This window comes from Psychroflexus sediminis, from assembly GCF_900099815.1.
GTDB classification, from domain to species: domain Bacteria; phylum Bacteroidota; class Bacteroidia; order Flavobacteriales; family Flavobacteriaceae; genus Psychroflexus; species Psychroflexus sediminis.
In genome coordinates this window covers 228753-280906 of the sequence record NZ_FNCW01000004.1, presented here as the reverse complement: position 1 = coordinate 280906, position 52154 = coordinate 228753, and the positions used below count along the sequence as shown (strand labels likewise).

42 protein-coding genes and 1 riboswitch (1 of these 43 only partly in view) are annotated in these 52154 nt (G+C 40.0%); of the genes, 16 read left to right on the top strand and 26 right to left on the bottom strand.

The window, feature by feature from the left end; translation table 11 throughout:
• A partial coding sequence (locus BLP81_RS05735; RefSeq protein ID WP_245686419.1) for a transposase occupies window positions 1-517 on the top strand: 517 nt, incomplete at its 5' end.
• 110 nt (window positions 518-627) lie between these two features.
• Here the strand turns inward: BLP81_RS05735 and BLP81_RS05730 are convergent.
• The 4 genes from BLP81_RS05730 to BLP81_RS05715 form a co-directional block, all read right to left on the bottom strand.
• Entirely contained in the window at window positions 628-1257 is a 630-nt protein-coding gene (locus BLP81_RS05730) for a hypothetical protein (RefSeq protein ID WP_093366864.1), read from the bottom strand.
• Between the two features lie 150 nt (window positions 1258-1407).
• Window positions 1408-2709, bottom strand: a complete 1302-nt coding sequence (locus BLP81_RS05725) for an erythromycin esterase family protein (protein ID WP_093366862.1) — start codon at window positions 2707-2709, stop codon at window positions 1408-1410.
• A gap of 166 nt (window positions 2710-2875) precedes the next feature.
• Window positions 2876-3361: a hypothetical protein gene (locus BLP81_RS05720; RefSeq protein ID WP_093366859.1), complete on the bottom strand. Its 486-nt coding sequence runs from the start codon at window positions 3359-3361 to the stop codon at window positions 2876-2878.
• A gap of 161 nt (window positions 3362-3522) precedes the next feature.
• Window positions 3523-4134, bottom strand: coding sequence for a hypothetical protein (locus BLP81_RS05715; RefSeq protein ID WP_093366856.1), 612 nt, complete (start codon window positions 4132-4134; stop codon window positions 3523-3525).
• A 1189-nt stretch (window positions 4135-5323) separates the two neighbouring features.
• Here BLP81_RS05715 and BLP81_RS05705 point away from each other — a divergent pair.
• The gene (locus BLP81_RS05705) at window positions 5324-5989 is read left to right on the top strand and encodes a class I SAM-dependent methyltransferase (protein ID WP_093366851.1); all 666 of its coding nucleotides are present in this window, start codon (window positions 5324-5326) and stop codon (window positions 5987-5989) included.
• A 27-nt stretch (window positions 5990-6016) separates the two neighbouring features.
• Here BLP81_RS05705 and BLP81_RS05700 read toward each other — a convergent pair whose 3' ends face one another.
• On the bottom strand, window positions 6017-6916 hold the full coding sequence (locus BLP81_RS05700) for a patatin-like phospholipase family protein (protein ID WP_093366848.1): 900 nt from the start codon (window positions 6914-6916) through the stop codon (window positions 6017-6019).
• A 265-nt stretch (window positions 6917-7181) separates the two neighbouring features.
• Here BLP81_RS05700 and BLP81_RS05695 point away from each other — a divergent pair, with 265 nt between their 5' ends.
• The gene (locus BLP81_RS05695) at window positions 7182-8078 is read left to right on the top strand and encodes a helix-turn-helix transcriptional regulator (RefSeq protein ID WP_093366845.1); all 897 of its coding nucleotides are present in this window, start codon (window positions 7182-7184) and stop codon (window positions 8076-8078) included.
• Window positions 8079-8551: 473 nt separating this feature from the next.
• Here the strand turns inward: BLP81_RS05695 and BLP81_RS05690 are convergent, their stop codons facing one another.
• The 5 genes from BLP81_RS05690 to BLP81_RS05665 all read right to left on the bottom strand — a co-directional run bounded on the left by BLP81_RS05690 (window position 8552) and on the right by BLP81_RS05665 (window position 15511).
• The gene (locus tag BLP81_RS05690) at window positions 8552-10435 is read right to left on the bottom strand and encodes a DUF885 domain-containing protein (RefSeq protein ID WP_093366843.1); all 1884 of its coding nucleotides are present in this window, start codon (window positions 10433-10435) and stop codon (window positions 8552-8554) included.
• A 160-nt stretch (window positions 10436-10595) separates the two neighbouring features.
• On the bottom strand, window positions 10596-11537 hold the full coding sequence (locus BLP81_RS05685; protein ID WP_093366840.1) for a hypothetical protein: 942 nt from the start codon (window positions 11535-11537) through the stop codon (window positions 10596-10598).
• Between the two features lie 373 nt (window positions 11538-11910).
• Window positions 11911-12186: a hypothetical protein gene (locus BLP81_RS05680; protein WP_093366837.1), complete on the bottom strand. Its 276-nt coding sequence runs from the start codon at window positions 12184-12186 to the stop codon at window positions 11911-11913.
• A gap of 173 nt (window positions 12187-12359) precedes the next feature.
• Window positions 12360-12746 carry a hypothetical protein gene (locus tag BLP81_RS05675; protein ID WP_093366834.1) on the bottom strand — a complete coding sequence of 129 codons (387 nt, stop codon included), beginning with the start codon at window positions 12744-12746 and terminating at the stop codon, window positions 12360-12362.
• Window positions 12747-13255: 509 nt separating this feature from the next.
• Entirely contained in the window at window positions 13256-15511 is a 2256-nt protein-coding gene (locus BLP81_RS05665; RefSeq protein WP_093366830.1) for an FUSC family protein, read from the bottom strand.
• Window positions 15512-16564: 1053 nt separating this feature from the next.
• Here BLP81_RS05665 and BLP81_RS05660 point away from each other — a divergent pair.
• From BLP81_RS05660 to BLP81_RS13755, 3 genes are all read left to right on the top strand, one after another.
• Complete coding sequence (locus tag BLP81_RS05660; RefSeq protein WP_093366827.1) at window positions 16565-21052, top strand: T9SS type A sorting domain-containing protein; 4488 nt, start codon at window positions 16565-16567, stop codon at window positions 21050-21052.
• A 325-nt stretch (window positions 21053-21377) separates the two neighbouring features.
• The gene (locus BLP81_RS05655) at window positions 21378-22073 is read left to right on the top strand and encodes a TVP38/TMEM64 family protein (RefSeq protein WP_093366824.1); all 696 of its coding nucleotides are present in this window, start codon (window positions 21378-21380) and stop codon (window positions 22071-22073) included.
• 322 nt (window positions 22074-22395) lie between these two features.
• On the top strand, window positions 22396-22731 hold the full coding sequence (locus tag BLP81_RS13755; RefSeq protein ID WP_394330528.1) for an SOS response-associated peptidase family protein: 336 nt from the start codon (window positions 22396-22398) through the stop codon (window positions 22729-22731).
• A gap of 94 nt (window positions 22732-22825) precedes the next feature.
• Here BLP81_RS13755 and BLP81_RS05645 read toward each other — a convergent pair whose 3' ends face one another.
• Together BLP81_RS05645 and BLP81_RS05640 are read right to left on the bottom strand one after the other, a co-directional pair.
• Entirely contained in the window at window positions 22826-24682 is a 1857-nt protein-coding gene (locus BLP81_RS05645) for a M56 family metallopeptidase (protein ID WP_093366822.1), read from the bottom strand.
• A gap of 2 nt (window positions 24683-24684) precedes the next feature.
• Complete coding sequence (locus BLP81_RS05640; protein WP_093366819.1) at window positions 24685-25050, bottom strand: BlaI/MecI/CopY family transcriptional regulator; 366 nt, start codon at window positions 25048-25050, stop codon at window positions 24685-24687.
• Window positions 25051-25268: 218 nt separating this feature from the next.
• Here BLP81_RS05640 and BLP81_RS05635 point away from each other — a divergent pair, with 218 nt between their 5' ends.
• The 4 genes from BLP81_RS05635 to BLP81_RS05620 all read left to right on the top strand — a co-directional run bounded on the left by BLP81_RS05635 (window position 25269) and on the right by BLP81_RS05620 (window position 28966).
• Window positions 25269-25832, top strand: coding sequence for a DUF6642 family protein (locus tag BLP81_RS05635; RefSeq protein ID WP_093366816.1), 564 nt, complete (start codon window positions 25269-25271; stop codon window positions 25830-25832).
• A 239-nt stretch (window positions 25833-26071) separates the two neighbouring features.
• A complete protein-coding gene (locus BLP81_RS05630) occupies window positions 26072-26533 on the top strand; it encodes a hypothetical protein (RefSeq protein ID WP_143002815.1) in 462 nt (153 codons plus the stop codon).
• Window positions 26534-26558: 25 nt separating this feature from the next.
• Window positions 26559-28427 (top strand): adenylate/guanylate cyclase domain-containing protein, encoded by a 1869-nt coding sequence (locus tag BLP81_RS05625; protein WP_093366810.1) that lies wholly within the window; start codon window positions 26559-26561, stop codon window positions 28425-28427.
• A gap of 17 nt (window positions 28428-28444) precedes the next feature.
• Window positions 28445-28966, top strand: coding sequence for a Pycsar system effector family protein (locus BLP81_RS05620; protein ID WP_093366807.1), 522 nt, complete (start codon window positions 28445-28447; stop codon window positions 28964-28966).
• 135 nt (window positions 28967-29101) lie between these two features.
• On the opposite strand, the gene BLP81_RS05615 is transcribed toward BLP81_RS05620, so the two are convergent.
• The 7 genes from BLP81_RS05615 to BLP81_RS05585 all read right to left on the bottom strand — a co-directional run bounded on the left by BLP81_RS05615 (window position 29102) and on the right by BLP81_RS05585 (window position 34936).
• A complete protein-coding gene (locus tag BLP81_RS05615) occupies window positions 29102-29389 on the bottom strand; it encodes a Trm112 family protein (RefSeq protein ID WP_093366804.1) in 288 nt (95 codons plus the stop codon).
• Window positions 29386-30027, bottom strand: coding sequence for a thiamine phosphate synthase (locus tag BLP81_RS05610; protein ID WP_093366801.1), 642 nt, complete (start codon window positions 30025-30027; stop codon window positions 29386-29388). The genes BLP81_RS05615 and BLP81_RS05610 overlap by 4 nt, the downstream gene beginning before the upstream one ends.
• Complete coding sequence (locus BLP81_RS05605) at window positions 30024-31076, bottom strand: AIR synthase family protein (RefSeq protein ID WP_093366798.1); 1053 nt, start codon at window positions 31074-31076, stop codon at window positions 30024-30026. The genes BLP81_RS05610 and BLP81_RS05605 overlap by 4 nt, the downstream gene beginning before the upstream one ends.
• Complete coding sequence (locus BLP81_RS05600; RefSeq protein WP_093366795.1) at window positions 31073-31795, bottom strand: class I SAM-dependent methyltransferase; 723 nt, start codon at window positions 31793-31795, stop codon at window positions 31073-31075. The genes BLP81_RS05605 and BLP81_RS05600 overlap by 4 nt, the downstream gene beginning before the upstream one ends.
• A gap of 60 nt (window positions 31796-31855) precedes the next feature.
• Window positions 31856-31951: riboswitch (TPP riboswitch) on the bottom strand.
• Window positions 31952-32162: 211 nt separating this feature from the next.
• Window positions 32163-32939, bottom strand: coding sequence for a prohibitin family protein (locus BLP81_RS05595; RefSeq protein ID WP_093366792.1), 777 nt, complete (start codon window positions 32937-32939; stop codon window positions 32163-32165).
• 463 nt (window positions 32940-33402) lie between these two features.
• The gene (locus tag BLP81_RS05590) at window positions 33403-34116 is read right to left on the bottom strand and encodes a hypothetical protein (protein WP_093366790.1); all 714 of its coding nucleotides are present in this window, start codon (window positions 34114-34116) and stop codon (window positions 33403-33405) included.
• Between the two features lie 259 nt (window positions 34117-34375).
• The gene (locus BLP81_RS05585) at window positions 34376-34936 is read right to left on the bottom strand and encodes a PepSY domain-containing protein (protein WP_093366787.1); all 561 of its coding nucleotides are present in this window, start codon (window positions 34934-34936) and stop codon (window positions 34376-34378) included.
• 384 nt (window positions 34937-35320) lie between these two features.
• On the opposite strand from BLP81_RS05585, the gene BLP81_RS05580 reads away from it, so the two are divergent.
• Window positions 35321-38473 (top strand): WD40/YVTN/BNR-like repeat-containing protein, encoded by a 3153-nt coding sequence (locus BLP81_RS05580; RefSeq protein ID WP_093366783.1) that lies wholly within the window; start codon window positions 35321-35323, stop codon window positions 38471-38473.
• Window positions 38474-38655: 182 nt separating this feature from the next.
• Here the strand turns inward: BLP81_RS05580 and BLP81_RS05575 are convergent, their stop codons facing one another.
• The 4 genes from BLP81_RS05575 to BLP81_RS05560 all read right to left on the bottom strand — a co-directional run bounded on the left by BLP81_RS05575 (window position 38656) and on the right by BLP81_RS05560 (window position 41225).
• Window positions 38656-39366, bottom strand: coding sequence for a PepSY domain-containing protein (locus BLP81_RS05575; RefSeq protein ID WP_093366780.1), 711 nt, complete (start codon window positions 39364-39366; stop codon window positions 38656-38658).
• 7 nt (window positions 39367-39373) lie between these two features.
• Window positions 39374-39955: a DUF2911 domain-containing protein gene (locus tag BLP81_RS05570; RefSeq protein WP_093366777.1), complete on the bottom strand. Its 582-nt coding sequence runs from the start codon at window positions 39953-39955 to the stop codon at window positions 39374-39376.
• Between the two features lie 63 nt (window positions 39956-40018).
• Window positions 40019-40477: an MgtC/SapB family protein gene (locus BLP81_RS05565; RefSeq protein ID WP_093366773.1), complete on the bottom strand. Its 459-nt coding sequence runs from the start codon at window positions 40475-40477 to the stop codon at window positions 40019-40021.
• Between the two features lie 211 nt (window positions 40478-40688).
• Window positions 40689-41225, bottom strand: coding sequence for a 1-acyl-sn-glycerol-3-phosphate acyltransferase (locus tag BLP81_RS05560; protein WP_093366770.1), 537 nt, complete (start codon window positions 41223-41225; stop codon window positions 40689-40691).
• Between the two features lie 382 nt (window positions 41226-41607).
• On the opposite strand from BLP81_RS05560, the gene BLP81_RS05555 reads away from it, so the two are divergent.
• Window positions 41608-43125, top strand: a complete 1518-nt coding sequence (locus tag BLP81_RS05555) for a BCCT family transporter (protein WP_093366768.1) — start codon at window positions 41608-41610, stop codon at window positions 43123-43125.
• A gap of 23 nt (window positions 43126-43148) precedes the next feature.
• Here the strand turns inward: BLP81_RS05555 and BLP81_RS05550 are convergent, their stop codons facing one another.
• Window positions 43149-43664, bottom strand: coding sequence for a DUF2141 domain-containing protein (locus BLP81_RS05550; RefSeq protein WP_093366765.1), 516 nt, complete (start codon window positions 43662-43664; stop codon window positions 43149-43151).
• Window positions 43665-43873: 209 nt separating this feature from the next.
• Here BLP81_RS05550 and BLP81_RS05545 point away from each other — a divergent pair, with 209 nt between their 5' ends.
• Both BLP81_RS05545 and BLP81_RS05540 read left to right on the top strand, forming a co-directional pair.
• Window positions 43874-44302, top strand: coding sequence for a nucleoside deaminase (locus BLP81_RS05545; protein ID WP_093366762.1), 429 nt, complete (start codon window positions 43874-43876; stop codon window positions 44300-44302).
• Between the two features lie 221 nt (window positions 44303-44523).
• Window positions 44524-44823 (top strand): hypothetical protein, encoded by a 300-nt coding sequence (locus BLP81_RS05540; protein ID WP_143002814.1) that lies wholly within the window; start codon window positions 44524-44526, stop codon window positions 44821-44823.
• A 530-nt stretch (window positions 44824-45353) separates the two neighbouring features.
• Here BLP81_RS05540 and BLP81_RS05535 read toward each other — a convergent pair.
• Window positions 45354-46622 (bottom strand): S8 family peptidase, encoded by a 1269-nt coding sequence (locus BLP81_RS05535; protein WP_093366755.1) that lies wholly within the window; start codon window positions 46620-46622, stop codon window positions 45354-45356.
• 392 nt (window positions 46623-47014) lie between these two features.
• Window positions 47015-49423, bottom strand: a complete 2409-nt coding sequence (locus BLP81_RS05530; protein ID WP_093366752.1) for a zinc-dependent metalloprotease — start codon at window positions 49421-49423, stop codon at window positions 47015-47017.
• A gap of 1008 nt (window positions 49424-50431) precedes the next feature.
• On the opposite strand from BLP81_RS05530, the gene BLP81_RS05520 reads away from it, so the two are divergent.
• Window positions 50432-51946 (top strand): DUF4842 domain-containing protein, encoded by a 1515-nt coding sequence (locus tag BLP81_RS05520; protein WP_093366745.1) that lies wholly within the window; start codon window positions 50432-50434, stop codon window positions 51944-51946.
• Between the two features lie 206 nt (window positions 51947-52152).
• Window positions 52153-52154, top strand: a 2-nt sliver of a protein-coding gene (locus BLP81_RS05515) for an Fpg/Nei family DNA glycosylase (protein WP_093366741.1). It continues 781 nt past the right edge of the window; only 2 of the gene's 783 nt are visible here; only part of the start codon is in view: it crosses the right edge, with 2 bases visible at window positions 52153-52154; its stop codon lies off the right edge, out of view.

The window sequence follows — 52154 nt, the reverse complement described above, 5'->3', positions numbered from 1 at the left end:
ATATAATCAGGAGCAAGATCATTACATCTGTCCCCAAGGAGAGATCATTCCCTTCAAGAAAGTGTTTAAAGATTACCGTACAGCAACCCTAAAGAAAGAATACCGAAGTTCAAGCAAACAATGCAAAGGATGTCCTTTGCAAGCTGAATGTTTAGGACGTACAGCCAAAGAAAAAAAGTTCTCAGTAACCTACTACAAAGAAGAGTATGATAGAAATATCCAACGGGTAGAGAGTAAACAAGGCAGATACATGAAAGCCAAACGCCAGAGTACAGTAGAACCTGTTTTTGGGACTCTTACTCAATTCATGGGCTTAAGAAAAATCAATACCATCGGACTACAACAAGCCAACAAGGTAATGCACCTCTCGGCCATAGCTTATAACCTGAAGAAGTACCTGAAGTTCACTCAAAAACGGGCAAAAAGTGGAGCAAAAGCTCTACGATCATTAGTATCAGAAATAAAAGTACTGCAATACTTAATCAACTCTTATTTAAGCCCTCTAAATTTAGCGTAAATCCAACATAAATAAAAAGACAAAAGCCCTGAAAAGGGCTTAAAACGACTCATTTTTTAGAGTTTTAGTGGCTTGTGCAACGGTTACCAGTGTTAGCAAACGTTTAAATTCTAATTAGACAAATCAGAGTAATCATAATATTCATTTAACTGAGTTAAAAATTGAATTGTATTTATTAGCCTCCAATAATCAGATTCAAAATCAATGTTATTTATCTCTCTGTAATCGAGAATTATATTTCTGTAAATAAATGAAGTCGGCAAATCCCCCGTTTCAGTAATTCTTTCAACATATTTTTGAACTCGTTTGTCAGAAATAGTTTTCAGAAGATTTATAAATCTTCCATTAATTCTAATACCATAAGATTGATACTTTATAGGTTCTTTAAATTCTACTCTATCATGACTCATATATGCAGTTCCCTCGTATAACTGCCATAAATCAGATTTTAAACTATTTGGTATATCATTAAAACGCTTTCTAAATTTTGTTTTCTCAAAAATTTGAGTTGCTAATGAGTCAGGATATAATGATGTTACATAAATGAAATTAACGTAAGAGTTTTTTAAGTCGGATTCTTTTATGCCACCCTCAGATTCAAAGTAATTAATTAATTTTTGTAACTCTTTTGCCTCAGATTTAGAGAAATCGTTTTTAGTCAATAAGGATATTATATCATTATTTTGAGAAAAACAATTAACACTTAAAAATAGCATTAAAAAAAAGAGAAATCTATTCATTTGGTATCAATGTTTGCTAACGTCTCGTATTAAAACTGTGCGAGCTGGCGAGCGTGATTGTCCGCAGGACAATCCGCTAAGCAAGCGAGCAAAAAGTTTGGATTTGAGACAGGTTTAAGCATTGTTTTTATACAGTGTTGTACAACGTTTTTATAGTTCGCTTAAGTTATAATCCGGAGGCGATATTTTATTTACGAAGATTAAACCATCATAGGATTCTGAATATATTTTTGAAATCTTTATCTTATGTAACGGTTTAGGTTGATATCCACCTCCACCTATAAGTAAGTATTTGTTTTTCTTGCTAAAGAATTCTGTTGGTTCTTTTTCAATTGCATTATCTAAATCGATAAAGTAAATTTCCTTATTAGCCTCATTTAATGTTTCGGCGTAAGTTCTTCTAAAAGGTTTCTCTATATGATAAGTTTTCCAGTGATTTCCTTTTTTATCTACTACATAACCATTAATCTTTCCTGTCGCAAAGTCAAAACCTACACTATAGTAATCTTCTGAGTAGTGGTCTTTTAAGTGACGACCTAAATTAATTATATCACTCCCAGCGTAGTACATTTCTTTTTTGTTAATATGCTCATTATGAGCCCAAATAAAAGCTTTTCTGTTTGGCGAAAGATTTTCCACAATCCATCTTACGTTTTCAAACATTTTTAAGTCTCTAAATTCCGTGCTTTTCGGATATTGATCTTTAACGTACGAGGCATATTCAGTATAACCTATTAAATAATCTAAACTTCTTATTAAAGATTTATACTCTTCACTTTCGTTTTTTGAAGTCAGTATTTGCTGTTTTAATTTAGTTAATTTTGGGATCTGAAGTTGCCACCAATCGTCAGGTTTGTTATAGTTTATTGTTTTGTTTGAGCAACTATCTACAGTTGTCAAGAGTGATTCGTCAATATTAATTTTATTCTCATTAATTAATGTTCGTATCTCTTTATTAATGTTTTTCCCATTTTGAATATCCATTCCATAAAAGCGAATTTGATCTCCTTTTGATTTATCTAAGTTGAAATTTCTCATCCATTGTAATAATTCTACTACTTCTTTAGAATGCCAAAATCCTATGTTGAAATTCTCAGCTATTGTTTTAATGTCTCCTTTTCCACCACCTATCCATTCATTAATTCCAGATTCAGCTTGATACGATTCTTCCATTATAAAGACTCTGACACCTTGAGTATTGACCAAGTGTTTAAAAAATTTTGACTTAAGGTCAAAAAATTCCTTTGTATTGTGAGAAGCTTCTCCAAAACCATAAATCTTAGCATTGGCAAATTTAACGGGAGTATTTTGCTTAAAATCAATTAGGTCAGAATTTGGATTAGCGTCTTCAATAAGAATAGAATTATTATTTATCCATTCTATAGTTTGCTTTTTTTGAGAGTAGCTAAGGACGGTTAAAAAAAATATGAATATTGATATTGTATTCTTCATTAGATAAGTCTTTTTTTAAATGTTGTACAACGTCCCGGGCTATATGTAGTGCTGTGCATAAATGCCACTACTTTTTAGCTATTAAACTAATTTAGCAAAAAATCGCAAAACTTCGATTAAGCATATCATACAGCATTACTTATAGCCTCGTGTTGTGCACATTTTTTTATCTTTTTATTCTCTTGTTTTCAGGCACATTAATTATTCCTACTCCGTCAACAAGCCATTTACTATCTACTAATTTCATTTTCAAAGTCAGTCGAAACTCAGGCCAATTTTCACCTTTAACTATAAGATATTCAGATTCTGTCTTTTCGAGTTCAAATCTGTTTGGATTGTCCTGAGCGTCAAGAATGGGGTCGAATCCTAACCCGAGTTCAGGGTCATTCTTTATAGCTTGTTCGAGTATTCTATTAAGTTCATTTTTGAAGTCAACTGTCACATCGTGTCGTTGATTAATCCACTCAATCAGTCCAACTTCAGATTGCCGGTCATTTGAAAAGCCGATGTAGTCATTTATAAACTGAATTGCTACTTTGTAATTTGGCTCAGAAGACTGTTTCGATTCATTACTGGAATGTTCAGATTTTGAGTCTGTCGAATTGCAACTTAAAAATGTCAGTCCGAGGAGTAAGATTGTCAGAGTTCTCAATGTCGTTTTTTTAAATTGTGCACAACGTTTCTGGCTATGATTTCGTTGCGGAAAAATCCGCAGGATTCTTTCCGCCGTAGCCGAAAGATAGTAAATTAGCGCTGAATTCCGTCAAGGAATTCAACCGCAATGAATTATAGCCTGTGTTCTACACCGTTTGTTCATTCTATAGTTAACCAATCAGATTTAGTGGTCAGCTTTTTTGGTTCCGATGGATTGTCGATATCAGGATAAACGCCTATTTGATTTTTCTCATCGGCCATAAAAACAAATGTCCAGTTCATCGCATTATCATTAGAAAACTCCCAGTCATTCATTAAACTTTTATTAATCAACATATCAGGATATTTTTCAAGCAATTGATTTACTGTTGATTTTGGATTTAGTCCATTCATTGTTTTTAATTCAGGATGAACCGCAATAATGGACAAAATTTCGTCAGTACCAAGTTTTGGAATAAGTCCAAAAATAATTTCATCATTTGAGTAATACAAGTAAGCAGGACTTCCACCACCAAATCCAAAATTAATAGCTTCATCTTTCTTTTTAGATAGTCCGTTAAACTGATTTTCAGCATCCATAATATTCATTCCTATTTCTATAGGTCCTAATTTGCCTTTTTTAATTTGATAGTCAGAGAACTTAAACTCCGTTTGCTTTTCGTTTTGATTTTCTTTTTCTAATTGTATACTCGAATTATTCTTATTCTTTTCAGTTTTCGTATTACAACCAAAAATTAAAAGTGCTATTAAAATTGTTGAAATTATTTTCATGTAAGTTTCAGTCAAATGGTGTAGAACTCGTTATATGTTGATAAAAATACACGTTTATCTGAAATAATTACGGGATAAACGCATGTTTTTATCAATTTTGATTTGAAAGAATTCGTTCCTTTTGCTGTTGGCAACATTATAACCGGAGTTGATAATGCCGTTGATCGTTTTGCAACGTTAAATGAGAAACCCTTGCTATAGCCGTTGCTAATTTTGCAACGGTGATTTGAAAAACTAATGCTAGAACTTTTGGCTATCCGTTTAACTTTGCCTAAAAGCTGATGCTTTGATTGCTAAAACTTTGTTTTTCAGTTCTAAGACATGTCATCTAAGTAAAGGAACCGTTGAGGTGCTATCCAACGGTTTATTTCGTGAACCGTTGTTTTTTGATTTTTTTTTAATAATTATAATTTTATGTTTTGAGGATTCATCAAGAAGAAATAATTGCTTTATATTCGTAAAAAATTATATAAATCAGAGTACACATACCGGTACATGATTTAATTCATATACAGTAAAAAAAGCGCAAAAAACCGGTGTTTTGACCAAACTCATAACCCGAAGGTCACTGGTTCGAGTCCAGTCCCCGCTACTACGAGGAGTTAACTTAAAAGTTAGCTCCTTTTTTTATGTGTAAACTTTTGAAAAAATACGTGCTGGACGAGAAGCCTGTCCTGAGCGAAGAGTAACGGAGTCGAAGGGAGTCGAGCCTGCCTGCCCGACTGGGACAGGAAGGCAGGTCCCCGCTACTACGAGGAGTTAACTTAAAAGTTAGCTCCTTTTTTTATGTGTAAACTTTTGAAAAAATACGTGCTGGACGAGAAGCCTGTCCTGAGCGAAGAGTAACGGAGTCGAAGGGAATCCAGCCTGCCTGCCCGACTGGGACAGGAAGGCTAAGAGAAAGCTTCTCAGCACTGTAAGGCTTATTTGGATGACAGCATTCATGGAAAATTCAGATCTGCTGGCTTCAGCCTTAGGGATCTGAATGGTTTTGGCCAATTTCTTCCGAAGCGAAATGCTATTGACAGCAGGCTTATATATTTTTCTCGAGATTATTTAAAAAATCAATTTCCAGTCTACTGCAGTTCAAGTTTGGAAATGGTTTTAAAAACATATTTTCTTAGGTTTGTGCCAATGCAAAATCAATTCAATAGCTTCCTTAAGCTATCAGGTTGTGTATTAAAATAAAATGAATGTGAAGCAGAAAATCAAGGAAGCCTGGCCCACCAGGGAGGCTATGAAACAAATTTATAGCATGAAGCTCTGGGGAGACAACCACTCTGATTTTTATTCAGGCATAGGGTCTCACCATCCTGAACTCGTAAAACCCTACATAGAGGCTTTGTCTTCTTATTTGCAGACGTTTAAATCTGCCCCTGTCATTTGTGACCTGGGCTGTGGCGATTTTAATATTGGAAAACATCTGGTACAGTATGCCGAAACGTATATCGGTGTGGATATCGTTGAGGAGCTTATAGACTATAATTCCAGAACCTTTACGGATGAAAACTTAGAGTTTCGGTGTCTGGATATAGCGGTCGATGATTTGCCGGCCGCTGAGGTGGTTATTTTGAGACAGGTGCTGCAGCATCTCTCAAATGATGAGATACACAATATTCTAACCAAACTAAGTCATTATAAATACCTCATTCTCACCGAGCATCTGCCTCAGGGTGAATTTGTGCCGAATAAAGAGATCATTTCCGGACAGGGAACACGGCTTAAAAAGCAAAGCGGCGTCAATTTATTAGCGCCGCCATTTCATTTTAAAGTCAAGGAAGAAAAAAACCTACTGACCATTCCGTCGGAAGATCACAAAGGTGTTATTAAAACTACCTTGTATACCCTGTATTAAGTCGGTTATCGCGGACTTTTCAGTTAGTCACTGATCGTCTTTATAATCGTTCAAAGCCTTGAGTGCTGCCTTGCGTCCCATTTCTATTAATTCATCGGCTTTATAAAAATCATAGATCTCACAGCTATACCGCGGCGTTTCTATTAAAATATCGGGGGGGTGTTTTTCAAGCGTGTATTTCACCATTTCGTTTCTCATTATTTCAAAGGAGACATTCATGATATCAAAATAGCTTAACTCATTGCTATCATCCTCCGGGAATAATTCATTCAGATTCTTATTAAACTTATCAATTGTATTTTGATAAAAAGATCGCTCTTCTTCTCCTTTTTTCTTTTCCTCTTTCTCTTCCTTTTTCTCTTCCTTTTTCTCGGGCAGGGGAAGGTCTGCATTTACATTTACCGCGATCAAAACATCCCTGTCGTTTCGCGGAGCATGGGGGATAGGAATATTATTGATGACGCCACCATCAACAAGGAGAGACTCTTCATGTTTCAGCGGGGTGATGACATTCGGAATAGCTATGGAAGCCCGCATGGCCTTATACAGACTTCCTTCCTTGAAAATCACCTGTTTTTTGCTGATTAAATCGGTGGCGGTGGCGCAAAATCGAATGGGTAAGTCTTGAATTTGGGTGTCCGGAATAAAACCAGATAATTCTTTAAAAACTTTGTCTCCTTCAATGAACCCCCCTTTAAAAAGAGTGAAATCCACTAAATTAAAGACGTCAATTTTATCGAGTTTTAAAATCCATTCTTTAAACGCTTTCATTTTTCCGGCGGCATAAATCCCGCCAACCACTGCTCCCATAGACGTTCCTGTGATGGAGTGAATTTCAAAACCCTGTTCTTCCAGTTCTTCAAGAACTCCTATATGGGCGAGGCCTCTTGCACCGCCTCCGGATAAAACTAAGGATACTTTCTTCATTTACGTTTTTATTTTGAAGCCTTTTTATAGCAAAATTAGATTTTCAAATCTACTTTTAAAAAGTTAACCTACAGGTATGGATTGGATTTAGGAGGTACTTTAACTGGTTTTATTTTGAAATCCAATTTATTGAATGAACTTTAAGCTTCATCTCTAAATCCAGATGTTTATAAAAAAAATTACAGTTTTAATGTGAATGTGACTGTCTTGTAAAATTTACGTATATTGTCTATCATTATGTGATAGACCTTTAAATACCTTTCCTATGCCAGTGAAGCTCAACAATAAACTCAAGCGTTTATATATTCTTGTGAACCACCTGAACCGGAAACCGGCAACCGCTAAGGCGCTATTAGGTTTGCTCGAAAAACACGACTTATCCGTTGGCATCGCCACTTTCGAGCGCGATAAAAAAACCCTGAAGGAGGATTTCGGCATCGAATTAGGCTATGAGGCCTCAGATCATACCTATAGCCTAGCTGTCAAAGACCAGGATGAGGTTGCTCAGCTCATTCAGTTTTTACAGTTCAACCAGCTTTCAGAGGCGCTTAGTGCCGGTATCCTGGAAGGGAAGCTTTCCTTAAACTGTATCGACTTCGAAAATGAACAGCAGCTTCAGGGGATAGAATACCTGGACCGCTTGTTAATGGCGACTAAAAACCGTCAGGTTATTGAAATCGCACATCGAAAGTGTAGTGCCTCAAAGGTCATTACGTATACCCTGAAACCTTATTTATTAAAGCAATACCAGGGTCGCTGGTATGTCGTCGGGGAAGTGGGGAAAAATAAAATACGAACACTGGGGATAGATCGCATAGAAGCCCTGGTGCTCAGGCAGAAAACCTTTGAACCTAAAAACTATCCCCTGAAAGAGAAATTTAGGGGATGCGTCGGGGTTTCTCAAATCAATAAGGAAAAGGAGCTGATCCTGATTGCTTTTGAAAATTCTCAAAGTGCGTTTTTAGAACATGCACCGCTCCACCGCAGCCAGAAATTAATTCGGTCCACACGCACGCATGTGGTATACGGATATTATGTGGTGATCAACGACGAGTTACGACAACTCATCCTAAAATACGGCGCTATGGCTAAAGTTCTGGAGCCACTAAGTCTCGCTCAGGAGATCAGAAATGAACTTAAAAAAGCCTACGAAGCTTATTGATTTATTGGTCTATCATATAGTGATAGACTTGGATATTTGCTTTAAGCGCTTAATTTAAAGCCTTGTCATCGAACTTAAGCGCTTAAAGCAAATCAAAATGACCTGAGGAAATGCTTCAGCCTTAGCATAAAGTTGAAAATATAAGAATCCTTGGCGATGGCAGAGAGCCTCATTTTTGATAGGCAATTGAAGAGGATTGCGTATCGGTGATAAAGAGGTATTTATGAAAGTTATTATAATATCCTTTTACATTGATCCTGAATTAAATGATTGATTTTTGTTCAACCTATTTCAGGAAAAGACAGATTTTAAATACTGGTGCAACGGCTGGTTATAAAAACCCTGTTTGCAACGTTGCATGTTTTGTAAGGGTGAATGTAAATTTGATGACGGAGCCTTTGTGATTTTCAGCACCGCTAAGTTTTTTTAAAGTTTTCCCGGGAAATATTTTAATAGCATTCTCCATTTAGCGTTTAGACAGTCTGGTTTTCCAAGGTCATTTGGATATAGTCATTGATTACCTTCTCTAAAACATCTAAAGGTATAGCGCCATTTTGTAAAACGGCGTTGTGAAACTCCCTCAAGTCAAACTGGCTCCCGAGTTCTTGTTTTGCTTTTTCCCGTAGTTCCAGGATTTCCAGCATCCCAACTTTGTAGGCGCAGGCTTGTCCGGGGGCAACAACATAGCGTTCAATCTCTGTAATAACATCCGATGTAGGCATGCCTGTATTTTGGATCATATAATCAATGGCCTCTTCTCGTGTCCATTTTTTATAATGCATACCAGTGTCGACAACCAAACGTACCGCTCTAAACATCTCTGACTGTAGCCTGCCCAGATTACCAAAAGGGTCGTTCTCGTAAAAACCCAATTCCCAGGCCAGGCGTTCGGCATAGAGTGCCCAGCCTTCGCTGTATGCTGTAAAAGGAATAACGGTTCTAAATGTGGGAATACCCTGAAGTTCATTTTGTATGGCGAGTTGAAAATGATGTCCGGGAACACCTTCGTGATAGGCCAGTGTTTTCATAAAATAGGTGACATGTTCTTTCGTATCCCTTAGGTTGGCATAAAAGACACCACCACGCGATCCATCCATTGCAGGGCCTTCATAATAACCTAAAGGCATACCAGCTTCCTTAAATTCAGGAACACGTTTTACCTCTAAACCTGCTTTTGGCCTAATGTTGAAAGCCTCACTCATGTTTTGGCTTATATGATCGATCATACGTTTATAATCAGCTAAAATCTTTTCTCGTCCCGCATCGGAATCCGGATACAGAAACCGTTCTTCTGTATTGAGCTGTTGAATAATTTGGCCTATGGTTTTGGTAGAATCCCTATAGTTTTCTGCCTCCAGTATAGCGTACATTTCCGACTTGATTCTGTCTACTTCGGAAAGCCCCAGGCTATGTACCTGTTCTGGCGTATAATCTGTAGTGGTATTTAGCTTTAACATGTGGCGATAATAGGCGTCACCGTTGGGTAATTTCCATACACCTGCAGTATTGGTAGCTTTTAAATTTAGATGTTCAAAATAGGAAATAAGATTTTTATAAGCAGGAAAAACCGACGTTTCCATAGCTTCAGCGACTTCTTTTTTATAGATCGTTTTCTCTTCTTCTGAAATTTCTTTCAGGGCATCCACTTTGGTTTCAAAATTGGTATAAAGAATATTGGAAGTCACAGCATTTGGTTTGGTATGTGACTGTCCTAAACTATCCGTTTTAGTGCCAACAAATCCCTTCATTTCGGAAATTAGAATGGTATTGATAAATTTTGGTGTGATAATTCCCTTTGCTTCTCTTATTTTGAGGCCTTCTATAAGCTGAGAAAATTTAGTGTCGAATTTTGATAAACGTGAGATATAGGCTTCAATGTCAATAACATCATTGAGTTTATGATAACTTTCCATCATACTGGGCAAACCGTTTTGTATACCATACATTTGATTAACAGGATAATTATGGTAGAAAAAAGGTTCAGCTTCTACCGTATTCATCTTCATATAATACCCTAAAATATCCGTGTTGAGTTGATTTTCTGGCGATTGATTTTCATAATTATAACTTAATAGCGTTTCGTAATCTTCTTTGGCCTTATTGAAGTTTTCCCACTGTTTGGCATCAGAAATATCATTGAGTTCATCTTTAGACCAGTCATAAATGATTGGAACACCCAGTGTTGTAGTTAATTCCGGGCTATCTAATACAAGTTCTACGAATACCTTTTCATAAAAATGAGTGATGCTAAAAGGTTTGAACCATATGAGATTGGTCAGCCATAATCCTCCAAGGATGAATAATACCAGTAAGGTGCTTCCTGTCCAAAATTTCCAGGTGCGTTTTTTTTTAGTCATGTGTTAAGTGTGTTAATGCATGTTGTTTTTATGAAGGCTGACTTTTATATACTCCAATATAAGTGCGTTTTAACGCCTTATTCCTCCTGGAAAATTTATATATCTATTAAATTACCTCTTCCTATTTGTAAAAGATTCCTCGGGATACAGCCGCCTACTTTTATTCAGAGACCTCAAAAATCTTCATGAGGTTTTTGCCTGAAGCATTAGGGACTTCGGATATGAGTACATAGTTACCGGGTTCCAAATTTGCTTTGAAAAACCCCATTCGCCCTTCGGGCATATCGTTTACACCTCCTATAAAGGCGACCGCTTTGGGGGCGGGTTCCATCAGGCCTTTTGGGTCCGCCCAGTTCATCCAGTTTTCAAGTGCATTCAGGTTGGCGTTTTCACCCAGCTTAACCAGGTTAACATCGTGCCCGACAAAATTTTCGTGAACGGTCTGGTCTTTGTAAAAGACGGAGAAGGTGTGTTCCCCGGGACTTATGGAGTCGTTGAATACAATTCCATCTGTGCTGGAGATCGTAATTTCGGTATCCGCTGTCGGCTTTTCATTACCGGAATCCTCAGCGCTTACAAAAAGGTCTTTCGTCATGCCCATAGATGTGTGAAACACACCATTACTCATTTTAACGTAGCATTCAATAACGTATTCCCCCGGTTTGAGACGAAAGGTGGTTTCTCCAGTCTGACCAGGTGACAGCAAGCCTGAACCACCCACAAATACAACCTCTCCAAACCAATCTGGAAGTTTTGCAAATTCGGCATAACCTTCTTCACTTTTCCCTTCCATTATCAATTTCATGGCATCATCAAATACGGGGGCAACCAGGTTTTCTGCGTCTTCTGAAGTCTTTCCTTCCGGGTACTTGTCTACAAGAAAAAAATGGGTCTGTGGGGAGAGGTTTTTATAGCGAAAGGTATTCCAGCCTGAAGGAATCGTATCGGGCATCTGGAAATCCATGTCCTCGGTGACGATGTTAATGACATCCTGTTTCTCCTCTTCAACACTGCTGATTTCCTCTTTCTTCTGATTTGATTGTTCCTTACAGCCTATGAAGGCGATAATTACTAAGATACTAAGACTCCACTTAATGTTCATAATGTGCGTTTTTGGTGCTTAGAAGGACCGAAATTTATTCGATCTCATAAACAAGTGTAAACAAAACTATAAAATAAAGTTTTAATTAACTGACAACAAACGATTTAATATTTTAAAAAAAAAATTAAAATCACCATAGGAAGGGATTTAGCTCAATACCAAAATAATAAATGCATTGCAATATTTGTAGAGGTATTTCTGCTAAATTTTTAACCATAGCGATATTTTTCAACACCATCAATTTTTTAATTATATGCAATTGGATATAAAAGGGTTAAAAATGGATGTTTTATACGTAAAAGCATATAGAAACATGATATTGGGTATGCTCAAAACTTGGTTTCAAGGCCATAATTATTCTTCCCCGGCTTTTCTAAGAATAAAGTCGACAAAGCTTTCCCCCGCTGGGGTCTTCATAATATCCATGATAACTCACATGCTTAATAACCAATGCGTTGGCCCTAAGCCTTAATGTTTTTGCATGGTAGGCATGGTGGGTAGCTATTGTAGATTCTGTTGACGCTACCACAGGGGTTTGTGTATTGGCTACCCAGAATTCAGGATCATCGGTCGACATCATGGACAGCATTTCAACCTTATCTCTGTAAGCTTGGATGTCAGGGGAGTAAAATTCACTCAGGCTTTCCATAGCATAAAACGATTGAAAGCGAACCCAAGTCGCAGCGTCCGGTTCAAATTATTCCAGCCTGTGATCTTATCCGCTGAACAGGAAAAGGAATGCCTGAAAGAGGATGGAAATCAGAATGTAATTGCGCATGATTTTTATAGTTATCCTGGTTGTTTCTCCAGAAGTTCCGAGAATCAAGACTCGTCATTTCTGAAGTTTTTAAAATTGGAGATTTCCCTTGCGATGACATAGGCGAGGGAACCAAAGGCATAGGCAGGAATGTCCCAATAGTCTGCCGTGAATTTTTCACTGATTAGCGGAAAAAGGAGTTCCCCGAAGAGCAGGATGAGTAAAAAGTAGCCCAATATATCGGTGTAGGGCAAAACCAGGTTTCTGTTGCGTAAAAGAATTCTGCGTTCCCAAAGCACTGCATATAATAGTAGCGGCATAAGGACTGCAGGGTCTAAATAATTATCTAGAAAATCTATTTGAAATTGAACTCCAAGTTGAAGGTACTGATGTATCAAAAACAGCGATGCAGAAACAATCACCAGGATTAGGACGGGGCTTTCCTGTTTCATAATCCAACAACAAGAGTGATGAACAAAAATAAAAAAATGACAGGGGATAAGCTTAGAAATAAGATCAGGACAGGTAATTTTAAAATAAAAAGAAGAATCTGGAGTGCAAGGGGGTGTTTGGGCGAGGGTCGCATCCAGTCCTTAGCAAAGTAATAAATCAAAGAGAATAGTGATTCTGTGGTTTTTTCTTCTTCTTTGAGTAGCTTATCAAGTTTAGACTTCTTCATCTGTGCTATACAGTTCTTTCCTGTTCATTATAGTCACCTAAAAATAGTAATTTTAAATCGGAATAGTTCTATAAAAACGATATTCTGACTGTGTCTGGTTATTTTGAACCTAAGGGTCACGAGGCTGAAAAGCAGCCCTGTGTTGAATCCCAAAGACAAGGTATTTTGACTTTGACAGGGACAGATACCTGCGCAGGTAAAAAGTCAGTATTATTTAATTTAAGAAAGCGGTTGTAAAACCCTGATAGAAAGGGTTTCAGCTTAACGTAGATGATGAGCTTTTCATTCCTCCTGCAAAATCGTCTCCTTGTAGCGCTTTGTAGAGCGCTTCAAATTATCGGCTAAAGAGACAAGCCATCCCAGATGGTTAGAGATGAGGTAGGCTTCCTGTAACGCATGCAGGGTTTCGGTATCCAGAGCTTCATTCCCAAGTTTGATGTTTTCATCTCTTGCCTGGGCTAAGCGCTTATATTTGTTGAGCAATTTCTCATGAGCATCTTCAGCTTTAGCCTGAGCTATGTTGTCCTGAGTTGAAGTTTGTTCCAGACCATCCAGGGCGCCCTGAAGTGTATTTGAGATTCTCTGGATGAGCATATTGAATTCAACAGAAGCCGGGGTGGTTTGATGCTGGGTGATGAAGTTGCCGATAGAGGCTATGGCAGCAATGAGCGTCTGGTGAAGGGTTACCATTTCATAAATCAGCTGAAATTCTTTTTGTTTGGATTTAGGGTCCTGAGTCAGTCTCTGAAAGGCAGCGTTCAACTGGCTGATAGCCAGAAAGGCCTCTTTTCTCGCCAAATTATAAGCCAAAATATTATCCTCAGGATCCCTGTATAAGTCCTGAGTAGCCAGAAGATAGGTTTTGTTGGCTTTAAGTGCCTTTATGAGGACCTGTTTAAGGTTAAATACTTCCCAGCTGGGCAGCAGGCTGTAATTAGCCACTACGGCGATGATCGCCCCTATACAGGTATCTATCACCCTGTACTGTATAACTTCCAAGGCTTTAGGGTTGATAAACGAGTAGACAAATACAATACTAATGGTGATAAGGGCTGCAGCCCACTTATAGTTCTGCTGAATCAAGGCGAAGGCAAAAACCAGAGAGACCAGGGCCAGGACCGCATAGACTATTTCATTTTGAGTCAGTAAAACAATCCCCACAGCGATGACCGCTCCAATGAGGGTACCTGTAATTCGATCCTTAGAGCGCTCCCTGGTCAATCCATAACTGGGACGCATAATGACTATGATGGTAAGTAAAATCCAGTAGGTGTTTTGTATTTCAAAAAAGAGGCCCAGGCTGTAGGCGAACAGCATGGCTATGCTAAGTCTTAATGAGTGCCTGAATAAGGTGGAGTCCAGACGCAGGTTTTGTAAGATCATATTCAGCCTGTACTCGTGCAGGGTCAAAAACTGGCTGGCATCCTGGCGTTTTAAAGACACTTTTGAAGCCTCTTTCACATTATCCATTGCTCTTCTGATCGCTGTAATTTCTTCCAGCGTCTGTTCCTGGAAATCGTATAAGTTTTTCAAGATCAAAGCGCCTTCTCTGGCCTGGGGCAGCTTAAGCCTTCCCAGATAAGCCGTTATGGAATCGTTTGCCCTGGTTAAAGCCAGCGTCAACTTCTTTTTATCGGGTAATGCATTGCGCTGCATCAGCACTTCGGACAGACGAATGAGATGGTTGCCCATACGCTTATTCAATTGTTTTGCCGGTTTTAAAAATTCTTTTTTATCCTTAAAAATTTTAGCGATGGTTTCATAATTCATCTGCTCGGCTTCGATGAGTTCAAAAATTTTGATGGTCGAAATAAATATCAGGAGTTGTTTCTCTTCGTAGCGTGAGCGTCCTGAGTGTTTTCTGGCGGATAATAGCGTCTCTCGAAGGCTTTCGTGCTTATCGTTGATTTGATTTTGAAGACTGAAATTTTGCTGAATGCGCTGGTCTCTATTTTTTGTACTGGTGAGCAGTTTGGCACGCAGCTTCAAATACTCACCGGTCAACTGCAGCGTATCCGAGAGCAACTGATTTTGATCTTTATTGGGGAAGATGACTTGAAACAGCAGGGATACCGCTAAATACCAGAGACCACCGACGCCCATCAGGGCCACCTGGATCAAAATAGCAGAAGTCGATGTTTTATCGATTGCAAAGGCAATGACCATTGCCAATAAGCCTGAGAAAGACACCAGAGAGGCCCTAAACCCATAAACAGACAGCAGGGATACAAAAAAGGCAATCACTCCCATGGTGATTAATAAGAGGGGCAGGTATGGTTTTGTAAACAGGATGATGGCGGTGATCAGCATGGTTAAACCCGTACTGATCAGAATAGAGTTAACTTTGCGTTTTCTACTGCCTGGCATGTCTCCCGGAGCGTTTAAAAACGCACCTAATACAACGGGAAGAGCCAATTCGAAATAACCTAAAGCGTAAAAAACAGCAAAGGGTATGGCCAGCGCTACGCCCACACGAATACCGCGATCAAAATTGGAACTCTTAAAGAATAATTCGAGTTGTTTGATGCTTTCTTTCAAGCTGTTTTTTGAAGTAAAGTTAGTTCAATTCACAGGAACAGCTCCGGCTTTTTAATTGTTTTGGGAGTCTTCCGGCTTTTGCAGCATTTGATACAAGTGCATACTAAATCATTCTTTGGAAGGCTTACTAAATTTTTATTTTGAGGACGTGGGGGGAAAGCTTTAAAGCCCTGTATTTGCTATGAAGCTAATAGTAATCGCCTTAACGATATGTCCTTGAAACCGGATGATTCAGAACCTGAAAATTTATTCCGTAGGTGTAGATATTGAACCGGTCAGAACTGACAGCTGCTTAGAAAAGAAGCCATAAGAAAAGCCGGTATGACGAATACGAACTCATAGGTTTGCTATAAGGGCAGAACTGTTTTTTTTTTAAAGATAAAATGATGGTATTAGTCTTTTTTTAAAAATTTTAGATTTTTAACCCTGCAGGAATCTAATTCATATCCCGAAACTATTCCTCTTGAGGTTTGGTGAAATCTCCCAACCTAATCCACTTTTGACTGAATTTTACATCAAGTCTTTATAAGTATACATATAATCAGAGGCATTTAGCAAGCGAGGTCTGAATGACACCTTACGGCTAAAGAACTTCATTGCTCAGGTCTCATATTTTATCATAATATAATGTTAAATTTTTAACATCTTTTAATATTCACAGGATTTAAAATATCACATTTGTTTCGTTATGAATACGTTAGGAAAGCATAAGCTTAAAATTTACAAAATTCAAATTTTAAGTAATACAGAAAAATATTGATTTTTTTCATTTATGACAAGTACGGACTTAAATTTTTATAATACATGTACACTCCACAACTTAGCCTATTCTAATTCATCATTCATCTTTCTTTTTTCAATGCCCGGTCCAGGTCAGATGTCAATCCATCTCAATAGTATTGAAAAATCCTTATTTATACCTCTAATCTAATCAACCTGCCTATGCTGAATTACTAAGATAAGAGATGGTATCAAGTCAATAAAGTGATCAAAACATATCTCTTTTAATTCATGTGATCACATCAGTCCTTTTTAATCCTTAATAAAACAATAATGAAAAAAAACTACTTTACTTTTTTAACTCTTATATTTTTGATGTGTATTACTACAACAGTTGCACAAAACAGAAATGAAGAAAATTCATCCTCCAAACTATTTTGGGATACTTACTACAGTATTCGAGATTCAAACCTTTCTAAAACTGAAACTCAGAAAGAGAGCTTTAGCCTTTTAAAGCCTGCAGATGTTAAAGAGGATAAAGGCACATCTGAAGCAAAAACAGATTTCACTGTTGTTAGTAATTCCGTACCCATTTTAAACTGTATTAACGACCAAACCTTAAGCACGAATACAGACTCCTGTGCTTACACGCATACCGGAACAAACTGGGATCCTTCTGTAAGTGAGGATGTGGTCAAAGATTACCTTAACAAAGACAACTGGTCTGCAACGGCATCACGAGGAACGACAAGCATAGACTATGCTGAAGTTACTGGTCAGCAGCGTTTAAGGCTGGCCTATAATGGAAACGGCACGCCAAGAAATGGAACCTATACCTATTCAATTACAGCAAATGCAACCGAAACCATTTCTTTTGACTGGTTTTTGCAGGGCTGTCATTCCTGGTTTCAGAGTCAGGCATTATACCGCATATGGGTGGGCACTCCCGACACTATTGTGGAAACATTGTACTCCGGTGGAGGCTGCTCTTTCAGCAATTCAGGTAATTCCTCAGTGACTGTGACAGCAGGAGAGCAGTGGGGGTTTATAATTACGGGCACTCATGGTGATATTGCAAATCTCTTAAATGGAAGACTTGAAATTTACAATAATATAGCCAGAAATTACACCTTATCGGGTGCTACTACAGGAACAGGTACTAGTCTTGATGGAGTTGATTTTAACCTTGGTACTACCACCGTCACCTGGACAGCAGAAGATATAGATGGTAATATTTCAAACTGCAATTTTGATATCAACGTTGAAGATACTGCAGCACCAACAGTGGTCACTCAAAATCTAACTGTTGAATTAGACGAGTTTGGAGCTGCAAGTATTACAGCTACTGATGTAGACAATGGTTCATCAGACAATTGTGGTATTGAAAGTTTAGCTTTGGATGTCAGTAGTTTTGACTGTTCAACTCTGGGCGAAAACACAGTGACGTTAACGGTGACTGATGTTTCAGGTAATCAGGCTAATGCGACAGCAATAGTTACCGTTGTAGATAATACCTCTCCGGCAATTTCAAATATTCCTTCAAACATAACTGTGAGTAACACTCCAGGAAGCTGTGATGCAACGGTTAATTGGGCTGAAACTGTTTTAGACCTTAATCAGGACCAGTCTTCCATTGGAACAGCTGGGTCAGACCAATGGCAGTCATTTACGGCCGGACAATCCGGAGCATTATCACAAATAGAAATATTTACTAATGGATGTGTAAATAGAGCATTTACAATGGAAATATACGCTGGAGATGGTATTTCCGGCACATTATTATATACTAATTTCTACAATCTAGGTAATGTTTGCTCTGGCTGGGAAGAATTGAATATAACAGCAGGTGCTGGATTAATTGTCCAATCAGGAAATATATATACAGTAAGGTTTTTGAATGACATCGGTTCCATAGTAGCTAATGAATCTTACAATTACGGTAACTATTATTCTAATAATTATGGATTAAATCCAGGATGGCAATTAACCATGAGAACTTCTGTTTCGACAGGAGTTTATGCTACAGATAATTGTACAGTTCAAGCTTTCACAAGTACTCATAATTCAGGTGATGTTTTTAATGTAGGCTCAACAACGGTAACCTACACAGCAACAGATGCATCTGGAAATTCTACAACTTCGAGCTTTACAGTAACCGTTCAAGATAATACAGCCCCAACAGTTTTAACAAAAGATCTAAGTGTAGAATTAGACGAGTTTGGAGCTGCCAGCATTACTGCTGCTGAAGTTGATAATGGTTCATCTGACAATTGTGATATCGAAAGTTTAGCATTAGATGTTACCAGTTTTGACTGTTCAACTCTGGGAGAAAACACCGTGACTTTAACGGTGACCGATACCTCTGGGAACCAGGCTACAGAGACAGCTATTATTACTGTAACAGATACAACTGTGCCGACGGTAATTACTCAAGACATAATCGTAGAACTTGATGCTAATGGCGAGGCAAGCATTGCTTCAGACCAAATTGATAATGGCAGTTCGGATAATTGTGGTCTATTTAATGCTTTGATTTATGGGGTTTCTAACGATTATGCACTTCAAAATTCATCTAGAACTTCATCACTTGGCTTCAATGTTGGCTTTGTTTCGATGAATACGGCAAATGATCCAATAAGCTTCGAACCTGTAACTCAAATAGATCAATTCTTAAGGATTGGTGATGTTCTTCGTATAAAATACAGAAAGGCTGGCTCTACACAAGATAGAAACATCCAATGGAGAGGTAATAATAATTCGCTTGGAGATGTGACCTGGGAAACCTCAACTACCAGAACAACTTTTACGATCGAACAGCAAGGCAAAATTGCCGGAGATCTATTTGACCCAACAGAACCTTTCTTTATTAAATCTGATTTTTCAGTTCTTGGAACAACTAAATACTTGAACTCATCCTCAGGAGTTACGATGGCTGACCTACCTGAAGCTTGGAGGCTTAATATAATAACTGGTTATTTTCCCGGGTTTAGCTTTTCAAACACGGAAACTAAAACTCAGTTAGATTTCCAGTGTTCTGATGTTGGCATTAACCCTGTTACTCTCTACGCAACTGATGTAAATGGTAATATTTCAACTGGCACGGCAACTGTTACTGTTGTTGATAATAGTTTACCTACCGCAGTGACTCAAAACCTAAGTCTAGAATTGGATGAATTTGGCGCTGCCAGCATTACTGCTGCTCAAATAGATAACGGTTCATCAGACAATTGTGGTATTGATAACTTGGCTTTAGATGTCACAAGTTTTGACTGTTCAACTCTGGGAGAAAACACCGTAACGTTAACGGTGACGGATAGCTCAGGTAATCAGGCTACGGCGACAGCGATAGTGACTGTGACAGACACTGCTGTGCCAGCGGCTGTTACTCAAAATCTAACGGTAGAATTAGACGAGTTTGGAGCTGCCAGCATTACTGCTGCTCAAATAGATAACGGTTCTTCAGACAATTGTGGTATTGAAGCTTTGGCTTTAGATGTCACCAGTTTTGACTGTTCAACTCTGGGTGAGAACACCGTAACTTTAACGGTAACTGACACCTCAGGCAATCAGGCTACGGCGACAGCGATAGTGACGGTGACAGACACTGCTGTACCAGCGGTTGTCACTCAAAACCTAAGTCTAGAATTGGATGAATTTGGAGCTGCCAGCATTACTGCTGCTGAGGTTGACAATGGTTCTTCAGACAATTGTGGTATTGATAACTTGGCTTTAGATGTCACCAGTTTTAACTGTTCAACTCTGGGTGAAAACACCGTAACTCTAACCGTGACGGATAGCTCAGGCAATCAGTCTACTGCGACAGCATTAGTGACGGTGACAGACACTGCTGTACCAGTGGCTGTTGCACAGAATCTAAGTGTAGAATTGGACGAATTTGGTGCTGCAAGTATTACTGCTGCTGAGGTTGATAATGGTTCTTTGGACAATTGTGGTATTGATAACTTGGCTTTGGATGTCACCAGTTTCAACTGTTCAACTTTGGGAGAAAACACCGTAACGTTAACCGCGACTGATGCTTCTGGCAATCAGTCTGCCGCGACAGCGATAGTGACTGTGACAGACACTGCTGTACCAGCGGCTGTTGCTCAGAATCTAAGTCTAGAATTGGACGAATTTGGTGCTGCAAGTATTACTGCTGCTCAAATAGATAACGGTTCTTCAGACAATTGTGGTATTGAAGTTTTAGCTTTGGATGTTACTAGTTTTGACTGTTCAACTCTGGGTGAAAATACTGTAACTTTAACGGTGACGGATACCTCAGGCAATCAGTCTACGGCAACTGCCATAGTGACTGTTGTTGATAACCTGGCTCCGATACTAGAAACAGTTAGTATTAATGTTAGCCTGGATTCCAATAATACCGTGAGTATTCAGCCCATTGATGTCTTATTAAGTGTAACAGATAACTGTTCTTCTGAAGGTAATATCACATTGAGTCTGGATCAGGATACATTTACTTCAGCTGGAGAATATGAAGTCAATTTAACGGCTACAGATGCTGAAGGGAATAGTACAACGGTTTCTGTAATTGTAGTTGTGGAGACAACCTTAGGAGTGAGAGATTTAGGTTTAGATCTCAACATAAAACTCTCTCCAAATCCGGCATCACAATTCATAACAATTGAAGGATCTAATTTTAAGTTAGATAAAGTTGCCATTTATGATATGAATGGAAGATTAATCACCACAGGCAAAGACCTGTCCATTGACGTCAGTAATCTGTCCAGTGGCGTTTATTTTGCCAAAGTTGATGCTAATGATGGGAAAACATCAAAAACCTTGAGATTTATTAAAAAATAAATTTCATCCTTTAATTTTTTCTAAAGCCTCCACATGTGGAGGCTTTTTTTATTTACCTCCAGAGTTATAAGAACTGCTTCAGTACTGAGGTCTTAAACCTGAGTTCAGCTGGCGGAATTACTCCCGGAAGAGTAGGGGCCCTAACTTGAATTGCTTTAGGATTTTCCGAATCCCCTTCTTTATGGGTGGCCGGTTTAACTTATAACTCCTTCAAAATGGGATTGTATTTAAAATCCAGCGCTTTTACCAATTTTAATATTCAAATTCGTATTAGTTTTGCAGCAGGAACTCCAGAGCAAGGTCAGTCTAAGCATAACAGGAAGCGATGAAAAATTCAAGTCAAAGCAGTACCAGCAAAAGCCCTATGCCGCTTGTGCTTTCACTGATATTCCTGGGCGGCTTAGTGACCGCTTATTTTTTGGTGCCGAGCCTGCAGCAATTTCTCGACGAAGCCTGGCTGATCCTGACCAGCGGGGATGAGCAGCGGATCAAAAACTGGGTGGATGATTTTGGCTGGTATGGTCCCTTAGTTCTCATTCTGGCCATGGTGACGCAGATGTTTTTAATAGTGATTCCAAGTCCGGCCCTCATATTGGTTTCTATACTGGCCTATGGCGGGTTTTGGGGCAGTCTTATCAGTCTGACTGCTATTTTTGTGGCCTCCTCGGTGGGCTATCTTGTCGGGCGCTATTTAAGTCAGACTCTCATCATGAAACTTCTGGGACAGAAGACCGAAAACAAGGTAGAAGAATTCATTAACCAGTACGGATTCTGGGCCGTCATCATCACACGGCTCAACCCCTTCCTTTCCAACGATGCCATCAGTTTTGTAGGGGGTATTTTAAAAATGGGTTACTGGCGATTTATAGGGGCGACCCTCATAGGAATTCTACCGCTCATTGTTCTTATAGCGGTATTGGGTGAGAACCTAGACTTGTTGAAATGGGGATCCTTAATCTTATTAGCTGGTTTCGTGTATTACATTTACTGGGATAAGAAGCAGCGGAAACCAAAGGAATAGTCGCTGTGATCCATTGTTTTTGAGTAGGATTTTTTATAACTTCAAATCAAGAATTTGACCCATATGCGCCCATACCTCCCTGGTCCAGAACGTTGAAAAAAATAGAAGCAGAGTACAAGGTGAAACTCAGTGATGAAAGCAAACGTGATATCTTTGAGGAGCCTCACTACCAGATCATCTGCTTTACCCACCCGCAGATGCTTTTCATTCCGCAGGAAAACCTCGTGTTTTGGCTGCTGAAACCTGGGGCATAGCGCCGGAAGATAAATCGGTAGAGGAGTTGTAAGCCTATTACAAAGCGGCCAGGAACTTTGGAGGCGGCATCAATGCCAGGTCCGAAAAAGCCTTCGATCATTTTTTGTACAGGCAGTCCATCTATACCAAAGGCTGTATTATTCCGGTTTCCGCTTTTTTTGAACCTCATGATCACCAGGGAGATAAGTATCCGTTTGTGTTTAAACCAAAAGATAAGGACTTTTTGTCCCTGGCGGGGATTTACACCCGTATAGAAAACAAAGTCACCTTTGGCATTCTTGCCAAAGAAGCTTCCCCCTTATTTGCTAAAATCCACAACAAAAAGAATCGACAGCCTGTGATGCTATCTTCAGATCAGGAAAACGACTGGCTGAAGGACGACCGAGATCAGGAGGAAATTTAAGGCATTATAACCACAGACTACGATGAAGATCAGTTCGAGTATCATCCCGTGAGTCAGGATTTGTTTCATCCCCAAACCAACAGCGATGTCAAAGCTATTCTGGAGAAGGTGAATTATGAGGCGCTGGAGGAGGTGGAAAACTAGGCCAGGGTTCAGAATTTTTTCTCTGCGTTTCGGTCATTATATTTCTGTATATGTTATAGTATTTGTCATGGTCTTTTTGCTTTACAATAGGATACAGGCTTTTATTATTGGTGGCTTCTGCTTTTTCCATGGCAGAGTTAATTATCCTGGCCCAGGCATTATAGTCAGCTATTTGGTTTTTGGTGGCTGCTTGTTTTTCGGTTAATGTATCTGACATAAAACTGTGTTGGCTATCTTTAAGACCTGGGAATGGAAACTCAATAGATTGATTTTTCTGAGTTTGTGACATTCTTTTATATATTTCTAAGAATTTGCTTAAGCTGTGTTCGTCAACAATTGGCAATAATTTTGCGTTTCCGGAAAGTTGAGTTGTTTCACTATGTATCTTTTTAGCCCAGGCATTATAAGCCCCAACTTCTTTTTGGGTTGGAGGGTTTTGTTGTTTTTGAGCTGGTGCTGGCGGAGGTGGTGGTGGTACTTGCCCCGGTTTTAAATCACTTACTCTACCTAAATAAGGCCATGATTCATTATTATCTCTTTGTTCCTGGGTCATTGAATGGTAAAGATCTTGCATTCGTGAGGTATCATCTTTCCATGCAATCAAAGTATTATTTTTATCCATATAAGCTTTATGTTTTTTGGCGAGGCGATTATATTCTGGTATTTGCTCTTCTGCAAAAGATTTTCCGCTTGTTTCCTCGATTAACATATTCAATGCATTTTGTAGATTTTCTTCAGATTCAAATCTGTTGGTATCTATGCTAATGATACTTTTTTCATTGTATTTAAATCCTAAATCCATACCTGCATTAGGGTAATCTTTTAATTCTTCAATTACTTTTGGAGCAGAATATTCAGTGCCATTAATTAGAAATGTTTTATTATCATCTATTTTATTATTGACAAATGATACAATTTTCTGAGGTAAATTTTTGTTTGAAATTTCTTCAAGCTGGATTTCTTCCTTTCCACAACTTATAATGAGGAAAGTGAGGATTGGAATAACGGCCAGACTTCTTAATAGGCCATTGGCTTTTGAAGTGTTGGTTTTCATAATGTTAAATCTTTTTTTGATTATGGGGAAATGAAAGGTATTGGCCATGCTGTGCTGATAGCTGTTGGTAGCATGTTGTAATATGAGTTCCTGATATGTCATTGTATTAACCCCTTGTTGAATGACACTTCGGTCAGCCAGAAACTCATGGTTTAGTTTCATGCTATATCTGATGATATAGAATATGGGATTGAACCAAAAAAACACTAATAATAGTTCAATGAATACAATGTCAATGCTGTGTTTTTGATCCAGGTGTGCTTTCTCATGCTCAAGAACTACCTCAGGTATGAGATCCTTTTTATAAGTTTTTGCATTAACAAAAATGCGGTTAAAAAAAGAATGAGGAACAGTAATTTCCTGACGTAAAATCAATGGATAGATTTTGTATTGGCTGACTTCATCATCAGGTTTGATTGTAAATGAATAGAAGTTTTTCCCAAACCTCCAAAGCATGACAGCAACACCAATCAAATAAACAGCCATTAAGATGTATAAGCCATTGATTTCAAAATTTTGCGCTTCAATAGCAGCCTTGCCAGTACTTAAGTCAGCAATTTCGGCTATGCTAGTTTCCTGTATAGGGATCACAATGGTTTCTATCACGATAAATGGTATGATAGAAGAAATAAGGAGTGCACCGATGAGATAAAAGCGTTTCCAGTGATGCCATGAACTATTTTCTAAGGCAAGTTTATAAAACAGCCAAAGCACAAATAGACAAACTGATGAGTTGATCAGGAAATGTTCCATGCTTATTTATCTTTAATTTGCTGGTCTATAATTTTTCTGAGTTCTTCCAATTCAGTCTTGGTAAGCTCTGTCTCTTTGGTAAAGAAGGAAGCAAACTGAGAAGCACTGTCATTAAAGAAATTCTTTATTATTCCGTTGACATGCTTAGAAAAATAAGCAGATTTTTCTACCAGCGGGTAGTACTGTCGGCTTTTTCCAAAAAGGCTATACCCTACAAAGCCTTTGTCAGTCATACGCTTTAGGAGCGTTGCAATAGTCGTTGTTGCTGGTTTCGGCTCTGGATAGTCAGCAAGAAAATCTTTCATAAAGGCCTTTTCTCTTTTCCATAAATGGCTCATCAGTTCTTCTTCAGATTTTGATAACTTCATGTTCTACAGGATTAAAATTGTTTCTACAAATGTAGAATAATATTTTACATCTACAAGTGTAGAGCTAAATTAAATGATTTTAGTTATTTGAGCATCACGTCATGTTTTAATAAACAGGATCTCAAAACTATTCAGGATAAAGTGGAGCAGGAGGCCCTGAAAGTGGACTATTAGGTTAAATTTGTTACGGATTCAGCCTTATACCGAAAACCCAGTGTATGGATATTGAAAATTTTATTTACTGTCTCGAAGCCGTTCCTGATGCGGAGCAGGTGGAAACCACCGACGTGGTCGGCATACTGGAGCATATGGCTTTGACTCAGGAGATTTCGAGTATTTACAAAGCCTGCGATACGATTGAAGGCCTGGAGGAAAGCCTGAATTTTTTACTGTATGAGGATCATCATTTCCAGGATTACGAAATCATTTACCTGGTACTCCCCGGAGAGGCGAATAGCATTTTAATCAATGGGTATTATTACAGCATCGAAGAGATCGCCGAGCTTTTCGAAGGTCAAATGAAAGGCAAGGTCGTCCATTTTGCCAACCGGAAAATCCTGGACCTGACCGATGACGAGTGTCAGTATTTTCTGGATGTTACCGGGGCCCGGGCCATCTCGGGATACGGATTTCACTCCGAAAGCCTGTCCAGTGCTTATACCCTGGATCGTTTGTTTTTTAGCCTGTTTTATGAGAATGACGATCTCAGAGAAGTCGTTGAACAGATGTTTCAAAAGCAGTATAAGCTTTGTAAGCTGCTGGACTTTAGATTGTATTACTGAACAGCCTTTGTAAATCTAACCTGGATCTAAATCGTCGGCTTTGCAAGGCTGGCAGTAAACAAGCTTTGCGAAATGCTGAGGTGTAAAGGAGGTATGGATTTTTAAATTTTTCCATGCCGTAGTCATTTGCATCACATGAAGATGTGGTTTTTGCCTCGTTTATGGCATTTTGTGCTCTAATGTGCTCAGGATGTGACAGATATTTATTTATGTTTGTTAAAACATTAACACAATCTGGAATGAAAAAAGAACACACTTTAAAATCAATGATATTGGTATTAGGAATCTTCTTAACCACTACAATTTTTGCACAAACTACGCATACCATCACACTGACCTGTGATACGACCAATATTACCAGGGACAATGTAAATCAGGTGTGCAGTTTCGGGCAACAAGCCAATGTCTCCAATGTTGATTTCACAACCTATGTAAATGTAGGAGATGTCGTAGTCTGGGAAGGTCAGGCCAGCAATGCGGAAAGTTCCGTTGAATTACACTCGATTAATTATCAAGGCGGGCAAAATGTTTTTGACCAAAATGTCATCAACGATGTCGATGGGATTGTTACCGGGACAGTCGCGCAGGGTCAGCCGGGGGATGTCGAAAAATACAGTTTGAAATTTAGAGTTTACAGAAATGGCAGTCAGCTTCCGGGTATATTCGAAATTGATCCCCGCATAAGAATTCAGGAGTTCTGATCATAAAAAGTATAATACACAGATTTTGAATATAAAATCAAAAATACTAGTTGAATTTATAGCGTCATTCGTTCAAAAAGCCTTTATACTGGGCTTTTTTTTTATTGGACCCCTTTATTCTCAGAACCACCCGTCAGCTCTTGATAGTTTAGAACAGCTCTACAGCAGCGGTACTTTCGACCAAAACGATGAATTACGTCTGCTCAGAGAAATTATTAAAGAGCAAAGGGACCGGGAAAAAATAGAAAAGTATTGTGACCTGCTGATTGAAAAAGCCACAAAAGCGGATTCCACCCAGTATTTATTCACTGCAAACTTACAGAAGGGGAATGTTTATTTGAATAAAAGCGAACTTTCCAGAGCTTTAGAATACTATCAGATTGCTGCTAAACTGGCTAGTGATGCTGAAGAATTTGATCGGCTTGCCCTGACCAACATCACCATTGGGGGTGTGTATTCCGATATAGGAAGCTATGCGGTTTCCATTGATTATTATGAAGAGGGTCTAAGCCAGCTGAGAGACCTCATTAAAATGACCAGCGATACAACCGATTTGGTAAGATTCGAAAAATACCTGGCCGGTGCTTTGTTAAACGCCGGAGACGTGTATTTAAAATCGGGGGATTTTGAAAAAGCGCTTGGCTATTTTTACGAATCCAGTGGTTTATGTAAGAAAACAGACTATAGGCTGGGTTCGGCCTATAATCTTGGCAATATAGGCATGGTGTATGCCAAGCAAAACAAACCTAAAATGGCTGAAGCAAACCTTCAGGAAGCCATTAAAATCCTCGAAGAGGAAAAAGATTATTATCCGGTTTCTGTCTATCTGAATTACATTTCGGGAATTTACATGGACTTAGGGCAGCTTGAACTGGCTATAGACTATGCAAAACGCAGTTTAGATATCGCCATAACCTATGAGCTCAAAACTCAAATGAGTGAAGCCAATCTCCAGTTAGCTAAACTCTACGAGCAAACGGATGAACTTTCTAAATCTTTATTTCATTTTAAAAATTACATAGCCACTAAAGACAGCATAAACAACACAGCTACAATTCAAAAACTGGCCAATCAAAGAACTGAGTTTGAGGTCTCCCAAAAACAGTCTGAACTTGATCTGGAGATCCAAAAGCGTAAAAATGATAAAATTTTAACCTACGGGTTTTTAGGAGGTATGATTTTAGTTTCAGGTTTAGCGTTCGGATTATACCGAAGAACCAAATTCATCAGTAAAACCAATAAGCTCATCGATGAAGAAAAGAAAAGGTCCGATAACCTGCTTTTAAATATTTTACCCCGAGACACGGCGGATGAATTAAAAAAGTCTGGTAAAGTTGTAGCTAAAAAATATGAATCGGTTACGGTATTATTTACCGATTTTGAAGGCTTTACAGCCTACGCAGAAAACTCTCCGCCTGAAAAATTGGTTGAAAGTGTAGATCTGTATTTTTCTGAGTTTGATAAAATCATGGAAAAATACAATTTAGAGAAAATCAAAACCATCGGCGATTCTTATATGTGTGCGGCAGGACTGCCGGAACAAACAGAAAATCATGCCGAACTTATGGCCCAGGCCGCCCTGGATATTATAGATTTTGTAAATAAATCCAAGCAGGTACATGCGGTAAGTGACCTGAGATTTAAGGTGAGGGTGGGCATGCATACCGGCCCTGTGGTTGCCGGCGTTGTGGGAAAAAATAAATTTTCTTACGATATCTGGGGAGATACCGTCAATGTAGCTTCAAGAATAGAGTCCAGCTGCGAACCGGGAAAAATAAGTGTCTCTGAAGATACCTACAGTCTTATCAAGGATAAATACAGATTTGAAGACAGGGGTGAGATTTCTATTAAAAACAGGAGCCCGTTGAATATGTATTATCTGTATAAAAAATAATATCAAATATTACGATTATGGCACAGGATACTAATAATTACTGGGAACAATTAGAGCGCCTGGAAAAACTCATCAAAGCCTCTGAGCTTAAAGCAGGTATCCTCTTTTCTTTTCACAGTTTAATTCTGGGTCTGTTTGTAGACCGCATATCCAATTTTGAACGCATATTGACGGAGAATCCGGTGTTTATGGTCTTTGCTTTGCTATGGGTGGCCTGTGTGATCATATCTATTTACTACTGTTTCAAATGCTTTCAGCCTAATATGCAAATGAAGTACGATACCAATGTTTTCTTTTTTAGAGATGCAGCCCATGCCTTTAAAGATCCTGAAGAATTCGTGGAAGAAATCACTGCAGTCTGCGAAACCAACGAAGAGATTGTAAAGCAGTTAAGCCATCAGATCCATGCGGAAAGTGTTATCATTGACAAGAAATTCTACAATATCAAAAAAGCCATCAGGTTTTTTGTTTTGAGTTTTATTTTTGTGGTTCTGATGATGTCTCTCTGGGTATTGGTGGAGGTTATTGGGGTATTCTAGGCCTGCCGCCTGTTGAGTCCGGTTACATCCCTTACGCATCAGCGATAAGCAACAGAATACCCTCCCTGAAAGCGACTTTGAGAACTTAAAAAAAGCGCCTGTGCTTAGGTGCTGACTATAGCCTGGGGGTAAAGCTTATTCAATGGCTTCTATTTTTCCATTTGAAATCTTAAATCCAGTCTCCGGATTAGCCTTCAAAAGCTTCTCCCATTTTTCGAGTATGGGCTGCTCGAATTTAAAATCCCGGTATTCGTCCGGACTCATGATGGGGATACCCGAAATAACCGGGTAGATGCGTTTACAGCGTACACAGGATAAGATGCACTCCAGAACGTTGTCGTGTTCGTCTTTGGTAATGATTCTTGAATTCAAATCTGACTTGTCAAAAGGACAGCAAAGTTTATTGATGGTTTCTAATCTCATGGTGTTAAGTTTAAATGTTGACGGTATTCATCAATCCTAAGGTCTGGATGTTCTGCATTCATGATTCCTGAAATCACAGCAATACCATCGTATTTTAATTCATCTAATTGGTTAAGGTTTTTTGGCTGGATTCCACCAGCTAAAAAGAGCGGTTTGTTAAAAAGGGAGGAGGCTTCTTTGATGGTTTTTAAACTTACGATTTCGCAATCATCAGCGCTAGACGAGGGGAACATGGAGCAAAAAGAGATATAATCGGCCTCGTGTTCTGTAGCCCATCTTACCCGGCCTAAATCATTTCCGCAGGTGAGTCCTAGAATAAAATCTCTGTTGATTTGCTTTTTAATGCCGTCGGGGTTAGCAGGTATGCTATCAAAATGGACGCCGTCCAAGGCAGAGCTTTTCAAATATTCCCAGCGGTTATTGATCAATACCGGTGTTTTATACGGCGCGCAGACCGCGTAAATGTTCTGAATAAGCTGTTCAATGGCTTGTCCTTCCTCAAAGTGGTCCCAAATCTGGACTGCAGCAATCTGCTTGGGGAGAATGCGCTGCAATTTGTTCAGTAAAACCGCTTCGTCCATAGCCGGATCGATGACTACATAAATCCCCTGACCGATTGTGCTTTTATTCCTGTTCATTTCCAGCCTGCGTTTAATGCCTTGAAAAAAGCTTCCCAGTAAGGGTCTTTTTCCTTATAAATCAAGTCAGATGCCTGGCCTGCTGTGTTTAGTTTTATGCCTTTGGCCTGATCAGTGATTTGACCGACTTCGGTACAGGAGATATCCTTTTCTTTCAGTTTGCTTATAATCTTCTGAACTGCTTCTTTTTTACAGGTGATTATCATAGCGCCTGCGCCAATACATTCGGTGGCATCCAGTGAAAAGACTTCACAAACCCGGGACTGGGTTTCGCTTACCGGAAGCTGATCTTTGTAAACGATAGCACCATTAGCTGAGGCGACAGCCAGTTCATATATTGCTCCTAAAACACCACCCTCGGTCACATCGTGCATAGCGGTTACTCCCTGCTCCAGGTCTAAACTCGTCGCTAACAGCGCCTCCTCCAAAACGGAGATCTCATAAAACAAATCACAGGCTTTATGGTAATGTTCGGCTCCTGCTTCATTTTTTACGGTTTCGGGAAAGCTTCTGGCCAGAAGCGCTACAGAGGAGATAGCGCAGCCCTTCGTCACTAAAATGGCGTCACCGGGTTCTGCCAGTGTTGAGGTCAGCATCTGATTTTGGTCTGCGATGGTCACCAGGGTCCCGCCGCCGGCGATGGTTGAATTTTGTCCTTCAATAAACCCCGTGTGTCCGCCTGTAATGGCAATTCCAAGCTTTGAGCAGTACTGGTGAAAATAATCCCAGTAGGTCTGAAAGTCTTTTTTAGAAAACTCGGCTGGAAGGTTGAGTACAATTTGACCATACATGGGTGCAAATCCGGTTGTAGCGATATCATTGGCCACCAGGTTAACCGAAAGCCTTGCAGATTCACTTAACCCGAGGGAGGGTATGAGTGAAAGCGGATCGCTGGCCATGGCCATGGCCTGACCATTGGCCAGATTGATAATGGATACATCTACGCCAAACTGGGGTCCGGCAGTAACCTCCGGACGTTTCTTTCCGCATTTGCCCAAAAAGGATTCCTTAAAAAATTCATGTGATATTTTTCCCGACTGCTCACTCATAAGGCATCCTTAAACTGAACATACAATCCAAAAAAATCTCCAAGCGGTACATTCCATTTTTGAACCGGGAACCATTTCGGAAGTCCGGTAGTCGTCCACTCAATGCTATACTCCCTCCCTTTTAGGGCTTCATCGATGACTTTCGTCAGTGTTTGAGGCGTGTAAAACGTAGCGGTCACATAAAATTCATTTTTCCCAAAGAGCTGCTGGGTTCTGCGTCTGATCAGTTTGGGTGTGTTTCGGTTCATCATACCCATAATGATACCGTGTCTGCCCACCCGGGCAGCCTCACGAATCACTTTTACGGGATCTTTATAGTATTCGAATGTGGTGATAAAGGCCAGGGCATCGAAGGTATTGTCCTTGAACGGCAAATAATGGGAATCTGCCATCACCAGGTCACCGTCAAAACGGTGTAAAGCCTGGGATAACATAAAGGGCGAAATATCTCCCCCGGTCGCTTCAATGCCGATATCCTTCCACCATCGGGTAAAGCGGGTTGTCCCGCAGCCAAATTCGAGTAAGGTGTTGACGCGCTTGTCTTTGGAAATAAGCTCTTCCAGGATTTTTTTCTGCCAGACTTCGGCACGTTTATATGGGCCCTCGTAATACTCTTCGTAGGTGTCGGTGTATTTTCTGTTGAAAAACCACTCCGATCTGCCCTGCCAGGTTTGTGTGGTTTCGGGTATGAGTTGCTGGTTTACTTTCTTTATTTCCACGGTCTAATTGTTTTAAAAGAGTCTTTTGGAAAGCCGAACGACCGGTTCGATGGAATAGAAAGTATTCTAAGTCTACATCCCTACGTTGGCATTATCCAAATCAGGTTTCGGGTATATTCTCAGCCCTGACCTCTCAGAGCACCCCGTGTATTAATGCTCCAAAGCTATAAAAATAATTTGAAGTGCAGGTTTTATCTCTGCAAAACATTTTTTAGTACAGGCCGGGGTTTGTTTGTTTTTACCTAAAACAGACTATTCGTCTGATGATGGCGATTAACCGGTTGTCAGTATCCACAAAAAAACCTGTCTTACGCGGAGGTAAAACAGGCTTTTTCAGCTAATTCAAAACAGGTAAAAAGGTTTTATTCTAATTGGTATTTAACATGACGGGGGCTTTACCATCCGTAATGATAATCTTGGCATTTGGGGATCGGCTTAACTCCCGAAAAGCTTCAATGCTTTGGTATTGGATAAGCATAGGGGAGAGGCCTTCGTTTATGATAGCCTGGGCATCCCTTATCCCTGTTGCTTCCGCCCGTTTTCGTTCAGCTTCCTTTATTTCCCGCTGTACTATAAATTCCATTTCCTGGAATTGCTGTTCAGCTCTTAGTTTGTCTTCAATCGCAGAGGATAGTCTTGCAGGCAGGTTTATACTTTTCAATAAGACAGCCTGAATTTCAAAGCCTTTCTCTTTTAAAATAGCATTCATGTTATCCTGAATCGCATTTTCAATTTCATTTCTCTTGCGGCTGTGCATATCTTTAGCAAAATACTTAGCAGAGATATTGGCAGAAGAGGACCTTAAGGTGTTGATCAGTACATCACGCTCAAAGTTTTTACCTATGTCTTTGATGATGATAGGAGCCTTGTCCTTTTCGATGCTGTAAAGTACAGAAACCTCAGATACGATAGTCAATCCCTCCTTGGAGGGAAGAAGTAGGGTCTGTTCTACATTGTTTGTTCTTACAAGCACTTTGACAAAGGTGGTGGTCAGGGGATTAAAAAATCTCACCCCTTCCTCAACAGGTTTTTCACTCAGTTTACCAAGGCGTTGCCTTACACCAACTTCACCTGGTCTTATGACCGCACAACTGCTTAAAAAAGCAGCGGCCAGTGCCATGCTTAAAATAGCTTTTAGTTTCATAAATTTTTTTAATAAAAATATAAACTTAGAGGGAATGATTAATGATAATAATTCAATATTTAAGTAATATTTATGAGTTATTTTTATTGATTTAATCTAAAAAATATATTATTAATAATATATATAAATATTTTTAATGATATTTTAAATTAAGACTAGAAGAATTCTTTATGCTAAACCGATGCATGCAGGCTGATTTTTAGAACCAATTGTAATTTAATAACAGGAGATCCTGTGTTTTGCAAAGGGCAAAGTTGCCCCGGTTAAAACACCAAAACAGACAGGCGCGCGTATTTGAAGATCTTGGCTTAGGAAGTGCTAAGAGTAAATATAGAAGAGTATTGCTGTCCTGTCCGCCTAAGGCGGACTAAAAAGTGAAAAGCTGCAACGGTGATGAGACAGCTTTCATTTTTTGTTTTTAATATACTCTAAAGGAGGGAACTATATACCTCTAAAAAAACCTTTAGTTACTAAATTCGAAGTCTGTTGCCAAATCCAATCCGTCGGCTACAATATTAAAAATTTCAGTGTTTTGAGTTTCGCTTATCACGATGACCCCTTCTGCGTTTTTATTTGCGCCAAGCATGATTTCATCGGTGACTCCGGCAAACCATACGGAGGGATCAAAGGTGATTTCTGCAAGGGCAGATTGTCCTTCAGCAATGACAACAGTCCCTTCTCTTTCTACTTCAAAGGTTTCTCCAGAATTGAATTCGAATCGAACAGGATGCATTTCAGCATCGGGTGCCGTGTAAGTACCGTTAATAACAACCGATGGTTCATCAGTCTCATCATAAAGCTCAACTTCAACTTCTACGGCCTGGTAGGTTCCCGTAGGAATGTTAATAGACCTTATGTCTGGAGAAGGAATTCCGGTGGCAAAGTCAATCCTCACCGCGCCTTCAAGTTCAAATTCTACCGAGGTAGAGTCATTTTCAGTTTCAGCCTCATATTCCAGTGCGGATAAGGTGATAAATCCATCGCTAAAGAGAAAACTACCTGTAGCTACTGCTGATGTAGTTGTCATGGTTTTTGATTCGGCTACAGCATCAAAAGGGGCTACAACCGTATTAAAATTGACAGATAACTTAGGAGAGTTGGAAGAATCCTCATCGCTGCAGGCAAAAATACTGACCAATAAGGTAAGCGCTACTAATTTTGAAAATAAATGTTTCATTGTGTTTAGGGTTTAAGTTTTTATTGTACTTGTGTACTAGATAAACAACTGACTCGTGTTTTACCCTAGTATTTTAAAAACAAAATTTGTAGAAGATAATACAGCCTAATGGCCAGAGGCTGAATCTGATTTGCTTTACTTAAATTTTGATTTCCTCTGTAAGCAGGCCCGGCTAATCAAAACTATTCAGCGTGAGTGCTTTGCCATGCGGATCTTAGTGTTGAATTGGTTTTCAGATTTTGTGTTAGCGTCAGGACACTTATTTCTTTCGGTTTCTCATTCGTTTTGGTCCATACCATAGCCAGAAGCCGGTAACTGTAAAGCCGAGCAGGGATACGCCCATGATGGAGCTGTAAATCAATTTAAATACACTGCTGTTTGTCCCCAAAAAATCATCGATGATGGAGCCGTCATGAATATTTTCAATCCAGTCTGATCGTCGCTGACCAATATTGAGAACCTTTCCCGTGGCGCCATCAAGCTGTATACTCCAGTGGTGATCTTCAAAGACGAATTTGAGCATCCCCTTGTCCGGGCGGGCGTCTATTCTATTCATTTTGGTAGATAAATGAGGGTTAACCGAGTCGAGTAAGGTCTTATGGGCAATAGTCTGAAGGGAATCTATAGGGAGCCACCGGACGAGTTCAGAAGAGGTTCCGCGATGTGTTTCGGGTAAAATATAGCCGCCACTGTTCTTTTTCCAGCCCAGCAGCAGACCCGATAACGAAACCACTAAAAAAAAGATGAAAAGACTAGTGCCAAGCCAGCGATGAATTTTTCGGGTAGTTCGTAAGATGGAGGCTTGTTTTTTTCTTTTCATAAGCGATGATTTATCAGGCAAAAATACATGTTGTACTTTAGTTTTGGACTACTGTTTAAAACAGAGGTTTAATCCTTCAATAAAATGTCTGCCGGGACTGATCACTTCTGAAGTCTATGTTCCGGATTTGTATCCGGTTAAACTAATCATACCATCAAATACCTTTTTGTTTTTGAGCGTTTTCAAGGGATACTTTTTTATCCAGGTTAACTGTCGGCCGGCCTGTACATCTGTGTTCACGGATTTTATAAAATACCCGCATTTATAATTTTGACTTATCCTAGGCGAAGTTTGGAGAACTCAGGAGGACAAAACTTTAATTTCGAATGATTTATACATTTGTTGTAATTATATTTGATTTAATTCTTAAAAAAGTGCAAACCTATGAAACCTATTTCAACCTTATTTTTACTTTTTATTTGTTTAGCTTGGCTTAGTCCAACGGAGGCTGATGCACAGCACAGAAACCGAAACGACAATAAGACGATTAGCTTTGACGAATCTCTTTATAAAGATGCCATCAAATGGAGGAATATTGGACCATTCCGCGGGGGGCGTTCATCTGCCGTTACGGGTGTATCGGGTGAGCCTAATTTGTTTTACTTCGGATCTTCCGGGGGTGGAGTCTGGCGTACCCAGGATGGCGGTCAAACCTGGGCAAACATTTCGGACGGCTATTTTGGCGGTTCCATAGGTGCAGTCGCTGTTTCTGAGTGGGATCCTAACGTGATCTATGTGGGTGGCGGTGAAAAAACCGTTCGTGGTAATGTGTCCTATGGTTACGGGGTCTGGAAATCTGTAGACGCCGGTAAAACCTGGAAGCAGATGGGATTAGAAAATTCTCGTCATATTTCCCGAATCCGCATTCATCCTAAAAATCCGGATATAGTCTATGCTGCTGTCATGGGCGATTTATATAAATCTTCTGAAGAACGCGGGGTTTACCGCAGTAAGGATGGGGGTGAGACCTGGGAGCGAATCTTATTTGCCAATGCCAATGCTGGCGCTGCGGATTTAACATTTGACCCGACCAATCCCAGAATTCTTTATGCTTCCACATGGAGAATCAGAAGAACGCCTTATAGCCTGGAGAGTGGAGGCGAAGGTTCTGACTTATGGAAAAGCACGGATGCCGGAGATACCTGGAAAAAACTTTCAGATAACGAAGGCATGGCCAAAGGGACTTTAGGTATCATAGGTGTTGCCGTTTCTCCGGCAAATCCCGAGCGCGTTTGGGCTATCGTGGAAGCTGATGAAGGCGGCGTGTTTCGTTCTGATAACGGGGGTAAAACCTGGAAACGCATTAACCAAAGCCGCGCCCTGCGTCAGCGTGCCTGGTATTATTCCCGTATCTATGCCGATCCACAGGATGAAAATGGGGTCTATGTGGTTAATGTCAATTACCATCATTCTACGGATGGAGGGAAAACATTTACATCTTCCGTGGCCCCTCACGGGGACCACCACGATATGTGGATTGCCCCGGAAGACCCAAGTCGCATGATAATGGGGGACGATGGCGGTGCTCAGGTGTCTTTTGATGGTGGAGCTAACTGGAGTACTTACCATAATCAACCCACGGCTCAATTTTACCGGGTTACCACAGATAACGCCTTCCCTTACCGGATTTATGCCGCACAGCAGGACAATTCCACGGTGAGAATTGCGCACAGGACCACCGGAAGTTCTATCGGTGAAGACGACTGGGAGCCTACTGCCGGGGGAGAGAGTGCTCACATAGCGCCAGACCCTGAAAATCCTGAAATCGTTTACGGCGGAAGTTACGGAGGCTATTTAACGGAATATAATCATGACAACGATGAGGTAAGGGCAGTCAATGTCTGGCCGGACAATCCGATGGGCTATGGAGCAGAAGGTATGAAATACCGTTTCCAGTGGAATTTCCCTATTTTCTTTTCCCCACATAACCCCGACAAGCTCTATACGGCTTCCAATCACCTGCACGTGAGTACAGATGGCGGTGCATCCTGGGATCTTATAAGTCCGGACCTCACCCGCGATGATCCCACAAAACTAAAATCTTCCGGAGGGCCTATAACGCAGGACAATACAGGTGTTGAATATTACTGTACCATTTTCGCTGCGGTAGAATCTCCTTATGAAGAAGACCTTATCTGGACAGGCTCTGATGATGGCTTACTGCATGTGACCAAAGATGGAGGTAAAACCTGGGAGAATGTGACTCCTAAGGGCATGCCCGAGTGGATGATGTTCAACAGCATCGATCCCGATCCGTTCACAGAAGGAGGGGCCTATGTGGCGGGTACGCGTTACAAACTTGGTGACTACAGGCCTTATCTTTATAAAACTGAAGACTACGGTAAAACCTGGAAGAAAATTACGGATGGCATTGATGAAGGGCATTTTACACGTGTGGTGAGAGCTGACCCGAAACGCAAAGGTTTGCTATATGCAGGTACAGAGACCGGCATGTATATATCCTTTGATGACGGGGAAAGCTGGTCTCCTTTCCAAATGAATTTACCACAGGTGCCTGTAACGGATTTAACTATAAAAGAGGATAACCTGATTGCTGCTACACAGGGACGAAGCCTCTGGTTGATTGATGACTTAACGCCTTTGCATCAGCTTAGTGATGAAGTCGCCCGCAGGGATTTCTATTTGTATCAGCCTATGCCAAGCTATCGAATGGATGGCGGTGCAGGCAGGCCTTCCAAGACTGTAGGCGAGAATCATCCAGGTGGGGTCATGGTGTCCTATCACTTAAAGGCACTCACAGATTCAACTCGTGTGCGCTTAGAATTTATGGATGCTAACGAGCAACTCATTCGTGCATATGACACTCAACCCGATAAAAACAAGAAAGAAGTGGCTTTAGAGGATATTAAAAAGGGTGGTAACCGGTTTGTTTGGGATATGCGCTATCAGCCTGCCTCAGACTTTGAAGGTATGATTCTCTGGTGGGCCAGTATGCAGGGACCTAAGGCTATGCCGGGAATCTACAAGGTCAAGATAACTGTAGATGGTGAGTCTTCAGAACGCGAATTCGAAATTCTGAAAAATCCAAAAGCCTCCATGTCGATTGCTGATATGCAGGCTAAATTTGATTTTTTAATGCAGGTCAGCAGTAAAGTCACTGAAGCGCATGAAGCTATTGCTGATATGCGTTCTGCTAAAGCTCAAATTGAAGAAGTCTCCGATCGATTAAAGTCGGATCAAAATATGAAAGGGCTGGTGGAGAAAGCTAAGGAAATCAACGAAAAGATCACAGAGGTCGAGAAGGCCTTGTATCAGACGAAAAACAGCAGCCGTCAGGATCCGCTTAATTATCCGATTAAGCTAACGAATAAGCTGGCCCACCTGAATTCTTTGGAAGGCATGAGCGATCATGCGCCAACTTCTCAGAGTGTGGCTTTCAGAAAGGAAGTAACCTCTAAAATTGATGCCGAACTGGCCAGGTGGCAAAACATCCGGCAGAATGCTATTCCTGAATTCAATGCGATGGTAAAGCAAAAGTCGGTTGATGCAGTCATACTGGAGTCCTCATCAGAATAAGATCAATCAACTAAGTAAACTAAACACCCCCTGAAACAAAGTTTCAGGGGGTGTTTAGTTTAAAGCCTGAAACCTGGCCAGGTTTGACAAGCTTATGGTATCCTTCACGCTGAGTTAATCTCATGTGGATAGGAATTTTAAAAGTCGGGGTTTTCCTATGTGTATCTGAATACCCTGGGGATTCACTTCTTAGCTTTTTTCTTCCATTTTCTAACGGATGGAGAACTGACGTACCAGAGTAAAAAACCACTGAGTACCGTAATTAAGCCAAGAAGAGAAAACACCCTTAACACCCAGGAATTAAAATTATCCCTCCCCTGATAATCCATGGTATGCGTCATCCATAGGAAATCAAACCAGCGCCAATCCCTATGCCTCAGGGTCTGGAAAGCCCCGTCTTTAACAGATACATAGGCTTTGATATGTTCCGGAGTCTGGTAGGATATAACATAAGCAGGCAAAGGTCTGCCTCTGTATTCGCTGTGACTTCCCGCCTCTTCGATTCGCTCGATGTGTTCCGGTTTCAAATCTTCTAGCATATAGCGCTGTGCGATGAGTAAAGCATCTTCTTCTGAAATTTCTTTTTGAAGGCTTCCTGTCCCGGCATCAAAAAGCTGAGCTTCATTAACCCAGTAGTAAGGCTTTCCTGCAATTTCTCTGAGTTCTAAGGATGAAACCGGCATTTCCGTTGCAAGCTCAGAAGGACTGACCAGATTTTCAAAAGCAGATGCACTAACGGATTCTTTTTTAAAGTGATCTCCATGAATCTCATCAATGTCAGTCCAGCTGAAATACATTCCGCTTATGGTCCACATCAAAAACTGTATACCCAGGAAAATACCCAGATACCTATGTGCTTTCCTTATTTTTAAGGCTGTTTTTCTTTTGATCATTTCAGTCTTAGATTACTTTAAAGGGAATTTGAATGCTTTGGTTCTCCCAGGACATGCGTATCATCCCGGTATCATCCCCTGTTTGTTCAATCGTATAGGTGAGATGCTCCGTAAGACTATCATTTTTTGATGGTTCTGCTTTTACGCGCAATACATCCTGGTCTTTGTTATACTCATCTTTTCCATGTTGATCCCAGTGCGTGTTGAAAATAAGCGTCCATGCGTTCTCCTGAGATGGAATCACAAAAAAACCATATTTACCTGCTTCTAAGAGCTTCCCCTCAATTTCCAAATCTTTATCGGTTTCTATCCAGGTGGCCCTATGTGCACCAGCCTGCCAAACTTCATCGTAGGCCAGCAGACCTCCGAAGATCATTCTGTTTCTTACTCCGGGAGATGAGTAATCTATATGAATATGGGCGCCGTCAATGACTGCCATTTCTGAAGTATGCGGGCTCAGTGTTTTTTTGGTCTCCGTCTCAGAAACCTTCACCTCATGCTCATGATCCGAGGATCGGTCGTTTTTATTTTCATGCTTACAGGAGATACTGATTAAAAAAATACAAATAACAAGTGCTATTTTTTTCATAGATATTTAAAATTAGGTTTGGTTTAAGGTTTGAAAAGTGAGTTTAAGGCGATTAAAAAAAGATCAGACTTTTTTATTTATAGCCTTGGCGACTCTGTTGATGATAAGTAATAATAAGGTAGCTGTGACTGAAAGGACATACTGTTCCAGGGCTACGGCTATCCCAATACCAGCCGAAAACAGGACGGTGGCCGCAGTGGTAAGATAATACACCCTGCTTTCTGCATTGGCTTTTAAAATAGTACCCGCGCCTATAAAGCTAATGCCCAGAATGATGGCTTCAATAATACGTGTGGGGTCCGGCTGGATAACGTTCTGAAGCCCGCTTTGCATGTAATTCTCAACCAGGACTTTTCCAAGCGACAGAATGAGGGCCGAGGATCCTCCTACGATCATATTGGTTCTAAAACCTGCAGGCTTATCTTTGGCTTCTCTTTCCAGGCCAATAAAGCCAGTCAGTATCGCTGCGATCGACACATTCATCAGGATCAGTAACTCTCCACTCCAGTTTACGTCAGGCATAATAAAACGGTTTTCGTTTCAGGTTTATGATTTAGGCCAAAAAGTTTTGCTTAAGTCTTTGTACCGAATATAAGGATTACGAATTAATATTCTCGTTGTAAAAGCCTGCAAAATACGAAAAGTTTAATTTTTTAAATGCAAAAAGACTGCTTCATACCTCTCCAATACAAAAAGGGATACTTTGAAAAAGCAATAAGCGTCTCAAGGCCCGTTAGGTATATTCGGGAATTTTACCGACTACGCCGCTATAAAACCGCTGGAAGTTTTGTAAATCTTTTTCATAGTTCCCCGTGGTGTAAAAAGGCTCTGAAATTTTGACGGTTTTGGTAGAGTAATCGAAGGCGACCGCAGTGATAGGGACGTTTGCCTGGTGAGCGATATAGTAAAATCCACTTTTCCACCGGTCTACCTTTTTTCTGGTCCCTTCCGGAGCAATCGCGAGACGGAATTCCTCTTTGGAGTTGAAGAGTTCAACGATTTGTTCAACCTTATTTTGCTTGGAAGCCCTCTCGATAGGTTCGCCGCCCATCCATTTGAAATACCAGCCAAAAGGAGAGTCAAAGAGTTCCTTTTTGGCAACATAGTGTATGGGAACATTAACGATTTTTCGGGTTAAGGCTCCTATATAGAAATCGTGCCAGCTGGTATGTGGCGAAACCGTAACCACGGTTTTCCTGACTTTTTTATCAAACTCACCTTCGATAGACCAGCCTAAGAGCGATTGAAATATACATTTAGCTAAACCCATTTGGTCCGGGTCATTGTGATCGTGATATTCATAATTATGTAAGAGAGAGCTTGATTAAGACTTCAGGTTTTGAATTTTCGAGGTAAAAATAAGACTTAGACCGCTTATAAACACGAATTCTATAATTCAATACATGTTATTAAATCCTAAAAGCTTTTTGTTTTCAGCGCACAGACTTTAATTTCTTTTAAATTGCTTTCAAAAGTAAAATGAGACCATACCTAAGACATGCAGAAAACGCTTATTAATTTTAAGTTTATCGCACACTACGATCGGACTCCACGCTGGTCTTGTTCAATGCCGGCAGGTGTAAAAAAAAACGCAGTGACTCCGCACATTCTAATTTTATCAAGGTTTTTTCTTTAGTCGACAATAGATCAGTATGAGAAATTATAAAAATAAATACTTTGATATATCCAAGCCAGTATTTATTCCATCTGCTTTAATCACCCTGATTTTTGTAAGCCTCACCATCATTTTCGATGAGCAGGCTGAAACAGGATTCTCAATCTTCAGGGGATATATGTCAGAACATTTTGGGTGGTTCATCACCATAGCCATAAACTATTTTTTGTTTTTCGTGATCTACCTGGCTTTTAGCAAATTTGGGAACATAAGAATAGGGGGGGAAGATGCCCGTCCTGATTTTAGCAAGTTTTCGTGGATTGCCATGTTGTTTTCCGCAGGCATGGGGATTGGCCTGGTTTATTTCAGTGTAGCCGAACCCATGTTGCATTTCAGCAATCCCATACAGGAGGGACTCAGCGGAGTACAAAAATCGAAGCTGGCGATGAAACACACCTTTTTTCACTATGGATTTCATGTCTGGGGGATTTATACCTTACTGGGGATGGCTTTGGCTTATTTCACCTTCAATAAAAAAGCAGCTTTATCGATAAAATCTACTCTAAAACCGCTTTTTGGAAAGTATATGAACTCTTTTGCGGGCTATGCCATCGATGTTATTGCCGTCCTGGCCACTTTGTTTGGTTTAGCCACAACACTGGGTTTTGGGGCGGTTCAGTTTTCATCGGGAATATCAGAATTATCGGGCCTGTCCAGTACAATTAACCTCCAGGTTTTATCTATTGCCGGAATTACGCTGATAGCCACCCTTTCTGTACTTTCAGGATTAAACAAAGGTTTGAAATACCTGAGCAACCTGAATATAGTTATTGCTTTGCTGCTCTTATTTTTTGTTTTGGCAGCAGGTTCAACGGTCTTTCTGCTTGATGGCTTCGTAGAGAGTCTGGGTCTTTATATGACCGATTTTTTTGAAATAAGCACCTACAGAAATCAGTACGGGGAAGAAGGAAAATGGTTTAAATCCTGGTCGATGTTTTATTGGGTGTGGTGGATTTCCTGGTCCCCATTTGTGGGGACCTTTATCGCCAGAATTTCCAAAGGCAGGACGCTTAGAGACATCGCTATGTATGGCCTGGTGGTGCCTTCCTTATTTTCGATGCTCTGGATGTCCGTATTAGGCGGCACAGCCATAGACATGCAACTCAATACCGGTATAGATTTAGCTCAAATCGTCTCTGATGACAGTTCTCTGGGCCTGTTCAAAATGTTAGAACACCTGCCATATTATAAGATTACTGCCGTACTGAGTGTTTTTCTGGTGGCTACTTTTTTTATAACTTCTTCGGATAGCGGTTCTCTGGTTGTTGACTTTATGACCTCCGGAGGCAAATTGGATGCTCCAAAAGGACAAAAGGTATTCTGGGCTTTTATGGAAGGAGCCATAGCTATTGCCCTGCTGGTTGGAGGTGGCTTGTCTGCTCTACAGTCGGCTTCCATCTCCACGGGATTCCCGTTTGCAATAATCCTGTTTTTTGTGAGTTTGTCTTTGCTTAAAAGCCTTAAAAAAGATGATCAGTTGAACACGGGTAAATGAGACTGGAGCTCTCAACTTAGGATTTAGTAGTTGATAGGAATAGACAGTTTCAGATCTCCGCCGGTATATAAAAATTGAGCTTCAGAAAACGAGGGCGCACTCATTTTAACTTCTGCACCACTGGAAAACCCGTAGCCTTCGGTAGGAATTCCAAATAGATTGGAATCGAGTTCGCCGTTGAGGTTTTCATCATGGATAACAACAATGGCATAGGTTCCGGGTTTGATATCTGAAAATTTAAAACTGGCCTCTTTTCCTTCGATTTGTGTGGTCATGACCTTATATCCCATCTTCATGAATTTATCCGGAAATCCTTCTTTGGATTCAAAAATAGCACAGGCGATAATCCCGGTACTGTTATCTATATTCTGAATTTTGACATGAATTGAAGGGCATGTGGTCTGGGAGAAACTTTTGGTAGGCCATAGCATGGAAAAGACGGCCAGTCCTAAAACCAGACTTGAAAAATTCAAAGAAATTCGAGCTATTTTTGACTTTTGGTTTTTTTTAAAAAAAGAGGAAAGTGATTTATGAGACATTTTGATGCGTTTTACTTAAAGTTATCATTTTTTGATGTTATAATGAAAAAATAAGGAGTTTTTTAAGGTTAACGTTAATTTTGAATATTGTTTTTGAGATGAGTTTATCTTTATACTTCCTAAAACTTGACGGATAGACTTGAATACGAATGTTCATCTTGTTTTGTTAGTCATTTGTGTTGAAGTAAAGGATCTAAATTAAATTTAAAATGATATCTAAGGATCAGCAGTACTGGATGCATAAAGCCATGGAACATGCAAAGTTAGGCCACACTCCCTTTGGTGCGGTGATCGTCACTGAAGAGCAGCAGTCTGTAGAAGCTTACAACACCACAAAACAGGACGGACCTGTGGCGCATGCCGAAATCAATGTGATTCAGCAATTGAAACGTTTAAAGTATACCTATGCCAGGACTCTGACGCTTTATTCTACCGTAGAGCCTTGCCCCATGTGTATGAGTGCGATACTTTGGGCCGGGATCGGAAAAGTGGTGTATGGCGCCTCCATTGCAGATGCTTCTGCATTCGGGCATCAAATCCATATTTCCTGTGAGGAAGTCGCTCAAAAATCCTGGTATAGCATTGCTTTGATTTCCGGTGTTGAGCGGGAGAAATGTCTGGAGCTTTTCGAATACTGATACTACATCCGAGATTAATTATAAACTCAGGAACTGTCAGGCTGATTTTAAGTTAGTTTGCCTAAAATAAATGCTTTTAAGATGTAGTGAAGCAACGGGTATCCTAAGTCCAGGTGAGGAGCGACGCTGGCAGAGTTTTAAAATTTCTTTTAATCGATAAAAACCCATTCCCTGTAACAGGCGGGTTGTTTAAAAAATACTAACTTTTCAAAAAAAATATCATGAAAACACTTGCATATACAGTTCTTGCCTTATGTTTACTGACCTGCAGTACACAACATAACGATTTTAATACACCTTCTATGTCAGAGTATACAGGGCTTTTGCAGGCTCAGGGCATTACCAGCTACCAATACGGAACGCATACACTTCAAACGAAGGATTCCCTGTATGCTTTAATGAGTGAGAGGGTAGACTTAGATGACTATATAGGTAAGACAATTACTTTAACTGCAGAACCCATTGAGGGATATCCTGTGGATGGGGGGCCAGACTATTTGAAGGTTATAGGGGTCAAATAAAAAATAGTAGCTGAGGCGCGATTGTATCGCGAGGAACCTTGACCTGGAGTGTAACAACTTTCGTGGAGATGGTTTACTTATAAATCATCAAGCTAAGTCTGAAATCACCAATTCTTTTATGCCAACGCGCGATACAATCGCACGTGAACTCGCGAAACAGTACCCAGGCTGCAGAGCCGGTCGAGGTATATCCTGTGGATGGAGGGCCAGACTATTTGAAGGTTATGGGTCAAATAAAAAAGAGTAGCTGAGGCGCGATTGTAACGCGAGGAATATTGACCTGGAGTGCAACAAGTTTCGTGGATAGATGGTTTACTTATAAGTCAACAAGCTAAGTTTGAAATCACCAATTATTTTGTGCCAACGTGCGATACAATCGCGCGTGAACTCGTGAAACAGTGACACTGGCTGCAGAGCCTGTCGAGGTATATCCTGTGGATGGAGGGCTAGACTTATTTAAATGTAATCGTTATAAAATAAAAAAGAGCCGACAGAATCGGCTCTTATGAAAGTGTAATATAATTTTTTGATTAGTGAGTGATGATAGCATCAGCAGTGCCATCAGGATCACCGTTTACTGTACCGCTTGTACTTGCAGCACCCAGTAATAATACACCGGCAGCATGTGGCGTTGCCATGGAAGTACCGCTAATGGTGTTGTAAGCTCCGTCTTTCCAGGTGGATTTAACTGAAACTCCTGGTGCGCAGTAATCTACTGGCGGATTTCCAAAGTTGGAGAAGCTGGCCCAGTTGTCACCCTGACTCATCGCGGAAATTGTATAAATATTAGTTCCGTTCACTCGAGCAGGAGATACATTATTAGCATCCTGTGCTTCATTTCCGGCCGCAAGCATAAAATTAATTCCTTGCTGAGCAGCAGCTTTAATAGCATCTTCAAGGGCTACAGAGACAGGTCCCCCCAGACTCATGTTGGCAACATCACCAGCAGAGCCATTGGCAGCAACGTGATCTACGCCGGCAATCACACCAGAATAAGAACCCGATCCTCTGGAGTCCAGTACTTTTACAGGGACCACAGTTGCTCCAGGAGCAACACCAATAACCCCAACAGAGTTATTTAAAGCTGCGATGGTTCCGGCGACGTGTGTACCGTGACCGTTTCCATCATCCGTAGATTTTCCATCTCTTCCAGAAGTGAAGGCATTGTATCCGCGAGAGGCGTCTACATTTAAATCCGGATGATCTAAATCGATACCAGAATCTAATACCCAGGCTACATTGGTTCCGGTATAACCGGTTGCACCATTGACCCGTGTAATTCCCCAAGGGGTTTCCTGAGAAGACGTGTCTCCGCCGCCACCATCATCAACCGGATCGGTTGGATCACAAGGCCCTCCGTTTGGAGTCCCGCAAGGCGGAGCAAATTGAACAATTCGATCCTGTTCAACATAGCTCACTCGCTTGTCTTTTCTTAAAAGATCGGCTTGTGTTTCTGTTAATTTTAAAGTAGCTCCGGCAATAGATCTTGCGTAAACATTTACAGGCTCTAGAGTTGCTGAAGATTTGCTTTCAGACAGTATCGTTTGTAAAAGGTCTAAAACATTTCCGCGAGCATCTTCACTGGTTAGAGAAGCGTTTTTCTCTGTTAGATTGCCATTAAGAACAACGATATATTGTCCGGGAATAAACTGTGATTCCCCAACAGTATTTGCCGAATCAAAACTGTCTAGTTCCTTAATGTTTTGCAGACTATCAGAATCCACCTCCTCAGAACAGGAAAATAAGCTTAATGCAAAGGTCGCAAACAGTAGAAATTTGAAATTAAAATAATGTTTCATAAAATAAATTTAAGTTAGTATTAAGATAAAAGTAGCAATTTATCAATACTGGCCAAATTAATTCTGTATTCATTTTTTAATTCAGTTTAAGAAAACTCTTGTATTTAAAGTGGAGATGCCTGATTTGCAAAGAATTAAGGCCTTTTCTTTAAATATGTTAAAATCTGAAATTTTTAAAACTTATTTCCTAAAAATATTGAGGCAGTGATAATTCCTGAGATGAAACAAATTTCACAAAAGCGTATCGCTACATTTATCCTTATGAATTCTGTGTGGCTTTTGCTGTTCTCTTACAAATTCAGCAAATTCTGGTCTCAGCCCGATATACAGCTACCGCTATAGTTTTAACAAGGTCTCATAAGGCATTCAGGGGATGAAAATAAATTCAAGGTTTATTCATTCAAACACTGAAAACTTCCAATGGGGCTTCCATCCGGGATTGCTGGTGAAGGAATCACCTTAAACTCTTCGGGGTCTTCCATAAATTTTTCAATGCGGTAAGTCATTTCTTTTGAAACCTCGGAATCAGTTTTACTGAAGCTGTTTTTCAACTCACCTAAGGTTTCGTTGGCCAGAGCTTTGACTTGCGGAATACTTCTTTTGCTAGCTGAAAGATTCATCACATGTTTTAATACATTGAAATTAATGCTGTTCTGGACTTCATTCAGGTAATCAGATTTGTGTTTTTTTTCGAATGTGTGTTCCACCAACTCTCGCAGGACTTGTTCCAGGCTTACACTGGAATCCTCCAGAGCGTTCTGTTGTATCAACCGGTTGGCCCGCTCTGGATGTAGCAATAAGCCTAAGCTCATATCACTTGCAGTAGCGGCAGCGCCAAGGGCATCAAAACTGACACCTGTATTGCTTTTGAAAGATTCGCGGCTTCTGGCATAACCAAAAGCTCGCGGAGGGAACAGGTCTAGAATAGGCTTTGGAATCGCCAAAGTTTCAGCGTGAAGAGTTCTGAGAACGGTACTCAGGGCTTTCTCCTGTTCTAGTCTTGGAATCATCTCTACAGGCTTTAAGTCACTTCCCTTGGTGGCGTAGTTGTAATTTAAGCCGCCTATGAGTTTGACACTGGCTTCGGTTTGATAGCGATGGAAAAAATACAAAGGCACAAACACATCTTCTAAAACTGAATAGGCTTCTCCTGTCTTGATATTGTCTTCAGAGAAATTGGAAATGGCTTTTTGACGAAGTTCCAAAATACGGTTTAATTCTTCAGAAGCGTTTTTTGCATTATCCCACAAATGGGCGTAAGCATGCGCTCCTCCCTGAGGACGTGCATCGGCATCGCTGATAAATTGTAAACCCGCATCTTGGGCCTGTTTTAAAACAGAATTCAGGTATTCTTTTTCGGTCTGTTCAGTATTGCTCTCGCCGTAACTGTAAGCCACAGTCACTTTGTCCCATGGACCAATGTCCGTATCATAGGCTTCGGAGAAGTCGATTTGATTTTGTTCCAGTTTTAAATTGGGGTGGGGGTAATCCATCACGCTGGCATCTGCATTGGTGCTGGCTGCAAAGTTATGGGCAAAACCAAGGGTATGCCCGACTTCGTGAGCAGACAGCTGACGAATTCTGGCCAAAGCCATGTCCAGCATGGGTTCGTAATTGTCATCTGAAGTGGCAAAAGGGCGGTTCATCAAGGCCTGGGCGATCATGAAATCCTGGCGAATCCTGAGGCTTCCTAAACTCACGTGGCCTTTCAAAATTTCACCGGTTCGTGGATCCACTACACTCGCGCCATAACTCCAGCCGCGAGTGGAACGGTGTACCCACTGAATCATGTTATACCTCAAATCCATGGGATCGGCCTCGGCAGGAAGCATCTTCACCTGGAAAGCATTCCTATACCCTATGGCTTCAAAGGCCTGGTCCCACCACCGGGCACCTTCCAGCAGAGCGGATCTGACAGGCTCCGGAGTTCCCGGGTCTAAGTAATAAATAATTGGCTCTTTGGCTTCGCTAACTTTGGCTTTAGGGTTCTTTTTTTCCAGGCGATGCCGTATGATGTAGCGTTTGGTCAAGGGCTCAAAGATGGGAGTTGCATAATCCTGATAGGAAATAAAATTGGCTCCGCTTCGAGTATCAAATTCGCGTTTTTGATACCCATCATCGGGCAGCTGCACGAAGCTGTGGTGTTGGGTGACTGTCAGGTTGGAAGCATCTGGAGCAACCGAGCGGATGTTTCTGCCTTCAGCATCACCGGTAAAAGTGAGCAGGGCTTCAAATTCTGTGTTTTTTGGAAAGGTTTTGGTCCGTTGCATCGCCAAGGCGCTTTTGCTTTGGTCTACTTTATAAGTGCCTTGTTTTTGTTGCTTTAATTGTTTAGAAATTCCGTAAGCATCTCGCATCATAAAGGGCGTAAAGTCGATCAGGAATGCCTTTTCGCTTTCGTCTATGATTTCAAAACCAAACAACACCGATTTGGCAAAAGCCTGTTCGACGCTTCGACGTTCCAGCGCATTGTCGGTATTGGCTCTATAATCCTGATTGGGCTGCATCAGTAACAGCTTATTTCCCGCACGCTGAAACTTGACGATGGCGGTCTTGCCCAGCTTACCGCGGTCCAAACCAATATCGTTGGAGCCCAGACCACTGGTCAGTGAATTCACATAGATAAACTCCTGGTCAAGCCGGTCTACCTGCAGGTAAATTTTATCCTCTTCCTGGGAATACCAAAAATCAAAAAAACCCTCTTCTTTAGTGAGCATTTCTTTGTCTTTTAAAGTGTCGAAAGTTTGTGCACCTGCTATGGTGGTGATGAATAAAAAGGTAATTCCAATAAGTCTTTTCATGGTACAAGGGCTAAAAGAAATAAGTTTGCACCGAATATAAGATTTACTTGGAAAATTCAGGGTTTAGTTTTTATTTCAAACCCAAAAACATTTAAAAACTCTGTATTTTATTTTTAGTTTTATGACAGCAAATGTGTTTAAGTTGTAAAGTTCAAATGGCAGAGGAGGTTATTATAATAGGTCAGTGAGAAAAGATAATCATCTGCAGCACATGTTAAAAGCGGTTTTGGTATAAAGAATAATCTGCGAGCATTAAAATATCGCTTTACTTTATTTGAACAGCTTTTAATTCTTTTTATTCCCTCACTGTCAGGTTGGGCTGTAAATTTTTTGACTGAATCGAATTGATACTTTTGATTATCATCCTGATCTTTTCTTTTGTCCATAAAAAGATATAACACCCAATGTTTAAAATTCAAAGACTGATGCTGCTTAGTGCTCATAGCTTATAAACTCATTCGTATCTATATGAATGTCTCAGGCTTCCAAATTGCCTTCAGCTAAGTCATCTTTCTCAACTGATTCTTAAAGTATAGGTTCTGCTTTAAGCAGTTTATTGTTATGCATAATAGTGAGTTTATGCAAATTCGGCTTAAGAAGACTTTAGAAATCCAAGATTTTTGAGTTTTAAGTGTCTCAAATTCAGTTAATTCAAGTTAAAATTTTAACTAAATATCACTATTAAAAAAATGAAAGCAATTTATTTGTGTTTTTATTAACAATAATTATTGCGCTAATTACATATAAGTTACTATAGGTTTCATCGATGAAACCAGTATACATCTAGAATACAGCATTTTAACATAGTGTGGATAAGTCTAAAAAAGCTTTTTTAGTGTTAAAATATTGGCATAAATCTGAGTTAAATCTTAATTTTATGGTAAATAAAACTACAAACAAAACTAAAAAGATTATGAAACCATTTATCAGATCACCCGTGAGATTATCTAGTGTTAGAACTATTAACTCAAAACTTTAAAACTTTAAAAACTAAAAAATATTAGAATTATGAAAAATTTATTTAGAACATTTAATTTATTCATGGCTTGTACAGCTATGATGTTCATGTATTCCTGTCAGGATGAAGCAGCTGTTCCGGAAGAAGCAAGCGGAGTAGAATTTATATTTTCAGGGGATCGGGTAAGCACTGCCAAGACTGGAGCTAAGGGTCTCGAAAAGAACGGTGAATCCTGTGATTTGGCTTTTGCTTCTTATGCTGTAGTTGAAATGGCTGGAAACAGCTATACCATCGATCTAAATACATGGGGAGATGACTTCAAAACGGACCTTATAGAACTTCCTCCGGGTAATTATGAAGTCACCAGCTGTCAACTTTATGACGCAGATGATAACCCGCTTTATGCTACACCTATGGTAGGCAGCGAGTTCGAGCAGTTTGTAAATCAGCCTTTACCTTTCAGTGTAACGGTAGAAAATTACAGAAAAATTGAATACGACATTGAAGTGCTTTGTGTTGAAGAATTCACACCGCCTCAATTTGGTTTTGTATTTTGGAATATTGACTTAAAAGAAACCAAGAATCTATGTATATTCACTAACTTCTGTAAGCCTGATGAAGGACACGAAGTAGCTACTTTAGAAGCATTTGTTTATCCAAATGAAAACGAAACTTCTGAGGCAGACTTAATCTGGAGCAGTTCAGCTGATGGGGATTATGGTAGTGAAGTTGAATCTAACGAACTTCTATGTTTAAAATTACCTTACGATCCTAGCATATCTACGGCGGAGCAGTCTGTTTTCATAAAATTATATGTAAACGATGTCTTGTTTGAAGGTACAATCTCCTTGGATAGAGTTGATATGATCAATGATGAAAAAGGCTACCTTCACCTTAACGAGAATTGTGACGGAGATTTTGATGTATTCAGTAACACTTACAATGTGGCCTGGGAGGATCTCAATGATGACGGAGGTGCTAACGATTGCGATTACAATGACTTTATTGTAAGAACAACGAGTTCTACGGATATCGCTACCGGTAACTTAAACTTTACGTTTGAGCCAGTGGCAAGAGGTGGTGGCTATAGCCATGCTTTTAAAATGTGGTTACCTGGTACAGGTTATGTAATATCAGGTGATGCTACAGATATTCAAGAAGTATCTGGTAACACAATGGTAGAAATTTACCCAAGTACAAACCAGGCATTTAATCCAAATGGAAATTTTGTAAATTCTGTTTGTGGTGGAGTTGTTGGTTCTGGTATTATGAAAACCATTACTATTGAAAGTGCACCTTCAGATTTCGTTTTTTATCTGTTAAATCCATTCGATGCCAATCTTGAAATAAATGGCGGTCCGAATTATAATTTGACGGTAGGAAATCTTTTCCCTACATCAACATTTACAAAAGATGGACAGCAGTATCCTAATGGGTTAATTACCGATCAGGACTGGAAATGGGTGCAAGAAGGTACAGACATTAGAACCGTTTATGGTAATAATTTCCAAACCAACTTCGTTCCTACATCTAATTTACAAGACTTGTATGAGAACTGTCCTTAAGAATTAGTCTATTACGATAGACTAGTCGAGGCTTATAGAAAAGTCTCTTCAAGGGAATATAGAAGGCTGCTTTTTAGCAGCCTTCTTTTTTTGGTGAGGTTTTGCACATCTGCTAAGCTTTTCAAAATATTTTTTGGTTTTACTCATTTTCATAAAAGTTAATAGGGACATTAGTTCAGTTTTTTTATAACTTTAAATAAAAGAGTAT

Excerpts from the sequence above, each read along its gene's own strand:
- BLP81_RS05535 (WP_093366755.1), bottom strand. The coding sequence starts at position 46,622 with ATGAAACATTATTTTAATTTCAAATTTCTACTGTTTGCGACCTTTGCA.
- BLP81_RS05680 (WP_093366837.1), bottom strand. The coding sequence starts at position 12,186 with ATGGAAAGCCTGAGTGAATTTTACTCCCCTGACATCCAAGCTTACAGA.
- BLP81_RS05730 (WP_093366864.1), bottom strand. The coding sequence starts at position 1,257 with ATGAATAGATTTCTCTTTTTTTTAATGCTATTTTTAAGTGTTAATTGT.
- BLP81_RS05725 (WP_093366862.1), bottom strand. The coding sequence starts at position 2,709 with ATGAAGAATACAATATCAATATTCATATTTTTTTTAACCGTCCTTAGC.
- BLP81_RS05695 (WP_093366845.1), top strand. The coding sequence starts at position 7,182 with ATGCCAGTGAAGCTCAACAATAAACTCAAGCGTTTATATATTCTTGTG.
- BLP81_RS05540 (WP_143002814.1), top strand. The coding sequence starts at position 44,524 with ATGAAAACACTTGCATATACAGTTCTTGCCTTATGTTTACTGACCTGC.
- BLP81_RS05630 (WP_143002815.1), top strand. The coding sequence starts at position 26,072 with ATGAAAAAAGAACACACTTTAAAATCAATGATATTGGTATTAGGAATC.
- BLP81_RS05660 (WP_093366827.1), top strand. The coding sequence starts at position 16,565 with ATGAAAAAAAACTACTTTACTTTTTTAACTCTTATATTTTTGATGTGT.
- BLP81_RS05700 (WP_093366848.1), bottom strand. The coding sequence starts at position 6,916 with ATGAAGAAAGTATCCTTAGTTTTATCCGGAGGCGGTGCAAGAGGCCTC.
- BLP81_RS05690 (WP_093366843.1), bottom strand. The coding sequence starts at position 10,435 with ATGACTAAAAAAAAACGCACCTGGAAATTTTGGACAGGAAGCACCTTA.
- BLP81_RS05575 (WP_093366780.1), bottom strand. The coding sequence starts at position 39,366 with ATGATCAAAAGAAAAACAGCCTTAAAAATAAGGAAAGCACATAGGTAT.
- BLP81_RS05565 (WP_093366773.1), bottom strand. The coding sequence starts at position 40,477 with ATGCCTGACGTAAACTGGAGTGGAGAGTTACTGATCCTGATGAATGTG.
- BLP81_RS05705 (WP_093366851.1), top strand. The coding sequence starts at position 5,324 with ATGAATGTGAAGCAGAAAATCAAGGAAGCCTGGCCCACCAGGGAGGCT.
- BLP81_RS05550 (WP_093366765.1), bottom strand. The coding sequence starts at position 43,664 with ATGTCTCATAAATCACTTTCCTCTTTTTTTAAAAAAAACCAAAAGTCA.
- BLP81_RS05635 (WP_093366816.1), top strand. The coding sequence starts at position 25,269 with ATGGATATTGAAAATTTTATTTACTGTCTCGAAGCCGTTCCTGATGCG.
- BLP81_RS05585 (WP_093366787.1), bottom strand. The coding sequence starts at position 34,936 with ATGAAAAGAAAAAAACAAGCCTCCATCTTACGAACTACCCGAAAAATT.
- BLP81_RS05545 (WP_093366762.1), top strand. The coding sequence starts at position 43,874 with ATGATATCTAAGGATCAGCAGTACTGGATGCATAAAGCCATGGAACAT.
- BLP81_RS05620 (WP_093366807.1), top strand. The coding sequence starts at position 28,445 with ATGGCACAGGATACTAATAATTACTGGGAACAATTAGAGCGCCTGGAA.
- BLP81_RS05655 (WP_093366824.1), top strand. The coding sequence starts at position 21,378 with ATGAAAAATTCAAGTCAAAGCAGTACCAGCAAAAGCCCTATGCCGCTT.
- BLP81_RS05560 (WP_093366770.1), bottom strand. The coding sequence starts at position 41,225 with ATGGGTTTAGCTAAATGTATATTTCAATCGCTCTTAGGCTGGTCTATC.
- BLP81_RS05610 (WP_093366801.1), bottom strand. The coding sequence starts at position 30,027 with ATGAACAGGAATAAAAGCACAATCGGTCAGGGGATTTATGTAGTCATC.
- BLP81_RS05685 (WP_093366840.1), bottom strand. The coding sequence starts at position 11,537 with ATGAACATTAAGTGGAGTCTTAGTATCTTAGTAATTATCGCCTTCATA.
- BLP81_RS05570 (WP_093366777.1), bottom strand. The coding sequence starts at position 39,955 with ATGAAAAAAATAGCACTTGTTATTTGTATTTTTTTAATCAGTATCTCC.
- BLP81_RS05555 (WP_093366768.1), top strand. The coding sequence starts at position 41,608 with ATGAGAAATTATAAAAATAAATACTTTGATATATCCAAGCCAGTATTT.
- BLP81_RS05645 (WP_093366822.1), bottom strand. The coding sequence starts at position 24,682 with ATGGAACATTTCCTGATCAACTCATCAGTTTGTCTATTTGTGCTTTGG.
- BLP81_RS05595 (WP_093366792.1), bottom strand. The coding sequence starts at position 32,939 with ATGAAACTAAAAGCTATTTTAAGCATGGCACTGGCCGCTGCTTTTTTA.
- BLP81_RS05605 (WP_093366798.1), bottom strand. The coding sequence starts at position 31,076 with ATGAGTGAGCAGTCGGGAAAAATATCACATGAATTTTTTAAGGAATCC.
- BLP81_RS05590 (WP_093366790.1), bottom strand. The coding sequence starts at position 34,116 with ATGAAACATTTATTTTCAAAATTAGTAGCGCTTACCTTATTGGTCAGT.
- BLP81_RS05580 (WP_093366783.1), top strand. The coding sequence starts at position 35,321 with ATGAAACCTATTTCAACCTTATTTTTACTTTTTATTTGTTTAGCTTGG.
- BLP81_RS05530 (WP_093366752.1), bottom strand. The coding sequence starts at position 49,423 with ATGAAAAGACTTATTGGAATTACCTTTTTATTCATCACCACCATAGCA.
- BLP81_RS05520 (WP_093366745.1), top strand. The coding sequence starts at position 50,432 with ATGAAAAATTTATTTAGAACATTTAATTTATTCATGGCTTGTACAGCT.
- BLP81_RS05675 (WP_093366834.1), bottom strand. The coding sequence starts at position 12,746 with ATGAAACAGGAAAGCCCCGTCCTAATCCTGGTGATTGTTTCTGCATCG.
- BLP81_RS05640 (WP_093366819.1), bottom strand. The coding sequence starts at position 25,050 with ATGAAGTTATCAAAATCTGAAGAAGAACTGATGAGCCATTTATGGAAA.
- BLP81_RS05615 (WP_093366804.1), bottom strand. The coding sequence starts at position 29,389 with ATGAGATTAGAAACCATCAATAAACTTTGCTGTCCTTTTGACAAGTCA.
- BLP81_RS05715 (WP_093366856.1), bottom strand. The coding sequence starts at position 4,134 with ATGAAAATAATTTCAACAATTTTAATAGCACTTTTAATTTTTGGTTGT.